Origin of the sequence: Solibacillus sp. FSL W7-1436 (assembly GCF_038007305.1) — a bacterium.
Classification (GTDB): domain Bacteria; phylum Bacillota; class Bacilli; order Bacillales_A; family Planococcaceae; genus Solibacillus.
Genome location: NZ_JBBOWV010000001.1, coordinates 57,672 through 115,342, shown reverse-complemented (window position 1 = coordinate 115,342; position 57,671 = coordinate 57,672). Strand labels below are relative to the sequence as shown.

Here is a 57,671-nt window from a genome sequence, read left to right as displayed (position 1 = left end):
AGAAGAGATTTGGCAAGATTCAATTGATTGCGGTTTAGTATTGCGTGGCCAGTTTATTAAAGACAATAAAGATTTAGCAGGGAAGTTTGTCGATGACTATGTAGCAGGCGGAGAGCTTGCACAAGGAAAAGACGATCATATGCATGAAGTCGTTGGCCAATATTTAACAGTTGAAAAAAATGTATTGGATATTTCATTAGATTGGATTTCCTATGACAATTTAAGCATTGAACAAGACAGCTATGCGATTCTGCGTGATGCATTACTGGAAATGGGATTATCCGAAAACCCGCCTTCCTATGAAGATTTTGTTGATGCTAGCTTTGTAAATTAGTAGAGGACGGAGGGATAGTATGGCGATAGTGAAGAAATTGTCCCCGATTGCACTTGGCTTTCTATTATTACTAGTCGTTTGGCAAGTTGCCATTATGATAGGTGGGCATCAGTCGGCACTTTTCCCTCCGCCTTTAAAAGTGGGGGAAGCATTATTTGCGATCATTTCCGATGGTTCGCTGTTTGCACATATACAAATTAGTTTAGTACGATTTTTTTCAGGATATCTGATTGCTGTTGCTGCAGCCATTTCATTAGGTTTAATTTTAGGAAGGTTGCCGGCTGTCTGGAAAGTGCTCGATCCCGTTGTTCAAGTATTGCGACCGGTTTCACCAATTGCGTGGTCACCGTTTATCGTTTTATGGTTTGGCATTGGCAATATGCCCGCGATTGTTATTATTTTTATCGCTGCATTTTTCCCGGTCTTATTGTCCACGGTATCAGCGGTAAAAAAAGTCGACAAAACGTATTTACGTATTGCGTCAAATTTTGAAATGAGCCCTTTTGAGACAATGAGAAAAATTATATTGCCGGCTTCATTTCCGATGATCGCCAATGGACTGCATATGGCGCTAGGTTCTGCATGGATTTTCCTCGTAGCCGGGGAAATGGTCGGTGCGCAATCGGGTTTAGGATTTTTAATAGTCGATGCACGAAATTCTTTAAGTCTGGATTTAGTCATGGCGTGTATTGTTGTAATCGGGGTACTTGGCCTTTTACTGGATAAAGGCATTCATTATTTTGAAAGCTGGGTCAATCGCATATGGGGAGGCGCAAAATAAAACTGCCTAAAGATTTTAGACAGTTTTTATCGGCCGTATATGTAATGTGTCGACGCGTTCGCCTGTTTCAGTAGAATAATATCCGACTTCTACACGCTGTTCATCAGGACCGACGATTTCTTTATAGCAGGTATCCAAATGATCAGCACCCCATATAATCATCGAATTGAAAACATGCTCAAGGGCAGTACCTTTTTCCGTTAATGTATAACGGTAGCGTGGGGGATGGACGGAATATAGCTCACTTTGAACGATCAGTGCTTCTTCCAATTCTTTTAACCTGTTAGACAGAATATTTGCTGACAACCCTGGAAGCTTCAGTTTAATATCGTTGAAGTTAGTTTCACCAATCAGCAGTTCATGAATGATGAGAAGCGTCCAACGATCACCAAGAATATTTAATGTTTGTGCAATGTTACAGGGTAAGTCGTAACGTGTTTTCATGTTTTCGCCTCCTTGATACAAGTATAAACATTAATTTTATGCAATGCGAGTTAATTTTTTTAACCTGTAAAAGGCATTTAAAATGGTTATTCATAGTGCGCTCTCTAATCAGAACGCCTATTTGAATATATAACAATCTAACATTTACTATTAGGAGGAAAATACAATGAGTTTATTTTTAGTAGAATCAACAATTAACGAGGTTTCTTCGAAGGAAGCATTTTCGGCATTAGTCGAAAAAGTGCATGCTACAGAAGGTGTTGGAGTTATCGAAGTTCAAGTGGCGAAAGATTTTTCACGTGGCTATTTCATTATTGAAGCATCTGATGAGGAAGCTGCAAAAACAGCATTACAAACACAGGGTGTTGCAATTGATTTAGTAAAGGAAGTACGTTTAATCGGTAAAGAACTTGATGAAGTCAAAGCAGGCGGCGAGCAAGTAAACTACCTAGTAGAATGGGAAATTCCTGCAGAAATCACAATGGAAAAATATTTAGAGCGTAAAAAGAAAAATTCGGTAAAATACGAAGAAGTTCCAGATGTAAAATTCTCTCGTACGTATGTATGTGAAGATATGACAAAATGTTTATGTTTCTATGATGCACCTGATGAAGCAGCTGTAAAACGTGCACGTGAAGCAGTACAAACACCAATCACATCATTAACGGAATTGGCAGACTAAAAGGAAAGGATGCGGGGACAATGGCATTGAACAAAGAATTGTTAGAACGAATCATCGATGAAAAACTGAAGCCCGTAGTGAAGAAGGTCGATGAGCAGGCACATTATGCAGAAGACTATATTTTAGCGCTAAGCGAGGCTGGTTTCTTCCAATCGGCAAATAAGGACCAATCGACGCTATTACAAGATGAGGCAGCGGTTGTTCGTGAAACAGCAAAGGTTTGTATGACAACAGCGTTTTGTGTTTGGTGCCATTTAGCCGCATTAACTTATTTACGTAATAGTAATAACGCGTATTTAAAGCAAACAATATTACCTGAGCTGGAAAATGGCATAAAGCTTGGTGCAACAGGTTTATCAAATGCGATGAAGTACTATTCCGGATTAGAAAAACTTCATCTGAAGGCTGAAAAGACAGATGAAGGTTATGTCATCAATGGAACATTGCCTGCTGTATCAAACTTGGGGAACCGTCATTACTTTGGTGCGGTTGCGACAGTCGATAGTCGTGAAATTCTGGTACTTGTACCAACTGATATCGAAGGTCTTGTAATGAATGAACGACTTGGTTTCCTTGGAGTGAATGGCAGCGCGACATATTCGTGTAAATTTGATCATGTCGTAATTTCGAAAGACTTTGTCATCTCCGAGGATGCAAAAGCATTTTGCGATATTATTCGCCCTACGTTTATTTATTATCAAGTTCCGCTTGGTACAGGTGTAATTGCTGCAGCAGTTGAAGGTATTGAAAAAGTAAAAGCGAAGCAAAATGGCTGTAATGAATATTTAAAAGTACAGGCAACCGAACTGCGCGATCAATATGAAAGAATTAATGCAGAGTTGAACAACTTGGCAAGCAATTTGACATTGAAAGGAATTGTCAACACACGTCTACAAGCAGTGCACGATACATTAGCTGCGGTACAGGCGAACATGATTCACAATGGAGCTGCCGGTTATGTTGCAGGAAGTGTACCATCCCGCAAACTGCGTGAAGCATACTTCTTTGCCAACTTGACGCCAACAGTCCGTCATCTGGAAAAAATCAAATCATCTTTTGCTTGAGTTTTTAGGGGCAAGGATAACCCAAAATATCATTTTTCTCTTAGAGAAATCTGATATTTTTTTTGCTCTTAATTATGTTCAATTTCTTACCTCATATCATTATTACCGAAGAGTTAAAGGTTTTTTCATTTTCGCTTCGAACTAGTAATTCAATGAGTGGCATGAGAAAATGGAGTGAATAGAAAAGGGGGATCGGCATGGATATAAAACTATCCGAAAAACAAATAAAAAATCTATGCGGAACCGTTTCTTTTAAAAAAGGGCAAACTTTTTATCAAACAGGGAAAGTGAAATTCCGGCAATATACGGATATGTATGGAGAAGCGGTTGTAAAAAGCACGGAACAATTCGTTGTCCGTATAGAAAAAGAGGGAGCAGGTCAATTTATAACATCATGCAGTTGTCCGACATTGGGTGATTTCAGAAAAAGCTGTCAACATGTGGCAGCGGTTCTTATTGCTATATACAATCTCAACAAAAATAAGGCACAATCACTTCCGGAAGATGAATACGATGAACGTTTTATTTCTGAAAACAGTTTTCTTTCTATTTTTAAACAAAAGGCAGCACAAACGACAAGTCAGCAGCGTCACTTTGAAAAGCGGGAAGTATTGAATGTACAGTTTTTAATAACACCCGTTCAACTTACAGTACAAGACCCGGTTATTGGGATACAACTCCAAGTTAATGGAGAGCAAATTATATCTGTTCGGGAGTTTTTAACACATATAAATAATAGAAAGCCATACCGGATTTCTCAAAATACAGTTTACAATTTTGAACAGTTCTGTTTTGATGAACAGGATGATGCCATCTTACAGTTCCTGATTAAAATTGTGGAAGACGAAGTACTTTATAATGATATGCCTGTACAGAATCAGGAGCAGCATTTGCTGATCATTCCGCCTTCATCCTGGTACATCCTTTCTGCATTGATTTCCAATACGAAAAATGTTTCGTTATATTATCGAAACAAAAGCTATGATGAAATAAAGATTGCAACACAGCCTACAGCACTTCGTTTTTTCATGGAATCAAAAGGTGAAGAATATCAGCTTTATATAGAAGGAATTGAACGTGCTGTCTTGCTTCGGGGTTACCGGTTAGTGTTATTTGACGGTACATTGACGCAAATGAGTGATGACAGCATGGAGCAGCTTTTCGAATTAAAGCAAATGCTTAAGCAAAAATCTCTAATAACAATTGAACATTCGCACTGGGATTACTTCCGGGAACAGGTGATACCTAAATTGAAAAAAATAGGTGTTGTCGAAATGGCTAGGGAGCTTTCGGTAAAACAGATGAAAACCCCGCTAGTAGTAAATGTTTATTTAGACCGTCTGAAAAACCGTTTCCTTGCAGGTATGGAATTTCAGTATGGGCAATTTGTTATTCAGCCATTGGATGAACAGCTTTCGGATGACGTGTTCCTCATACGGGATATCGAAAAGGAGGCGGCGGTTTTAGCGTTGATGGATGAAAGCGGCTTTACAAAAACGGATGGCGGCTACTATATGCAAAATGAAGAACTTGAATACGAGTTTTTATATCACCGGCTTCCAAAACTTACAAAACTCGCAAAAATCTATGCAACAAATTCGGTGAAGCTGCGGATTGCCAAAGAAAATAATTTTCCGAAAATCCGGGTGAATGTCCAAAAGGAACGGACAAACTGGCTTGAATTTAAATTTGAAATGGATGGCGTTTCGAATAAGCAAATTAAAGAAATTTTAGCGGCAATCAAAGTGAAGCAAAAATATTATCGATTGCAAGATGGGGCACTGCTGTCTCTGGAGACGAAGGAAATCGAAGAAATTCAACGATTTCTTAGAGCGATTCCAGCTCAGGATGATGAGTATGAATTAACGTTTAATATGCCAGTATTGGATAGTCTACCGTTTTTGGAGCAGTTTGAGCAAAGTGATATATTTGAAGCGGAAGAATCATTTAAACAGTTCACTGGCCAATTATTACATCCTGAATCATTGTCATTTGAAGTGCCGGAAACTTTGGAACCGATTCTTCGGGATTACCAGAAACATGGTTTTAACTGGTTGAAACTGCTCTCGAATTATGGATTCGGCGGTGTGCTTGCCGATGATATGGGGCTCGGGAAAACGGTCCAGAGTATAGCTTTTATTGTATCCGAACTGCCGATCATCCGGGCCAATAAACAGCCGGTTCTGATCGTTTGTCCATCATCGCTTTCATACAACTGGCTTTACGAGTTTATGCAATTTGCGCCGGAAGTCGAAGCGATTGTCATTGATGGGGAAGTAGCGGAGCGGCGTCATTTACTGCGTACGATGGAAGATCATGATGTCATTATTACAACTTATCCGTTACTGCGTAAAGATAGCGCATTCTATGAACGTCAGCATTTCCATACAGTATTTTTTGACGAAGCACAGGCTTTTAAAAATCCGGTAACACAGACAGCAAGAACGGTGAAGAGAATCAATGCGACAAATCGCTTTGGTTTAACAGGAACGCCGATTGAAAACTCGTTATCGGAATTATGGTCCATTTACCGTGTCATCTTTCCGCAGCTGTTCCGCGAGCTTGAGGAGTTCCGCCATATGCAGCGAAAAGACATTGCACGAAGAGTACGGCCGTTTCTCCTTCGCCGAATGAAAGAACAGGTATTGGGTGAATTACCTCAAAAAGAGGAAATGATTGAAAAAGCGGAACTGTTACCAGAGCAAAAAGCGTTATATGCAGCCTATTTGGCCAAGTTGCGTGTCGATACGATGAAGCATCTGGACCAAGAAACGTTCCATAAAAACCGAATTCGTATTTTGGCGGGAATTACGAGACTGCGTCAAATCTGCTGTCATCCGGCACTGTTTGTCGAAGGGTATAAAGGCGGTTCCGCAAAGTTTGAGCAGCTGTTCCGGTTGTTGGAACAATCAAAGGCATCCGGACGACGGGTATTGATTTTTTCACAGTTTACACAAATGCTTAAAATGATTGCGACAGAGCTTTCCAAGCGAGGGGAACAGTATTTTTACCTTGATGGACAGACGCCTTCCGAAGAGCGGATTGCACTTTGTAACTCTTTTAATGATGGAGAGCGGGATATGTTTCTGATTTCATTAAAAGCAGGTGGCACGGGACTGAATTTGACAGGGGCAGATACCGTCATTTTATATGATTTATGGTGGAATCCGGCAGTCGAAGAACAAGCAGCTGACCGTGCCCATCGTATGGGTCAAAAGGAAGTTGTACAAGTTATTAAACTTATTGCAAACGGAACAATTGAGGAAAAAATGAGTGAGCTTCAACAGAAGAAAAAAATGCTTATTTCGGATATTTTGGATGGTGATGAATCGTCAAAGGGAACATTAACCGAGCGGGATATCCGGGAAATTTTAATGATTTAAAAAAGACTATGAGGGCATTTAGTGCACCTCATAGTCTTTTTTATTTTTCCGGTGTGCGGACAATCAAAACATCACATGTTGCATGCCGGACGATTGCTTCAGTAGTGGAGCCCATGAAGATCTGCTCGGCCGCATTTGAACCGGTTGCACCGCAAATAATAATATCTGCTGGCGCATGTTCAGAAAGTTTTCTTGCTAAAACCGTTTTGGGTGTGCCTTTTGTTAAAATTTTATTGATCGAAGGAATACCTGCCTCTTTTGCTTCCAATTCATAGCGCTCCAATAAAACTTCGCCATGTTTTCGGACCAATTCAACCATATTATCATAAAGCATATCAAAAGATGCGGAGAAGCTCGTATCGATTACATGGATAATATGTAAAGTCGAGCCGATATTTCTTTTTGCTATATCAATCGATTTTTGAAAAGCGAGTTCGCTTATTTCTGAACCATCTACTGCAACGACTATATTTTGATAATGATTTGCCATATGAAATTCCTCCTTCATCTATTGAATAAAGTATATCAAATATATGAATCCCGGTATAATGATGACGCCGAGAACATGACATAAGGAATTTCACAGCAATCCACTAAATTATTTAGTAGGCAGGATTTTCAGGATTTTTTGGATACGATATGCGAAGAACCCGGCAAAAATTGAAAGAATAATATCTTTTGGCATTGGAGGAATCATCCATAGCCATGCCAATTTAAATGTAAAACCTTCAGGTGCAGATGCCCATAAAGTATAGGCAAAATACATCCATGTTGTTCCTATAATATAGTTTACTGCCATCGCAATAAGTGCCCCGATAATATAGGCAAGTCGCGTTTGAAACTTTTCGGCAATTTTACCGGCAATATATGCACTAATTATAAACGTTACGATAAAGCCGAAAGTCGGAAGTAGAATCGCGGAAAATCCGCCCGAGAATTTAGAGAATACCGGTGCTCCTGCCAACCCGATAAACATATATACTGCACATGCAATGGCACCTTTTTTTGCTCCAAGCACTAAACCTGCTAATATTGCAAAAAATGCTTGTAATGTTATCGGCACACCACCGACTGTCAGAAAAGGCACAAATGATGTAATATTTGCTCCAATCATAATAAGTGTGGCAAAAAGTGCACTGTAAATTAAATCGATTGTTTTAAAGCTTTGTGTTTTGTGAACAGTCTCCATACATTACTCCCCTTGTTGTTAACTTCTATATTATTTTAGTTAACATAAATATAAAGTGAGTTTTGTTTTGTGTCAACTTTTATTTTTTGGTGGTTAACATAGAAAAGGGTGTTTATATAAATCATAACCGGACGTAACTTTGGTTAACTTGTGTAAAAAAGTTTATAATAAATGCATCTTTGAAAGGAATGAGGCGAAAACAATGACAGATAAAAAGCAGAATTTTGGTTTTCGTTTTGATAACAGTTACATGGAGTTGCCGCAAACTTTTTATTCCCATGTAAAGGCTAATGAAGTGACATCACCTTCGATTGTTATCTTTAATCGTACATTGGCAGAGCAGCTTGGTTTAGAGGCTCAGGAATTAAAAGAGCAAGGTGCCGCAATTTTGGCGGGACATGAAATGCCGGATGGTGCGGCCCAAATTGCACAAGCCTATGCGGGACATCAATTCGGACATTTTAATATGCTGGGCGACGGAAGAGCGTTATTAATCGGAGAGCACCTCACGCCAAATGGGGAACGGTTTGATCTTCAGTTGAAAGGATCCGGTCTTACACCATATTCCCGTGGTGGCGATGGACGTGCTGCACTCGGTCCAATGTTGCGTGAGTTTATCATCAGTGAGGCCATGCATGCACTTTCGATTCCGACAACACGCAGTCTTGCCGTAACGGCAACTGGTAATATAATCTATCGTGAAACGGCTTTGGAAGGCGCTGTTTTAACACGGGTTGCCGCAAGTCACTTGCGGGTCGGGACGTTTCAGTATGCAGCAGCATTTGGAGAAGCAGACGATTTAAAAGCTTTGGCAGATTATGCAATCCGACGCCACTACCCCGAGCTTTTGCAGAAAGAAAACCGTTATCTTGCATTGCTCGAAGCGGTGCTTGACAGACAAGCTGCCCTTATAGCGAAATGGCAAAGTGTCGGTTTTATTCATGGGGTCATGAATACCGATAATATGACAATCAGCGGTGAAACAATTGATTATGGGCCATGTGCGTTTATGGATACGTATGATGTGGCCACTGTATTCAGTTCGATTGACCGTCAGGGGCGCTATGCTTACCGCAATCAGCCGCCGATCGCTTCATGGAACTTAACACGTTTTGCTGAGAGCTTGCTGCCGCTCCTTCACGAAAAAGAAGAGGAAGCAGTTCAACTGGCACAAAATATTCTCGGGAAATTCCCATCCATTTATGAAGCTTATTATTATAGCGAAATGAGGGAAAAATTAGGTCTTCTTTCGATTGATGAACACGATGAGAAGCTGATTGATAATCTGCTGAATTTAATGGAAGAACATGAAGCGGATTATACAAATACTTTCCGTGCATTGTCGGAAGGTAAGCGACCGAATAATGACCTATTCCAGTCAGAGGCATTTAAACAGTGGGAAAAAACATGGTTTGAACGGATTGAACAGCAGGACACGACGATTGATGAAACGATGCAAGTAATGCAGTCTGTTAATCCGGCCGTTATTCCAAGAAATCATTTTGTGGAACAGGCGATTGAACAATTTGCAGAAGGCGACCCGTCGATGTTTGCCGAAATGCTGCAAGTGCTGGCAAGTCCGTTTAATATAACAGAGCAGTACAAAAAATATACTGAGCCACCAACAGACGAAGAACCGCCGTTTGTAAGCTATTGTGGAACATGAAAAAAAAGAGCATGGTACAACGTAAAGTTGTTACCGTGCTCTCTTTCATTTGCGATAGAAAATCATTAAAAGTTATTTTTGATATGGTTTCTAACGATTGGAACGACTTCGTTGGCAAATAAGTTCATACTGTTTTTTACAAGTTCAATTGGTTGACCGCCGATATCCGGCTGTGCCAGGAATCGGCTATGCCCGAACAACTCATATTGTTTAATAATTTTTTCCGCAACATCTTCAGGACTTCCCACAAATAATGCCATGTTCGTTCCGGTAATTTCGATGAATTGTTCAAAAGATAACTGGAAGCTGAAACTGCCGCGTTGCTGATTAACATACTGCCAATAGTTTTTATAGTAAGGGTAAAATTGCTCCTGTGCCTGTTTCGTTGTTTCGGCGATGAAAAGGTGACCGGTAACTCCAACATTTAATTTTTCAGGATGATGCTGTCCGGATTTTCGGTAAAGAGTCACTAATGGCTGGAACCGATCAAGGGGACCGCCTAATATTGCAAGTGCCATCCCAACTCCTGCACGACCTGCTCGAACGGCACTTTCCGGGGTGCCGCCAACACCAACCCAAATAGGGATTTCCTGATTAAAAGGTCTTGGAGCGATTTCCGCATTATTTAAAGCTGGGCGGAATTGACCACGCCAAGTAACACGTTCCTGTGAATTTAATTGTTGTAGTAAAAGTAAATTTTCCTCAAATAATGCGTCATAGTCACTTGTTGAATACCCGAAAAGCGGGAAAGATTCGATGAATGCACCACGACCTGCTAAAATTTCGGCTCGTCCGTTGCTGAGTAAATCAAGCGTTGCAAAGTCTTCATAAAGCCGAACAGGATCCACCGTACTTAAAACGGTTGTTGTACTCGTCAGTTTTATATGTTTTGTCCGCTGAGAAATTGCAGACAAGACAACAGGCGGGGCAGATACGGCATAATCAAGACGGTGATGCTCGCCGACACCGAATACATCCAGCCCTAAATTTTCCGTTAAGTCCGCCATCTGTAAAATCTCCTCTAAACGTTGCGAAGGGGAGGGGGTTTTTCCTGTGAAAGGATCCATGCCAATATCAGCAAGGGAATAAATGCCGAATTCAAATTTCTTCATTGTTATTAGACTCCTTTAGTAAGTTACTAAAAGTAAGTTTAACATATCCTCTTTATTATCTATATTAATTAGCTTCATGCAGCAAAACACTCGAAATAGAGAAAGTATATTTAAATACGGAACTTGAGAAAACAGAAAACACCCATTTCCTCAAGGAGAAATGGATGTTTTGGTTACCCTGTATTGTTAATTATGATAGACGGTTACGGTAGTCTTCGTATTGGAAAGTACGAATTACTTTTATACCATCCTGTTCATTATAAGTGCAAATACTTGGTAAATTTACACCATTGAACATATGCGTTTTCACCATTGTATAGTGGGCCATGTCCGTAAAGACAAGTTTGTCGCCTGCTTGAAGCGGTTCATCAAATGAATAGTCTCCAATAATGTCGCCTGCCAGGCAAGTCATGCCGCCTAAACGATATGTGTAAGCTTTTTCGTTTGGCTGACCCGAACCGATAATATGCGCGCGGTAAGGCATTTCAAGTGTATCCGGCATATGGCAAGTAGCTGAAGAATCGACAATCGCAAGTTCCATACCGTTATGTACGATATCAAGCACTGTCGCCACTAAATACCCTGTATTCAGTGCAATTGCTTCACCTGGCTCTAAAATAACTTTAACGCCATATGTTTCTTGGATGCGATTGATTAAGCTGACTAGCAGCTCAACATTATAGCCTGGTTTTGTAATATGGTGTCCTCCGCCGAAGTTGATCCACTTCATTTGATGCAAGTATTCACCGTATTTCTCTTCAAAATGTACTAAAATACGCTCCAGAACTTCAGCACCCTGCTCACACATAGCGTGGAAGTGAATGCCTTCAACACCGTCAAGTTCATCCGGACGGAACGACTCCACCGGAATTCCTAAACGCGAGTTAATATAGCAAGGGTCATAAAGAGGTGTTTCCACTTCTGAATAACCAGGATTTACACGTAAGCCAATTGAAATATTTTTCTCGTGATTTAACACTTTGTCTTTGTATTTATTTAACTGATCAAATGAGTTAAATACAATATGGTCGACATAAGTTAAATATTCATCGATTTCATGTTCTGCATAAGCAGGAGCGTAAGCATGTACTTCCTTGCCGAATTCTTCAAAACCAAGACGTGCTTCAAATAATGAAGAAGATGTAATCCCCGCTAAATAATTGCGCGCCATTGGAAATGTTGACCACATCGAAAAGCCTTTTAGTGCAAGTAAAATATCACAATTCGTACGATCTTGTACGGATTTTAACAGTTTTAAATTGCGCTCAAGTAACCGCTCGTCCACTACAAAGGCAGGAGAGGGGGCCTGTGACCAGTCTATGCCTGTTTCTTTTGCAAGGGCAGCCGCCATCACCGGCTTTTTTTGATTTTTAATTTCTGCCATTACGCTTTTTCTCCGGCAGAAGTGAATTCCAAGTCGATTAGTTCAGGGTTTTCTGTTTCGTGCCATGGTAATCCCCATTTATTTAAGGCATCCATGAATGGGTCTGGATTGAAGTCTTCTACATTCCATACACCCGGTTTTTGCCATTCGCCGTTCATTACAAGCATAGCGCCGATCATTGCCGGTACACCAGTTGTGTAAGAAATCGCCTGTGAGCCAACTTCTCTGTAGCATTCTTGGTGATCACATACATTGTATACATAGTAAGTTTTTTCTTTGCCGTCTTTAATACCGCGAACGATACAGCCGATGTTTGTTTTACCTTTTGTAAGAGGGCCTAATGTAGCCGGGTCCGGTAAAACAGCTTTTAAAAACTGGATTGGCTGAATCATTTGTCCTTGGAATTCGATTGGCTCAATTGAAGTCATACCTACATTTTCAAGAACGTTTAAATGTGTTAAGTATTTTTCACCAAACGTCATCCAGAAGCGGATTTGCTTTAAACCTTTAATGTTTTTCGCTAAAGATTCCAATTCTTCATGGTATAGAAGATAGCAATCTTTTTCACCGATTTCCGGTAAGTTATATACTGTTTTATATTCTAAAGGCTCCGTTTCAACCCACTCGCCATCTTTCCAGAAACGTCCGTTCGCAGTAATTTCGCGAATGTTGATTTCAGGGTTGAAGTTTGTTGCGAATGGAAGTCCGTGGTCTCCACCGTTTGCATCAACGATATCGATGTAATGAATTTCATCGAAATGATGCTTTTGTGCATGCGCTGTGAATACGCCTGTTACACCTGGGTCAAAACCTGAACCTAGAAGCGCAGTAATCCCTGCTTCTTCAAAACGCTCTTTATACGCCCATTGCCATTTATATTCGAATTTAGCAGTATCTAAAGGCTCGTAGTTTGCTGTATCTACATAGTGAGTCTTCGTTGCTAAACATGCATCCATAATAGTTAAGTCTTGATATGGTAAAGCTACATTGATCACCACATCTGGATTAAATCCATTGATTAGGTCAATTAGTTCCTCAGTGTTGTCCGCATCCACTTGTGCTGTGTGAATAATCGTTTTTCCACCATCTAATTTTTCTTTTAAAGCATCACATTTTGATTTTGTTCGACTTGCGATCATAATCTCTTCGAATACTTCTGAGTTTTGTACACATTTATGTACGACAACGCTAGCTACTCCGCCAGCTCCAATAATCAATGCTTTACCCAATTTCTTGTCACGCTCCAAATCTATAATTTTTTGGTTTCAATTTTGAAACAAGATTGATTATATAGAATAGTACGGTAGTTAGCAATTATGTTCTGATATTTTTTTTGAAGAATTTAGAGAAAGTAAAAACATAAATTATTATTATTTTTGTCTTATAAAGAAAATGCCCAGTGAAAAATCAAATTCACTGGGCTGACATTTTTATTTAACTGTTTGTTTTTGCAAGAATGTATCACGATTCGTAACGGCATCAACGGCTTCGTAAATTGTACTTTCAAAGTGATTGACTTGGAGGGAAGTAACACCTTGAATTGTCGTTCCTCCAGGTGAACATACTTGATCGATTAATGCCCATGGGTGAGAATCGGATTCTAATACCATTTGCGCACTGCCTAATACAGAGCTTGCTGCGATTTGAAGTGCCATATCTTTAGGCATCCCTTCACGAACTGCCGCACGTGCCAACGAGTCAATATAAAGGTAAGTGAAGGCAGGGGATGCACAACCGATTGTAGTAAAGATTGAAAACAGATTTTCTGGAAGCTCGACAATTGTTCCAACTGTAGCAAAAAGTTTCTCGACAATTGATTTTTGAGCAGCACTAGCTTTCTGCGTTGAATAACAGCTTGTGGATGCGCCGATTGTTGCATTGATATTCGGCATCACGCGGAAAATAGAAGTTTCGCTTCCAAGTTCCTCATGTAAATAATCGAGTGATTTCCCGGCAGCGATTGAAATGACTATATGATTACTTTTCAGATGTTGTTTAATTGCAGGCAAAACATCTTCAAACATTTGAGGTTTTACAGCGATGACGATAACATCTGCTTGATTCATTAATTGCTCAATCGAATCGGCTGCATGGATGCCATACTTATGTACAAGGTCATCGGTTTTTTCACGGCTCCGATTCATCCCGTATACATCTTCAGCATTAAACTGCCCGCTTGTAATCATGCCGTGAATAATCGCGCCAGCCATGTTTCCAAGGCCGATAAATCCGAATTTCATATTATATATCCTTCTTTCAATTAGTGTAATTATATTTATCATGTAAAATATTTATAGCGCTTAGTATACCGCACTGGTCGGTCAATGCAACCGGAACGACTTTTTCCAAGGTCAGAATAACATTCATTTTGCTGCTATTATCGATAAATCAGGTTATTTCCAAGGAAGAACGGGAACATTGAGGAAAAAGGGTTACGACTTCGGATTAAATTACGCATTCGAGTAATAAATTGTATATAACTATAATTTCTGCGAACTTATTGTTGGAATGTATAAACAACGTTAAAATAAATGCAATGAACAAAGAGTGCAGCAGCATTACTTTGTCGCCGATGGAGTGATTAGATGAAAGAAAATAAGAAAAATAAAAGTCAGGGGAAAGTGATTTTATTCCCGGGGATGACGGAACGGTTATTTAATGAAGCGAAATATATGGCTGAAAATAACCGTTTTAAAGAAGCGAACGAATTATTTGAGCAAGCCTTGTTACTGGGTGAAGGAGATGAAATGTCACTTAGCCTATTTGCGTACTCTTTATATGAAGAAAAAAATTTCGAACGTGCAAAACATGTATGCGAGGAACTGCTTGCAATAGGCCCTAACATGTACTTTGAAGTGATGGAACTGTACCTGACAATCTGCATGCAGTTACGCCAATTCAAACAAGTTGAAAAAATCATTGAATCATTGTTTGACGAACAGTTAATTCCTGATCACGAAGTGGAAAAATTCGAACGTTTAAAAAATCTGAACGCCCATATTGCCGAAAATCAGGAATCCCATTTTCAAGCCCCTATTATTGAAGATGACGAGCTGGAGGAATTCACGGCAGCTGAATTTCTTAAAATGTCCGCCCAACAGCAAATGATAATGATTCATGAACTTACGGAAAGAAATATTCGTCCGTATTCAGATGAATTGAAAGCGGTCATTGAAAACGATGCAATTCAACCGTTTATAAAGAGTTTATTGCTCATTCTGCTTGTTGAACAGGAAGTCAATATAACCGTTACCGTAACGAAGTTCGCTCAGTCGAAAGAATTAAATCCTGTGAATTTTCTGTTGCCTACGAAGCTGCCTCAATATAAGGAAATCACGGAAAAAATAGCGGAACAATTAGCGCAGGAGCCTTCGACATTAGAGTTTGCGCTACACTTAATAGACAAACATGCAATCGTCCTTTATCCGTTTGAATGGGCCGGATACTCCAGTGAAGAAGTTGCATCTGGCTATATCGATTATGTGAAGACAATGTTCGGTGAAGACAGAGAAATGGACGGTAAAATAGTTACTTTTTTACAAAACATAGAAAAAATGTCGGATTTGCAAGAGTAGTGAAAAAAGTTGAAACATTGAGCATCTATGTTATACTAAAATGGTTGTCAAACAATATATATGACAGTTTGTTTAATCAAACGAATGTTAACTTTGGAGGTAATATATATGTCAGTAAAATGGGAAAAACAAGAAGGTAACGAAGGTTTATTAACAGTTACTGTAGAAGCTGGAGAAGTTGATAAAGCTTTAGACCAAGCTTTCAAAAAAGTAGTAAAACAAATTAACGTACCAGGTTTCCGTAAAGGAAAAATGCCTCGTAACGTATTTGAAAAAATGTACGGTGTAGAAGCTCTTTACCAAGACGCTTTAGAAATCGTTATCAATTCTTCATACCCAGTTGCTTTAGACGAAGCTGGCATTGAGCCAGTTGACTACCCAGAAATCGCGGGTACTGAGAATTTTGCTAAAGGTACTGACTTCACATACACTGCTACAGTAACTGTGAAACCAGAACCTAAATTAGGTGAATATAAAGGTTTAGAAGTAACAAAACAATCTGCTGAAGTTACAGACGAAGAAGTTCAATCTTTAATCGACGCTCAATTAGCTAAAAAAGCTGAATTAGAAATTAAAGAAGATGAAGCAATCGTTGAAGGCGATACAGCTGTAATCGATTTCGAAGGTTTTGTTGGCGAAGAAGCATTCGAAGGCGGTAAAGGTGAAGACTACGCATTAGAAATCGGTTCTGGTTCATTCATTCCAGGTTTCGAAGAGCAATTAGTAGGTGCTAAAACTGGTGAAACGAAAGATGTAGTAGTTACTTTCCCAGAAGAATACCATGCTGCTGAATTAGCTGGTAAAGAAGCGAAATTCGTTGTAACAGTTAAAGAAGTTAAAACAAAAGTATTACCAGACTTAACTGATGAGTTCGCTAAAGAAATCGATCCAGAAGTTGAAACTGTAGAAGCTTTACGCACTAAATTAAAAGAAACTACTTTAGCTAACAAAGAAGCGGACGTAGAAGCTTCTTTACGCGACGAGTTAGTTGAAAAAGCTGCTGCTAATGCAGAAGTTGAAATTCCACAAGGTATGATCAACACTGAAGTTGACCGTATGGTTCAAGAGTTCGGCCAACGTTTACAAATGCAAGGTATGAACTTAGATCTATACTACCAATTCTCAGGTCAAAACGAAGAAGCATTACGCACTCAAATGGCTGAAGAAGCTGTAAACCGTGTACGTGTATCTTTAGTTTTAGAAGCAATTGGTCAAGCTGAAAATATCGAAGTATCTGAAGAAGATATCAATGCAGAAGTTGAAAAAATGGCTGCTCAATTCGGTATGTCAAACGACCAAATTTTAACTGCTTTAGGTGGAACTCAAGTTCTTGAGAACGATATCCGCACTCAAAAAACAGTTGAATTCCTAGTTGAAAACGCTAAAATTTCAAACTAATTATTTGTTTTGAATAATCGAGTTCGATTTTGATCCTGTACTGATTCATGACCATGGTGAAGCAAGAATCAGTACGACATGTACCGGTTTTATTCCTGGGCTACCGTCTAACATAAAGATAAAACTAGTACGGATTGAATAAAATAAGATTTTGACAAGGTACGGTATACCCGTGCCTTGTTTTCTACCTTTGAATACATACATATAATAGTTGGTTCATTTGAATATTTAATGATAAAAAGTTACAATATAATTTCATTAACTATTGAACGGCCAGCAAAGTTTAATAGGACATAAAATAAGCTAGTAACAACGCGCAATCAATTTATTTGATAAAACAACTAGAATCTTGTAAGATTGTTGCTTGAATAGGGGTGAACCAAATTGTTTAAATTTAATGATGAAAAAGGCAATTTAAAATGCTCTTTTTGTGGTAAACCACAAGAACAAGTTCGTAAACTGGTTGCAGGACCAGGCGTATATATTTGTGACGAATGTATCGAACTATGCTCAGAGATCGTAGTGGAAGAGTTAGGGATCGAAGAGGAAATCGAGTTCAATGAAATTCCAAAACCTAAAGAGATTTTAAATATTTTAGGTGAATATGTAATCGGACAAGAACGTGCAAAAAAAGCATTGGCAGTTGCTGTATATAATCACTATAAACGTATTAATTCGAATTCAAAAATTGACGATGTAGAATTATCTAAATCGAATATCGTATTAATCGGACCAACTGGTAGCGGTAAAACTTTACTTGCTCAAACGTTGGCGCGTATTTTAAATGTACCATTCGCAATTGCTGACGCGACAAGCTTAACTGAAGCAGGTTATGTTGGTGAGGACGTTGAAAATATTCTTTTAAAACTAATCCAGGCTGCAGATTATGATATAGAACGTGCAGAAAAGGGTATCATTTATATTGATGAGATTGACAAGGTTGCACGTAAATCTGAAAATCCTTCAATTACACGTGACGTATCAGGCGAAGGTGTACAACAGGCATTACTGAAAATTTTAGAAGGTACAGTGGCAAGTGTTCCTCCACAAGGCGGACGTAAGCATCCACACCAGGAATTCCTACAAATCGATACATCAAACATCCTGTTTATCGTAGGTGGAGCATTCGATGGAATCGAAACAATCATTAAACGTCGTCAAGGCGAAAAAGTGATTGGTTTTGCTTCAACTCAGAATAAAGGCATCGATGAAGATGCTTCAATTATGTCTCAGTTAATTCCTGAAGACTTATTGAAATTCGGTTTAATTCCGGAATTTATCGGACGTTTACCGGTATTGGCTACTTTAGAGCAGTTAAATGTTGATGCATTAGTACAAATTTTAACTGAACCTAAAAACGCTTTAGCAAAACAATACCAAAAAATGTTGGAGCTGGATGACGTTGAACTGGAGTTTGAAGATGAAGCGCTTGTTGAAATTGCTAAATTGGCAATCGAACGCAAAACTGGTGCTCGTGGTCTTCGTTCAATCATCGAAGCGACAATGCTTGATGTAATGTTTGAATTGCCTTCACGTGAAGATATTAAAAAATGTATCATTACAGCTGAAACAATTCGTGATAAAGCAGATCCAAAATTAATTTTGGATGATGGTTCTGAATTGAAAAAGGACGACAACAAAAAAACTTCTGCTTAATTTATAGCTGAATGGATTTACAACTATGTAGCTGACTTAGACTTCTCAAGCAAGTCCAAAGTCAGCTTTTTCTAACAAAACGTATATACATAAAGTTTCGGATATTTCTGCCGAATTTTACAGGTTTTGAAGCGTTATTTATGAAGTGCTCCAGCATTTGGAGTACATAAACTCGGAAAAATCTGGACACAGTTACGCTTAGGCGTAATTGACAACGAACTAACACATACTTATATTGCGGGTTTTTTTATGATTTGGATGGAGGTGAATACCCGCGTGACAAAAAAATTAACTAATATGCCAGTTTTACCGTTAAGAGGACTTCTTGTATACCCAACGATGGTTTTACATATTGATGTGGGCCGAGAACGTTCTATTGCTGCATTGGAACATGCGATGCTTGAAGATAGCACGATTTTTTTAGTAACACAAAAAGATTTACGTGTTGACACACCGGGAAAAGCAGATCTTTATAAAATGGGGACATTAGCCAAAGTAAAACAAATGCTAAAGCTTCCGAATGGAACATTACGTATTCTGGTTGAAGGTTTAAACCGTGCGGAAATGGTTCGTTATGAAGATTCCGGTAAATTTACAACTGCAGATTTGGAACTATTTGAAGATGAGCTGCATAAAGATGCGGAAACGGAAGCGTTAATGCGTACGGTGCTATCGTACTTCGAAAAATACGCGAAATCTTCAAATAAAATCACGACTGAAACGATCGAATCAGTACTTGATATTGAAGAACCGGGCCGCCTGGCAGATGTCATTGCTTCTCATTTACCTTTCAAAATTAATGAAAAGCAAGAAGTGCTCGATATTACGAACATTAAAAAGCGTTTAGACCACTTGATGATTCGTTTGCATGATGAGCAGGAGATTTTAAATCTCGAGAAAAAAATCAGTACAAAAGTGAAGCAGGCTATGGAGCGCACACAGAAAGAATATTATCTGCGTGAGCAAATGAAAGCAATCCAAACAGAGCTTGGTGACCGCGAAGGAAAAACGGGGGAAATTGCCGAACTTCGTAAAAAAATCGATAGTGCCGGAATGCCGGAGTCTACAGAAAAAGTTGCGTTAAAAGAACTGGACCGCTACGAGAAGTTACCTGCTGCTAGTGCGGAGAGCGGGGTCATTCGAAACTATTTGGAATGGCTTGTCTCAATCCCTTGGACAGAAAAAACGGAAGACCGTATTGATATTGCCTATGCGGAAGAAATTTTAAACCGCGATCATGATGGCTTGGAAAAAGTAAAAGAGCGTGTATTAGAATATTTATCAGTACGTCAATTAATGAATTCATTACGCGGTCCGATCTTATGTTTAGCCGGACCTCCGGGCGTAGGTAAAACGAGTTTAGCGCGTTCTATCGCAGAAAGCCTTGACCGTAAGTTTGTCCGTGTTTCACTTGGTGGTGTGCGTGACGAGTCTGAAATTCGCGGTCACCGTCGTACGTATGTCGGTGCAATGCCGGGACGTATCATTCAAGGAATGAAAAAAGCGGGCACAACAAATCCTGTATTTTTACTTGATGAAATTGATAAAATGTCAAATGACTTCCGTGGAGACCCATCTGCTGCAATGCTTGAAGTGTTGGACCCGGAACAAAATAATACATTCAGTGATCACTTCATTGAAGAGCCATACAATTTGCAAGATGTATTATTTATTGCAACAGCTAATGATTTAAGCACGATTCCGGCACCATTACTGGATCGTATGGAAGTCATTAATATCGCAGGTTATACTGAATTCGAAAAAGTAGAAATTACTAAGAACCATCTGATTCCGAAACAGATGAAGGAACATGGTTTGAAGAAAACGCAAATGGCAATGAAAGACGAAGCGATTACGGATTTGATCCGTTATTATACACGTGAAGCCGGTGTTCGTGGATTGGAGCGCCAAGTTGCAACTGTTTGCCGTAAAGCCGCGAAAAAGATCGTATCCGGCGAAAAGAAAAAAGTAACGGTCAACTCTAAAGTATTAGTTGATATGCTAGGGAAACACCGCTTCCGCTATGGACAGGCGGAAATGGAAAACCAAGTAGGTGTTGCTACAGGACTTGCCTACACGACAGTCGGTGGAGATACATTGCAGATCGAGGTTTCATTAACACCTGGTAAAGGTAAATTAATTTTAACAGGGAAGCTTGGCGATGTAATGAAGGAATCCGCACAAATTGCGCTTTCATTTGTCCGTACATTAACAAACGATTTAGGCGTGGATGCTGATTATTTCGATCAGCACGATATTCATGTCCACGTTCCGGAAGGTGCAGTACCAAAAGATGGTCCATCAGCAGGTATTACGATGACGACTGCCATTGTGTCTGCAATAACTGGAAAAGCAATTAAACGCGAAATTGGTATGACTGGAGAAGTAACATTACGGGGTCGTGTACTGCCGATCGGCGGCTTAAAAGAGAAATCATTAAGTGCCCACCGTGCAGGATTGACGACGATTATCATTCCGCAAGACAATGAACGTGATATTGATGATATTCCTGAAACAATTCGTGAGCAACTCACATTTAAACTAGTTTCACAAGCGGAAGAAGTTCTTGCGCTCGCACTAGATGGAGGTTTTAATAAGTAATGAAAGTCCATAACGTAGAAATGATCGGCAGCTTTGTCCGACCAGAACAGTTCCCGGAAGACGGGCTACCTGAATTCGCTTTAGCGGGTCGTTCAAATGTCGGCAAATCTTCGTTTATCAATCGTATGATTGGCCGTAAAGCAATGGCGCGTATTTCGTCAAAACCTGGTAAAACACAACAGCTGAACTTCTATAAAATTGAAGAACAGCTCTATTATGTTGACGTACCAGGATACGGCTATGCAAAAGTTTCAAAATCAGAACGTGCAGCATGGGGAAGAATGATTGAGCAGTACTTTATGAGCCGCGAACAATTAAGAGCGGTTGTCTTAATTGTAGATATTCGTCATAACCCAACTTCAGATGACTGCATGATGTATGATTTTTTAAAGCATTACAATATCCCGGTAATTGTTGTCGCAACTAAGGCTGACAAAATTCCGAAAGGAAAATGGGATAAGCATAAAAAGATTGTTCGCGAAACATTACAAATGGAAAAGCAAGATCCATTAATTGTGTTTTCTTCTGAAAAAGGTCTTGGTTTTGAAGAAGCTTGGGCCGAAATTGAATCACGCATGTAAACAATGCAACCTCGAAAGTAATATTCGGGGTTGTTTTTTATTTTGTCAATTTTACTCTCAGAAATAATAATAATTACTTGATATTCATAGTATTTTGCCGATAAAGGTAAATAGGAGGTGTACATTTGGAGATAGCTGCTTAGCGATGTTGATGAACCATACTGAATTGATGCGAGATGTTTCATTGGCCACGACAAAAAAACGATGGAGTTTTCGGCATGGAAATGCGGAACAAGCACTCGAAGTGATCGATACGTCACACTCCGTATTAGGTCAAACAACCGATATTTGCGTATAAATAATTTCGACAACAAATGCCGATAGTAGGCAATTTTGTTACACTAAATAGGTCCTGTAACTATATTTGGAATTAAATATAAATATTTTCTTAAATTTACTATGGATGAAAAAGAAAAGTTACTGAAAAAGGAGGCGGAGAAATTGCTTAAAAAAATCATTTCCGTATTAATGGCAATTACTTTTGCTTTGGCGATATTACCGACAGGGCAGCAAGCTGAAGCATCGAATACATATACATTCATGAAAGCAAATTATAATGAAACCGAAGACAAGAAAGGGAATGTCACACGGACATTAAAAAGTGTCACATTAAAAAACAGCGCAGGGAAAACCGCAACATTTAACCTTGCCAATACGCAGAAGTATTATATTAATAATACGCTGACAACAATTGCAGGATTTAAAGCAGGCATGAGTGTCACGATTAAATTAAACTTAGGCAAAATTACAGAAATGCGTGGATCTACTAATGTAGAAGGCGGTTCCATCATCGAAAACAGCAAACAAGTAACAGGTGCTGTGACGCAAATTGATCCGAACGGTTTGCAGATCCGTGTGAAAATCGATGGTTCTTCAACTAAAAATTATACAGTGACAAATAATACGGAAGTGTTCAAAGGAAATTCATCTGTAGATTTAAGCACACTTTATGTGGGAGACCGTGTCCGCTTGAAATTTGCAACAGCCAACACTTCCCGTATCGCCGAAATTACAATTATGAGCACAGCCAATATGGTAACAGAATTATACAAAGCAGATTTAAATACGGTTAACACAAACAAGAATTCGCTAAATGTTAAAAATGCGCATCCTTTACTAAACTGGCGCTTTGGAACAGTAAGAACGAAAACACAGGCAACATTTAATTTTACAAACAATACAAGTATTTACGTAGGAAATAAAAAAATCTCCAAAAGCCAATTAAAAAAATATAAAAATAGTGAGCTTTATTTTGTAACAAAAACTCAGTTCAGCAAAGAAGTAATCGAAAAAATTATCGTATTAGCTAAAAATGAGCGTACATTCTATCAACCTATTACGAGTGTCAATCTGGGTGTGAATACGCTGCAGCTCAAAAATTCATTAAAATTAAATTACCATAACGGTTCGATTTTAATACGCAATGGCCGTTTAGTAGAACCTGAAGGCCTTATTGCACTTGATTTAGCTCAAAATCCGATTTCGACAACGGCATTTGTATTAACGGATGGTGCGGCTAAGAGTGATTATGCCCATATCGTCAACATTACAAATGATGCTTATTTAGCACCGAATCTATCAAAATATAAACTGTACTTTGGTCGAATTGATGTAGCGGATTTAGATGCATATGAAGTGGAATTATCGGATTTACAACGTTTCGATAATCATTTCTGGAACACGGACAAGTCTATTGCATCATTTGCTTACAGTAATTCAACAATCGCATCAGAACTGGATGGGTCTAAGCAATTTAAAGTCATTCCGGAACTGGATCTTGATTTATATGATAATTACACAAATTCACCAAACCCATATTACGGATATTTCTTTGTAAATGATGGTCATATCGAGGGCATTCATTTTGTGCCTAATGAAAAACTGGCTACGTTAACATTAACAGGCCGTGCAAATTCGATAAATTTCAATACGAAAAAGATATCTGTTGTAAACAGCAGCCAGTGGAGTAAAGACGGCCACTGGAGCTACCGTTTCGGTTCGCTTTCGCTCGATTTATCAAAAGCAATGATTATTAAAGATGGCGAAGTAATCGACATTACGGATCTTAAAAAGGCAGATCATGTAACAGCGATTGCACGTTCAACATCGGAAGTTTATGTATTGCTAGTAAACTAATCAAAATGCATGCGGGAGCATTTTCCCGCATGCCATTTAAACACAAATGATTTTAAAGAAATGAGGGACGAATTTGTGAGAAAAAAACTTTGCTTCACCTTCCTATTGGCATACTCATTTTTTCTGATGCTGCTCCCTTCATCAGGTTCCGCACAATCTCTTGATCTAACAGGCGGTATAAAAAACGAATATGAGTATGAAGAATACTTTTTCTTAACAGGAAAGCCGATTAAATTTACGGGGACAAATAAAAACGCAACGATTTCAACGAGAGAATCTAAAGGCAAGTTAACAGAGACATATAAGTTTACGTTGGCTGGACCAAATGGAGAAAAACTGACGCGGAATTTTACGTATACATACGATGTTACAAACTATGACCAAGTAGGGCAAAGTTCTGCAACGGGTGAGGTTACAAAATTCACCGAAAAAATTATAGTTGGCGACAGAACATTTACATTGGCGGATTACCAGCTTTCCAAAAGTACGATTACAGACAAGCGTCCGGCGTCCGACTATTATTCAGGCAATGCGATTGCCCGCAAAACATATACCGAAACGACAGGACGAGGCAAGAACGCTGTTACAAAAACGATAACGGTACATGCTGATAGCCGACATGAAGGATATGAAAACTTCTGGGGGGCAACTGAAACACAGATTACGGATTTCGAGATTGAATTTGATGATGGGACAATCGGTACAGTGAAAAACAAAGTATCGACATCTAAATCACGTACGTTGGAATATAACGAAAATGATGCATCTTTATCAAGTTTTTACGGCAACTATAAAACGATTAGCTCTGCCGATTCGCTATCGGAATATGAATACGATTTACCTGATAGTGAAGGAACGGTCGCAAGCAATATCGACTATATGCCGAAGCTGGAAATGCTGAAAATCCCTAAGTTCCGTGATTTATCTTCCAACTGGGCACGTGAGCAAATTGAAAAATTGTACTCACTTGGCATATTGGATGATCAATCAAACTTCTATTCACCAAATACTCCCGTACAGCGCTATGATTTTGCAGTTGCTGTTGGTAAAGCAATTGACCTGCGTGTATTGGAAGAAACAAACCGCCAAAAGACTCAGCCCTCTATTTTTAAAGACGTGAAGCGCACAGTGAAAGACTACAATTACCTGGTGGCAACCGTTGATAAAGGAGTTATTAAAGGAAAAAATCCGACGACATTTGATCCCGACGGTTTTTTAACACGTCAGCAGGCAGCGACAATTTTAGTGCGTGCACTTGGGCTGGAAGGAAAAGCACCTGAACCGGGCTATACAACAGACTATAAAGATGATTACAGAATTACGGATTATGCACGCGATGCAATTTATGTCGCAACACAGTTAGGGCTAATGTCAGGCAGCGACGGTTATTTCAATCCGAAAGGAACGCTGACACGTGCACAATCTTCCGCAATCATTGAACGATTTTTACGTTACTTGGAAACAGATTTAAAAGAGAATTACCGAGACAATATTCTGTTCTTTAACTAAGGGGTTGCAAACATGAGTAAAATGAAAAAACTATTGGCCTTGCTGCTCAGTTGCCTTCTGGTATTTTCCGTCGTATTTCCGTTCGGTGCTACGGAAACGGAGGCCGCAAGCAAGCAAATTTCGGATATATCGAAAAAAAATTCGAAATATAAAGCAGCCAAGTGGACGATCGATAATGATTATTTGCAGTTGTATAAAGGCAATAAGTTTCAGTCCGGGACACTTGTAATGGAATGGCAGATGCTGCAGTTTTTAGCGAAGATGGACAAAAACTATCATTTCAATACAAATGATAAAGATATGCTCTATGAGTATTATGGCGATTTGAATATTCCGCTCTATGGCGTGAATAATAAATCAAAGCGCAATGCCAATATTTCACGGGGCCACTTTGCAAGGCTTTATGCGGCGGTAAATGGTCTTGATTTATCCGAGATCCAGGCTGTCAAATATTTATATATGAACGAAATTACAACAGGTACAACCGGAAAACGCACATATGAAGACTATAAACCGACACGCAATATTAACCGCGGTGATATGGCGGTCTTCATGTACCGCATCAATCAGCAAGGAAAATTGGCAATCGAAGGTCTGACAAGTAATCCGTTAGGCAAAGACAATAATAAAATCACGTTGCCGGTGAACTTTGTTGAGAGTAAGAACGGAACTGTGACGATTCCGACAACACCAGGTAAAAACACGGATGATAAAGCGACACGTCCGGATGTTTATAAAGCGGTAAAAAAGATTAATGTAGAAAACGAAGAGCTAACAGCAAACGGCGTTGATTCAACTTTAATTACTATCGATTTGCGTGATAGCTACGGCAATGACATTTCATATGATGAATCATTGGCATTTAAAGTGACTTCAAAAGCCGGAGCAAAAATATCCGAAACGAATACAAGTACAAGCGGCCAATCAACAACGGTTTATACTGATGGTCCACAGCTTAGCGTATATGTAACGGCTCCTGCTTTAACAAAGTCAGTAGTCGATACAATCCGCTTCGAGATGGTTAACCCATCAGAAAAGTATTACACATACAAAAATCAGGTCATTGAAGCGTCTGTCCGTTATGTGCCAAAAGCGGAACTTCGTATTACTTATGAAGTGTTTGATCCGGAGCAGACAGAATGGAATGGCGGAACGGTTGATCCCGGGGTACGACCATTACCTGTATTACCTCAGGGTGTTGTTGGGACAACGACAGTACCATATACACAAAACGGGATTATTACAATTACGGATTACGATCCTGATTTAAAAGTGATGACAGGGTCTAAATGGGAGAACTATACAACTGCTGACGGGAAACTGACACAAGGCCAGGTTACTTCCAGCGAAATACAGTACGGGAATGCGGATCTGAAGCTTGAAGGTCAAATTATTTCGGTTTGGCTGTTTGAACAAATTCTCGACTATATGATTGAAGGACCAAAAGAGGAGTCTGCTTGGGGTGGTCTCGGTAATGCTAAAGTCATGTACACGGTCAACAATGAGGGACGTGCCACATATGATTTGCAAGGTGTTATGAGTGAAGAAGATACCGAAGCATTCGATTCGATGCTCCATGCGGTCATTATTTATTTAACAGACAAGTTTTTACCGATCGCCGACCAGGTGACATTAGCACATGAAGAATCGGTTGAAGTCATTAAAGCGATGTATGATCGCTTAGGCCAAATCGACAAAAACTTATTGCGAAAAAATTATGCGGACCTTATCGGTAAGCTGGAGGGTGCCGCTGCGAAAGTTAAAGTATTGCTTGCAGGAAAAGAACTGCAGCAACGCCCGGATGGCATGGACCGTTATACAAAGGTAATCGTAAACCTTGTCGCACCAGGCGGGGTAATTATTACCGACTATAAAGGAACAGTGGAAGTTACATTTAACGGCAAAACACGTGTCGTATCATTTGATACAAATACGAAAGACTATAATAACGGCACAGGCAGCCGAGGATCTGCTGTCGTATACTTTGATGATATTTTATATGGCAAATCACAGGTTAAGGCACGCTTGATCGATTTGGATCCGCGTTATGATAAAGTTGTGCAAAGTCTGAAAAATACAACGGTGTCTGAACAGATTTTTGCCAATCCGCGCTATGGAAACAATTTATGTTCCGTGGAATCAGAAGTGATGTTCGTCGTGGACCACTCAGGCTCGATGAAAGTGCGGGATGCAAAAAATTATACAGCGAATAAAGTGAAGCAAACGATCAAACAAATCGGGGCAAACCCAAGTCATGTATACCGTTTTAATAATCGTCCAACTTATGAAGCAAAAGGTGAAGCGGAAGACGTTTCAAGTATTGGCAGCTTACTAACGTATCAAAATGAAAACCGGTCGACAAATATTGTAAAAGCTCTTGAAACAGCTATCAGTAATTTCACGACAAACCAGTATACAAGTAAAGCCATTGTCCTTGTGACTGACGGTTATTCAAACAGTAACGGACTCGATAAAGTGCTGAATGATGCCAAAAAGAAAGGCATTGCCATCCATACTGTTTCGGTTGGATCATATACAGCGGTAAATGAAAAACTGTTGAAAGACATTTCATCCGAAACAAATGGCACATATCAAAATATTACATCGATAGAAAACTTGCACAGCTCTTTGCAGGCGATCATTACAACGATTTTATGTAAAACACCTGTTATGAACAACAGCTGTCTAGTAGGGGATACAATCTTTAACAATACCGAGGTGCGTATCGAAACATCAAAAGTAACGATTTTGGCAGATGTGAATACAGGATGCGACAATGTAAAAGGTGTACGCGTTGTATTTATTTCCCCGAATGGCGATGTTAAATACGATTTGCCGGCAAGAGGTTCATCGCGCTATATGCATCGACCGAATCTTTATGAGTTCCCGGAATTCGATTTATATGCAGAGGTAGAATTCCAGGCAATTGATGTATCAGGAAACATCATCGGGACTAAAATTCATAATATGTGACAAAATAGAGGCTCACTCATAAAGTGAGCTTCTTTTTTGGTTTCAATGATTGAAATCTGTGTCGAACTTTGTTAAACTTACATTAGAATAATTCTAATTTAACAATTCAACTTTCTCTTCCGAATATACTTCATCTTGCACTTTAATGTGACAAGATGTATTTTTCTGGAGTTAGGGTATAGATACAAAGGTTTAAACATTTACGGACAATTTAAAAGTTGTTTTAGGATTTAATTAAGTAGGTTTAGTATATATTTTCAAAGCATGTTCACAAACTAAACTGGAATCATGCTGTCATTATGTTACAATAAAATCTATGAATTAGAACGTGTGAGGTGTGGGGGTTCATGCATACATTAGTAGTAGGCCTGAATTATAAAACAGCGCCAGTAGAAATTCGTGAAAAGCTCTCGTTTATCGAATCGGATCTTCCGAATGCTATGGAAGCGCTGCAAAAGCAAAAAAGCATATTGGAAAATGTAATAATCTCTACTTGTAACCGTACTGAAATTTATGCGGTTGTTGATCAATTACACACTGGTCGCTATTATATTAAACAATTTTTGGCGAACTGGTTTAACATACCGATGGAACAGTTTGAAGATCACTTATTCATCCGTGAAGAAGATGAGTCATTGAACCATTTATTCCGTGTAACGGCTGGTATTGATTCCATGGTGCTTGGGGAAACGCAAATTTTGGGACAAGTAAAGAAAAGTTTTTTACAAGGTCAGGAAATTGGCACAACTGGTACAGTGTACAACCAATTATTTAAACAGGCCGTAACATTCGCAAAACGTGCCCATAACGATACCGCTATCGGGGAAAATGCAGTTTCAGTATCTTATGCTGCCGTGGAGCTTGCCAAAAAAATCTTTGGTTCTTTAAAAGACAAGCATGTAGCCATTTTAGGTGCCGGTAAAATGGGTGAGCTTGCAATTCAAAACCTATACGGAAATGGTGTAGGAAAAGTAACGGTGATTAACCGTACATTTGAAAAAGCTCAAAACTTGGCATCGAAGTTTGATGGAGATGCGAAAGCAATGAATGAACTGCAATGTACACTGCTTGAAGCGGATATTTTAATCAGTTCAACCGGGGCAACAGACTATGTCATCGATTATGACTTGATGAAAGATGTAGCGAAATTCCGTAAAGGTGATCCGTTATTCATGGTTGACATTGCGGTACCGCGTGATTTAGATCCGCGTATCGGCGATGTGCCAAATATATTCCTGTACGATATTGATGATCTTCAAGGAATTGTACAAGCAAACCTGGCTGAGCGTGAACGTGCGGCAAATGAGATTACGTCGATGATCCAAGAGGAAATTATTCAATTTAAAGATTGGTTTAATACACTTGGTGTCGTACCTGTTATTTCTGCATTGCGCAAAAAAGCAGCATCTATTCAAGAAGAAACAATGATCAGTATCGAAAACAAAATGCCGAATTTAACAGAGCGTGAACGCAAAATTTTAAACAAGCATACAAAATCGATTATTAATCAGCTATTGAAAACGCCGATTCTGCAAGCAAAAGAACTTGCGAACGAGAAAAATGCGGAAGCGCAGCTTGCATTATTCCAGCAAATCTTCGGTATTGAAGACGAAGTGCAGCAGGAAGTACAGCAATTGCGCCCGGAAGTAAAAAGCGTTGAAACAGCAAAAGAGGGAACTTTAAAACCGGGTTTCTCATATTAATTGAACAATAGCCAATAGACATTGAGCCTTATTGAAGCACTTTATTCAAATAAATCATAAGCGTTTTCGTATCTATATGGTAAAATTATAGATAGCGAAAGCGCTTTTTTTAGTAAGTTTCCATCAGGAGAAGGTGCATATGACAGAAATGGTAATGACAAGATTATACGAGCTCATGATCATTCTCTATGGGCTCTGTATCGTACTTTATTTTACAGACTACCTTTATAAAAATATAAAATTCAGACGTGCAGCCTTCTGGTTTGTTTCCATCGTCTGGGTGTTGCAAACTCTATTTATTGTCTTATTTATCATTGAAACGAAACGATTTCCGATATTGTCATTGTATGAAGGGGTATTCTTTTATGCATGGCTCTTAACGACACTTTCAATCGTCCTGCATTGTATTGTACGGGTTGATTTACCGGTGTTTTTTATTAATGTATTGAGCTTTGTATTTATGACAATTCATTTATTTGCACCGGAAACGAATGATCAGATTGTCGGTAATTCATTAGTTTCGGAAATGCTGTTAATCCATATTAGTTTTGCGATTGTGTCATACGCCGCTTTTTCGGTTGCGTTTGTCTTCTCGCTGCTGTATTTAATTTTATATCGCATATTAAAGCAAAAAAAGTTAACGAATTTATGGTCACGGTTGCCAAGTTTACAGCAAATGGTTAAGTGGATTAATTTATCGACCATTATTGGTATTCCATTGCTATTAATAAGTTTAATATTAGGGTTGGAATGGGCATTTCTAACATTGGAGAATGTTTCCGTTTTCGATGTGAAAATTTTAGGCTCGTTTATCGTATCGATTGTTTACTTAATTATTTTTTTGCTGCATCGAAAAGGGAAATTAATCGGCATGGTATATGCACAGGTGCATATTTATTTATTTTTGCTCGTTGTCATTAATTTCTTCCTCGGCAGCAAACTATCAAATTTCCATCTGTGGGTTTAGCAGAATAGAAAGGTCGGAGTAACGTGAGAAAAATTATTGTAGGATCTCGAAAAAGTAAATTGGCATTAACACAAACAAACTGGTTTATTAATGAGTTGAAAGAAGCTGGCGTACCATTTGATTTCGAAATCAAGGAAATTGTAACAAAAGGTGACCGCATCTTAGATGTACAGCTTTCTAAAGTTGGCGGTAAAGGTCTATTCGTTAAGGAAATCGAACAAGCTCTATATGATAAAGAAATCGACTTTGCTGTGCATTCGATGAAAGATATGCCTGCAGTATTACCTGAAGGGCTGATCATTGGCTGTATTCCTCCACGAGAAGATGCCCGTGATGCCTTTATTTCAAATGGTCATGTGAAATTTGCCGATTTGCCAAAAGGTGCAATCGTCGGTACAAGTTCATTACGTCGCAGCGCACAATTATTACAGGCACGTCCGGATCTTGAAATTAAATGGATTCGAGGAAATGTCGATACACGTCTGAAAAAACTGGAAACAGAAGATTTCGATGCGATTATTTTAGCGGCAGCAGGGCTGAAACGACTTGGCTGGAGCGATGATGTTGTAACGGAATACTTAGATACTGATATTTGCCTTCCAGCTGTTGCACAAGGTTCATTAGGGATTGAATGCCGCGCGGATGATGCGGAGCTGCTTGAGCAACTGGCGAAATTAACAGATGCCACAACATGGGCTACAGCACATGCCGAGCGTTCGTTTTTAGCTGCGATGGATGGTGGCTGCCAAGTTCCGATTGCCGGCTATGCAACAGTAGATGGTGACCAAATTACATTAACAGGTTTAGTGGCGGCTCCGGATGCTTCTGTAACGTATAAGGAAACATTGACAGGAACTGACGCGGATGCAGTTGGTAAAGCAGTTGCCGCAAAATTAACTGAGCAAGGTGCCTTTGACTTAATTCAAAAAGTAAAGGCTGAGTTAGATGCCGAGTAATGAACTCTTAGGAAAAACATTGATTATTACAGGCTCGGCGGTTGTAAGATCTGTAGAGCAATTGATTGAGCAACATGACGGGAAAGTTTATAATTATCCATTAATCGAAACTGTGGAAAAGGTTTCTAAGGAAGATGAATACTATTTTCGTGAATTACCTGCATATGAGTGGCTCATTTTTACGAGCCAAAATGCGGTGAAAAGCTTTATCGATAAATGTAGACGGCATGAACAGACCATTCCTGAACCAATGAAAATTGCGGCTGTCGGTGAAAAGACAGCTGCTTTATTGCAGGAACAAGGCTATGAAATTCACTTTATGCCAACTGTTTACAGTGCTGATGTATTCGTGAAGGAATTTTCGATGAAACCGGGTGAACGTGCATTATTTGTACGCGGATCGAAGGCGAAAAAGACAATTCATGAAGGTACTGGAGCGGATGAATGGACCGTTTATGAAACACGTCCGTGCAAAAAGTATTTTTCGCAGTTAACGCAGTGCCTGCAGACAGAAAAACATCCGATTGTAATATTCGCCAGTCCTTCTGCGGTAGAAATTTATGCTGAGCACATTGTGCCGCATATAGACTGGCAAAATGTAAAATTTGCGTCGATTGGCCATGTAACAACAGCAGCTCTTGAAAAATACGGAGTTCAGCCAATTGTGCAACCGAAAATCTATACGATGCAAGCTGTAATCGAACAGCTCATCCTGGAGGAACAGACAAAATGACAGAACTATATTTCCAACGTCACCGTCGCTTACGTCAAAATGCAGCGATGCGTGCACTCGTAAAAGAAACATACCTGCAAAAAGAAGACCTTATTTATCCTTTGTTTATTATTGAAGGAGAAAATGTTAAAAACCCTGTAAGTTCAATGCCTGGCGTGTTCCAATTATCTTTGGATAACTTGGCTGCTGAAGTGGATGAAATTGTAGACTTGGGCATTCGTGCGGTATTACTTTTCGGAATTCCTAAAGAAAAGGATGCAGTCGGTACCGGTGCTTTCCATGATCACGGAATCGTACAGGAAGCGACACGTTTAATAAAAGATCGTCATCCCGAACTTCTGGTTGTAGCAGATACATGCTTATGTGAATTTACGGACCACGGGCATTGTGGTGTCATTGAAGGCGATCAAGTTTTGAATGATCCATCACTTGATGTGCTGGCGCGTACAGCGATTTCTCAAGCAAAAGCCGGTGCCGATATCATTGCACCATCGAACATGATGGACGGGTTTGTAACGGCGATTCGTGCTGGATTGGATTCAGCAGGCTTCCAGCATATTCCGATCATGTCTTATGCGGTAAAATATGCTTCAAGCTATTACGGACCATTCCGTGAAGCGGCAGAAGGAGCACCACAGTTCGGTGACCGCAAAACATATCAAATGGATCCTTCCAATCGAATGGAAGCAATTCGCGAAGCAACGTCGGACGTTGAAGAAGGTGCAGATTTCCTGATCGTAAAACCGGCATTAGCGTATATGGATATTATCCGAGATGTGAAAAACAGCTTCCCGTTACCTGTTGTGGCGTATAATGTATCAGGCGAATATTCAATGGTAAAAGCAGCTGCGCAAAATGGCTGGATCGATGAAAAAGCGGTTGTGCTGGAAACATTATTAGGTATGAAGCGTGCAGGTTCGGATTTAATCATTACTTATCATGCAAAAGACGTCTGTCGTTGGTTGGAGGAAAAATAATATGCGTAGTTACGAAAAGTCAAAAGCAGCATTTACAGAAGCGGTTGATTTAATGCCAGGCGGAGTAAACTCTCCAGTACGAGCATTTAAATCAGTAAACTTGGATCCGATATTTATGGATTCGGGCAAAGGTGCAGTAATTAAAGACATTGATGGCAATGAATATATTGACTATGTTTTATCATGGGGTCCTTTAATTTTAGGACATGCACACCCGGAAGTTGTTTCGGCTATTCAGGATCAGGCAGCTAAAGGTGCGTCATTCGGTGCCCCTACTGTTTCAGAAAACAAATTGGCAAAGCTTGTAATGGACCGTTTGCCATCAGTGGAAATGATTCGTTTTGTATCATCAGGTACAGAAGCAACAATGTCTGCACTACGCTTAGCGCGTGGATTTACTGGGCGTGACAAAATTTTGAAATTTGAAGGTTCATACCATGGTCATGGGGATTCACTGCTCATTAAAGCAGGTTCAGGTGTAGCGACACTTGGTTTACCGGACTCACCGGGTGTTCCGGCCGATATTGCCAAAAACACATTAACGGTTGCTTATAATGATCTGGAATCTGCAAAATTAGTATTCGAAAAATTCGGCGCTGATTTAGCTGCAGTTATTTTAGAACCGGTTGCCGGAAATATGGGTGTTGTTCCACCACAGCCAGGTTTCCTTGAAGGGTTGCGTAAACTGACAGAAGAAAATGGAACGGTTTTAATTTTCGATGAAGTTATGACAGGATTCCGTGTAGACTATGGCTGTGCCCAGGAATATTACGGAATTAAACCTGACCTTACTTGTTTAGGCAAAGTAATCGGTGGAGGTTTACCGGTTGGTGCATTTGGCGGAAAGCGCGAAATTATGGAGAAAATCGCTCCGGCGGGTCCTATTTACCAGGCAGGTACATTATCAGGTAACCCGTTAGCGATGACAGCCGGCTATGAAACATTAAGCCGTCTGAACAAAGACTCATATGAATACTTCCGCAAACTGGGAGATCAGTTGGAAGAAGGTTTCCGTGCGGCAGCGACGAAATACAATATTCCGCATACAGTAAATCGTGCAGGGTCGATGATTGGTTTCTTCTTCACGAACGAAGATGTTATCGATTTTGAATCGGCGAAAAGTTCGGATTTAGAGCTGTTTGCAGAATACTTCAAGCTAATGGCCGAAGAAGGAATTTTCCTGCCGCCATCACAATTTGAAGGATTATTTATTTCAACTGCGCATACAGAAGAACATATCGCAAAAACAGTTCAGGCATTCCATAATGTCTTTGAAAAATTAGCGAGATAATCTCATAAATAAATCATAAATTCCCTTTCTACGCATAATGTAAGCGTAGGGAGGGGATTTTTTATGCAACAGTGGGAAATGAAAGAGACATTTACATTTCCAAAGCAATTAGGAAATGTTCAAGAGAATTCTAAAATAGTAGTTGAACCGAAATGGCATGAAGAGATTAGCGAAGATTCCGTCGTAGTAAGAGGAATTTATGTAGTAAAAGGAAATATTCAATTTGATCATGTAGCACGCGAGGATGAAATTGAGGATGGTATCTATATCGAACATATGGATATTGAAAAAGATCAAGGCTATTTCGAATACGCCCTGCCTTTTTCAGTAGATTTTCCAAATGATGATATTCAAACTGTTTCGCTTCGCATAGAGGATATTAAAGTAGAGCCGAATAATGGCTACTGTTCATGCAGCTGGGCAGTCCATTGCGATGTGGAAAAGAAAGTACAAGCAGTTGCTGAAGTAGAAAAGCCGGCACCGGTTAAAGAAGTCGTTGTCGAACAGCCTAAAGAAGAGGAAAAACCCCGACTTCAAGCGGAGAAGGAGATTGAATCAACGCAGATGCCCCAAACCGTTCCCCATGAGCTTGATTTTCTGGAACAGCTGGCAGATGCATATAGCCGCGTGCAAATACAATTGAAAAAATAAAAAAATGTTCCGTAAGAATTGATGCTTACGGAACATTTTTTGCGATTTCAAATAAAATCAGTGAGCAATAAGTAAGTAAATAAAATTAGAATGGCCAGCAATAATATATCACCCGTTGTCGGAAGGAAGACCGTTCGAACCGCCTGGAAAATCGTAATCGGCAAAATACAATGGCGCATAAAGAAACGGAATTTCCGAAGCCATGGGGGCAATAAATAAGGATTGTAGTTTTTTCGCAATGTCCAAACTCCTTTTGCATAGTATATGTGAAGAGCGCAAATAACGTGTTAAAGTATATTCCCCATTCGTGCTTGATATTTCATTGAAAACAGCTTAAAATAAAGTGCAACTATATAATTGAAGCGAAGATTAGGAAGAGTATGTATGAGATCGATGGCAAGAGAGGAAACGGCAGCTGAAAAGTTTCTCCATCAACCATGCAGAAGGTAGCCTAGGAGCTGACTTAGTGAACTACTAGTAGCTAGGATCCGGTTAAACACCGTTATCGAATGAAGTGCCGAAAAGCTTAATGAAAATTATGCGAGCGTATGACGGGACAAAGGCTTAAAAGAAAGCGTTTGTCAGTCAAGAAACGACGAAGCGAAGCAACCGCAGTGAACATTTGGTTCATGAGGATTGCTGAGTGAGGAGTGACGAAGAATACGAACGCTTGACTTAAGCCGCTCGGAAATAAAGGTGGTACCGCGAATTAACTCCCTCGTCCTTTTTTAAGACGAAGGGAGTTTTTTTATGTCCAATAATAAGGTGACAAAGGAGAGATTCATCATGACGGAAATTACAATGCCAACAAAATACGATCCGCAGCAAACTGAAGCCGGCCGCTATGAATGGTGGTTAAAAGGCAAGTTTTTCGAAGCAGATCCAACAAGCGATAAGGAACCATATTCTATTGTTATCCCGCCGCCAAACGTAACAGGCAAACTGCATCTTGGCCACGCTTGGGATACAACATTGCAAGATATTCTAATTCGTATGAAACGCATGCAAGGGTATGATGCACTATGGTTGCCAGGTATGGACCATGCGGGTATTGCGACACAGGCAAAAGTTGAGGAAAAATTACGCGGTGAAGGTATTTCCCGCTATGACCTTGGCCGTGAAAAGTTCCTTGAAAAAACATGGGAATGGAAAGAAGAATATGCTTCTCACATCCGTGCACAATGGTCGAAGTTAGGTTTGGGCCTAGACTATACTAAAGAGCGTTTCACACTTGATGAAGGCTTATCTGATGCAGTAAAAGAAGTATTCGTTAAATTATACGAAAAAGGCTATATTTACCGCGGTGAGCGTATTATTAACTGGGACCCGGCTGCCAAAACAGCCCTTTCAGACATCGAAGTAATCCATAAAGAAGTAGAAGGCGCATTTTATCATATGGAATACCCGCTTGCTGATGGTTCTGGTAAATTACGCGTTGCAACAACTCGCCCGGAGACAATGCTAGGTGACTCTGGTGTAGCTGTACACCCGGAAGATGAGCGCTATGCACACTTAGTAGGGAAAACAGTTATTTTACCTATCGTAGGTCGTGAAATTCCGATCGTTGCAGATGACTACGTAGATATGGAATTCGGTACAGGTGTTGTGAAAATGACACCAGCACATGACCCGAACGACTTTGAAGTTGGGAACCGTCATGACCTGGAACGTATTTTAGTGATGAACGAAGATGGTACAATGAATGACTTAGCCGGCAAATATGCGGGTATGGATCGTTTCGAATGCCGTAAGCAAATCGTTGCAGATTTACAAGAAGCAGGCGTATTAATCGAAATCGAGCCACATGTACACCAAGTTGGACATTCAGAGCGTACGAATGCTGTTGTAGAACCATATCTTTCTAAACAGTGGTTCGTAAAAATGGCTCCACTTGCTGAAGAAGCGCTAAAAATGCAGGCTGATGAAAACGAAAAAGTAAACTTCGTACCAAATCGTTTTGAAAACACATATAACCGCTGGATGGAAAATATCCATGACTGGTGTATTTCCCGTCAATTATGGTGGGGACATCAAATCCCGGCTTGGTATAACAAAGAAACAGGCGAGCTTTATGTAGGTAAAGAAGCACCCGAAGATGCCGAGAATTGGACACAGGACGAAGATGTTCTTGATACATGGTTCTCATCTGCTTTATGGCCGTTTTCTACAATGGATTGGCCAAATGAAGAATCTGAAATGTTCAAGCGCTACTACCCGACAAATACGTTAGTAACGGGCTATGACATCATCTTCTTCTGGGTAAGCCGTATGATTTTCCAAGGGAAAGAATTTACAGGCGAGCGTCCATTTAAAGATGTTTTAATCCATGGTTTAGTTCGTGATGCTGAAGGACGCAAAATGTCCAAATCACTTGGTAACGGGGTTGACCCGATGGATGTAATCGACCAATATGGTGCGGATTCATTGCGTTACTTCCTTGCAACAGGTTCATCTCCAGGTCAGGATCTACGTTACTCTACAGAAAAAGTGGAATCTACATGGAACTTCGTAAATAAAATCTGGAATGCTTCTCGTTTTGCATTGATGAACATGGAAGGCCTGACATATGAGCAAATCGATTTAACAGGTAACCTTTCAACAGCGGATAAATGGATTCTTTCACGCTTGAATGAAACAATTGACCGTGTGACAACATTATCTGATAAATACGAGTTCGGTGAAGTAGGCCGTGAACTATACAACTTCATTTGGGATGACTTCTGTTCATGGTATATCGAAATGGCGAAATTGCCATTATACGGTGAAGACGAAGCGGCTAAATTAACGACACGTTCAGTACTTGCTCACGTTTTAGACAACACGATGCGTTTACTGCACCCATTCATGCCTTTCGTAACAGAAGAGATTTGGCAGCACTTGCCGCATGAAGGTGAGTCCATTACAGTTGCTGCATGGCCGACTGTAAATCCGGCATTCAACTTCACTGCAGAAGCAGGCGATATGCAGCTGTTAATGGATATTATCCGTGCTGTACGTAATATTCGCGCAGAAGTGAATACACCAATGAGCAAAAAAGTACCGATGACAATTTCAGCAAAAGATGAACAAACATCGGCAGTGCTTGAAGTGAACAAAGGCTATATTGAAAAATTCTGTAACCCGGATGGCTTAACAATCGGGGCAAATCTTGAAGCTCCGGCTCAGGCGATGTCAGCAGTTGTTTCAGGTGCAGAAATCTTCATGCCACTTGCAGGCTTAATCAATATTGAAGAAGAAATCGCACGTCTTGAAAAAGAGCTCGACAAATGGGCGAAAGAAGTCAAATTAGTTTCCGGAAAGCTATCGAATGAACGATTCGTTTCAAAAGCACCGGAAGCATTAGTAGCAACAGAGCGCGAAAAACTTGCGGATTATGAAGCAAAATACGCAACAGTTGAAAAACGCATTGCAGAACTGAAAAATATGTAATGCCTAAGAGAGGTACCGTATAACGGTGCCTCTTTCTTTTAATTCAGCTATAATAAAACAGATTACATATTAGCGGTATTAGGGAGAGAACATAATGTTTCAAACAATGGAGCAATGCACAGATTTTATTTTTAAATTAAAGGCAAGCCAATATAAAGGGGAGCCCTTACAGTCAGCGAAGATCATTCTGGAGGCGCTCGGCAACCCGGAACAAAAAACAAAATTCATCCATTTTGCAGGTTCCAACGGTAAAGGTTCAACATTAAATGCGGCACGAGAGATTTTTATGGAGCACGGCTTAACGGTCGGTGCCTTCATATCTCCGCATCTTGAACGTGCCAACGAACGGGTGACAATCAACAAACAGCAAATTTCCGATGAAGATTTTTTGCGTATTGCAAATAAGATAGCGGAAATTATTGAAAAAAAAATGGACGGAAAATTCCCGAGCTTTTTTGAGTTCGTGACATTGCTTGCCCTAAAATACTTCTCGGAACAGCCATTGGATATCGCACTTCTTGAAACCGGTATTGGAGGGCGTTTGGACTCCACAAATGTTGTGACGCCGGAAGTGAGTGTGATTACAACAATTTCGCTTGAGCATACGGATATGCTCGGTGAGACATATGCTGAAATCGCAGCAGAAAAAGCAGGAATTATTAAGCAAGGTAAACCGGTCGTAGTCGGAGTGAAAAATGCGGAGGCGCTGGCGGTCATTCAGCACACAGCAGCACGGCTGCATGCTCCGATCTATACGTTGGGTGAACACTTTTATGTGGAGAATCAAAAAGGTGCTCATTTTGACTACCGGGGAAATATTAACATCGACAAAATTGAACTTGCCATGGCAGGGGAACACCAAATGGCCAATGCCGCGCTTGCCATTACGGCAGCACAATTATATCTTGAATTCTTTGATGCGCAAAAAGTAAAACTGGCCCTGCAGCATGCGAAGTGGGAAGGGCGTTTTGAAAGAGTGCGTCCCAATATTATTTTGGACGGTGCCCATAATTCTGAAGGGACAACTGCTCTCATCGATACATTAAAGGAAACTGCACCACATCTTAAAGTGAAGTTCGTCTATGCCGCGTTACAGGATAAGGACCATGGTATAAGTATAAAATTAATGGATGAAGCGGCATCTGAAATGCATTTCACCCAAATTAGTTTACCGCGCGCAGCAACAGCGAAGCAGCTATATGAGCAAAGCACACATTCAAAAAAGTTTATGCATTTGAACTGGCAGAAACTAATTGAAAAAGAAATGAATGATTTGGCTGAAGGTGAGCTGCTTGTTATTACCGGCTCTTTATATTTTATTGCTGAAGTGCGCAGTCTGTTTGCAGAAAGAGGGTGGATTTCATGATTCCGTTACTGGATGTTTACAAAGAGCGTTGGCAAGTGGAAAGTGAACGTGCCATCAAGCCGGGTTTGGACGCAATTGAATCCGCGCTTCGTCTTCTTGGTCAGCCTGAAAAACAGCTGAATGTAGTCCATTTGGCGGGAACGAACGGAAAAGGTTCAACACTGGCTTTTATTGAAGGAATGGCACGTGAATACGGGTTATCAGTCGGGAAGTTTATGTCACCTTGTATTGTAGATGTTCATGATCAAATACAGATTGATGGCCGGCCCATCACAAATGAGCAGATGGACCGGATGTTTCAGCAGCTGGCGAAAGCAGGACTTAGCGGAAAACTGACAGATTTTGAGCTATTGACGGCGGTGGCGCTTTTATACTTTGCCGAGCAAAAGCCGGACCTAGTGTTAATCGAAGCAGGCATGGGCGGCAGAGAAGACAGCACAAATGTGGTGACACCGATTGTCTCGGTTGTCCCGAGCATCGCTTTGGAACATACAAATTTTTTAGGCAATACATTAACGAGCATCGCATATCATAAAGCCGGCATATTGAAAGAAAATCGTCCAGCGGTAATCGGAGAAATGTCAGATGAGGCTACGGAAGTTTTCGAAAAGGAAGCCGTTCAGAAAAATGTGCCGTTATTCAAGTTCGGTACCGACTTTTTCGTTTCGATAAAGGAAGGAAAAGAAGCGTATAATTATCCATTACTGCATCTGGAAATTCCTGAATTGCAGCGTCAGCTATTAGGGCAACATCAGGGACATAATATGACATTGGCCATTACTGCATTTCTTGAAGTTCTAAAGAAGTTTGAATTGCCGATAGATGTCCAAAAGATCCGCACGGGTGTGAACAATGCATTACTTGCCGGGCGTTTTGAACAAATCCGACCGAACCTTTATTTTGATGGCGCACATAATCCTGCTAGTATTCAGTCATTAGTGGATACGGTAAAAGAACACTTTCCAAACAAGCGAATCGAGTTTGTCATCGGTTTGCTGGCGGACAAGGATGTCAAAACAATTTTACGGTTATTGGAAGAAGTCGGTGATGCATTCTATTTCGCTGATATTCATAATGAACGGGCGATGCAGGCAATGACTCTTTATGAACTTAGTCAGGCGAAGGAAAAACAAATAATTGATGACGTAAATGAATTTTTACAAGGCCCGGTAATAGGTGAAACAGTACGGATTGTTACCGGTTCACTCTATTTACTGAGTGAAATTCGACGAAATATGCACTGATGCCTCAATGAGCAGACTCGATAAAAGCTTACAGATTGCTGTATAGGGCAATATGAATGGTCTTAAAACAATATGCAAATAAAGAAGAATAATAGCGAAAACTTTTTAGGGGGAGGCGACAGCAGTCTCCTCTTTTTTTATCGCTATTTTGCTATTGTTATATGAAAAAGAGATGGAGCTGTGGCAACGATGAAAGCTTTAAGGAATAATGCCATTTTTCAAGCAATGTTCATTGGAAGTATTACAGGGCTTGCTGGCGTCATACTATTTGTTTTTATTCTGCAACTACCCTCAACTACCGAAGAAGCTGCAGAAACAATCCCGACAACTGTTCAAACACCTGAGGAGCAGCAAGTACAGCAACAGTATTTTGCATTGCAGCACGGTGTTTTTTCAAATTTTGATAGTGCAGCACAATTTTTGGGGACTTATCCTACGTTAAATAAAGCAGCCGTTGTTAAAGTGGGCGAACAGTATTTTGTCTGGTCACGGTTGGATACAGAAAAAGTGGAAACCGCATTAACGGTTGTGCCTACAGGTTTTTACAAAAAAATTACGATTTCAAGCAGCTGTCCGAATCCTGCCGAACTGCAGCTGCCGGTCACATTGAAAGATTCGAAACTGTTCTCGGCAGAGGAGACAGAACCAATTGACAAAAAACAGGTACCGGAGGACTGGACAGGGATTATGACAGAAGTTTCAAAGCTTTCCACGAATCCTAATGTTGTTCGTCTGCATATGTTTATAAATTATTTTGAGAGTCTTGACTGCTTGAAAGTAACATTTTAATCGTTGAAAACATAATGGAATTGTCATTTTCGCATATTTGCAAAAAGAATTGGCTGTTGTTCAAATTTCCGTTTCTCGGTTACTATAGTGTGTAGGAGGATTGGAAATGAATTTTACTACAACTGAACAACTAATATTAGCTTCTGCTTCACCAAGGAGAAAGGAATTGCTCCAAATGCTGAATGTCCCGTTTGAAATTGTGACAAGCGATGTTGTCGAAACAAGCGTCACTGGCGATACGGTTCAGGAATATGTGACAGAAGTGGCATTGTTGAAAGCACGTGATGTGGCCAGGAAATGTCCGAATTATTGTATTATCGGGGCGGATACAATTGTTGTGTTTAATGACCAAATTTTGCACAAGCCTGTTTCCGAGGAAGAAGCCATAGAGCATTTAACGAAGCTTGCAGGAAATCGACATGAAGTGATGACAGCAGTAGCTCTTATTTTGGCGGACGGAACAGAACATACATTTGTTGAAGTAACATCGGTGGTATTTAAAGATATTTCTACGCAAATGATCAGGGCCTATGTACAGACAGGAGATCCTTTTGATAAAGCAGGCGGATACGGAATTCAGACGAGTGGCGCCATGCTCGTTGACCGTATTGAAGGAGACTATAATAATGTCGTCGGTTTACCGATTGCTGCATTAGTTCAAAAGATGCTTACATTACAACTACTAAAACTACCATTTTAGGAGTGATGTAAATGACGGTCCAACAACCGTTATTGAATATGAAAATCCATGATGTACATGAAGCAGACCGCCCGCGTGAACGCCTCATCCGACAAGGTGCAAAAAGTCTGTCGAATCAGGAGCTCATTGCCATATTGCTTGGCACCGGAACAAAAAGAGAATCTGTATTGACGGTGGCCAATCGGGTATTGATCAACTTCGAGAAATTGCATAATTTAAAGCATGCAACACTCGAAGAAATGACCGAGATTAAAGGGATCGGGGAAGCAAAAGCGGTTTTGCTGCTTGCTGCGATCGAACTGGGAAGAAGACTTGCATCGAAAGATTTGGAAGAACGCTTTACAATCCGCACGCCGGAAGATGCAGCCACCTTTTTAATGCAGGATATGACGTCATTACAGCAGGAGCATTTTGTCTGTCTTTACCTCAATGTAAAAAATCAGGTGATTCATAAGCAAACCGTTTTTGTCGGGAGCTTGAATGCCAGCATCGTCCATCCACGGGAAATTTTCCGCGAGGCAGTAAAACGTTCCGCTGCTTCTATCATTTGTTCCCATAACCATCCAAGTGGCATTCCGACACCTAGTCCGGAAGATATCGATGTCACAACTAGACTTTATGAAGCCGGCAAAATAGTCGGAGTCGATTTGCTCGACCACGTCATCATTGGTGATCATCAGTTTATAAGCATGAAGGAAAAAGGTTATTTTTAGGTAACTGGACAAACGTGTTAAAGCGTTTGTCTTTTTATTTTGTAGTTATTTCATAATTGGGAATTATTACATTGCGATAACAATTATTACTTATTTAAAAATTCGTCGACAATTTTCGCAATCGCAACTTTTTTTTGTTATATTCGTCATAGGTATGTGGCGATTTTGTTAAATCTTACATATTAATTTTATTTGTCTCGTAACGGAAATAGAAATACAATAGTAAAGTAGTGTTGTAGAAAAAAACATTCGACAAAAGTCGCGATTCGGTGCTTGTAACACTATAATTTTTTGATGTAATTCGTTATAATAGAGCGTATGATTTTGCTAGCATCATAAATTAGAAATCGTTTTAATAAGAAAGGGAGTACTTAATTTGTTTGGATTAGGGAATAAAGATGTCGGGATCGATCTTGGCACAGCTAATACATTAGTATTTGTAAAAGGAAAAGGAATTGTATTGCGTGAACCTTCAGTAGTAGCGAAAAATACAAAAACAGGCGATATTGTAGCAGTCGGAAATGACGCAAAAAATATGATCGGTCGTACACCGGGTTCAATCGTGGCTATCCGTCCGATGAAAGATGGCGTTATTGCTGATTTTGAAATTACAACAGCAATGATCCAATATTATTTAAAAGAAGCAATGAAAGCTTCGGGTTCTAACTGGAAGAAACCGAATGTCATGATTTGTGTGCCATATGGTATTACTTCAGTTGAGCAGCGTGCGGTTATTGATGCAAGCCGTCAAGCAGGCGCAAAAGAAGCATTTACAATTGAAGAACCATTTGCGGCAGCAATCGGTGCTAACTTGCCGGTATGGGAGCCAACAGGTTCAATGGTAGTAGATATCGGTGGAGGTACAACAGAAGTTGCTGTTATTTCTCTTGGTGGTATTGTAACAAGTGAATCAGTTCGTGTTGGTGGTGATGCAATGGATCAATCGATCATTGCTTACATCCGTAAAACATATAACTTAACAATTGGTGAGCGTACAGCAGAAAGCATCAAGGTTGAAATTGGTACAGCACGTGCTGAAGGACCTGCTGAAACGATGGAAATTCGCGGACGCGACCTGTTAACAGGTTTACCAAAAACAATTGAAATTACATCGGATGAAATTTCAAAGTCTTTACATGAAGCTATTGTAGTTATTTTGGATGGTGTTAAGAAAACATTGGAACAAACACCACCTGAATTATCTGCAGACGTAATGGAGCGCGGTATTGTTTTAACAGGCGGTGGTGCATTATTACGCAATTTAGATAAAGTAATCAGCGATGAAACAAAAATGCCTGTATTTATTGCTGAAGATCCGTTGGATTGCGTTGCAATCGGAACGGGTAAAGCATTAGACAACATCGCTTTAATTCGCGCGCAACAATTGAAGTAAGGAGGACTGGCAGTGCCACATTTTTCTAATAAAAAGTTAATTATCCTATTAGTAAGCGTGATTTTTCTAGTGGCATTGATTGGTTTCTCTTTACGTGATCGTCATAACGCAACATTACCCGAGAAAATTATTAAAGATACAGTTGGCTTTGCACATTCACTTGTCGCAAAGCCGGCTAATTACATAACAGGTATTTTTAGCAATATTGATTCGCTGTTAAATACGTATGAAGAGAACCAGCGCTTAAAAATGCGTCTAGAAGACTTTGCCGTCTTAAAGGCGGAAGTAAGTACATTAAAGGCCGAAAATTCTTCATTGCGTGAACTCGCATCAATCGAGGAAAGTTTGCGTGATTTCGACCCAATTCAGGCGACGGTCATCGCGAGAAACCCTGATCAGTGGGAAGAAAAAATTATTTTAAATAAAGGGACAGCAGATGGTGTTGAAAAAAACATGGCTGTTATGACTTCTCGAGGGCTAGTTGGTAAAATTGTCATCGCAACACCTTATACTTCCGAAGTGGAATTGCTTTATACGAATAATGAAAACTATCGTGTATCAGCAGTAGTACATGATGAAAAGAATAGGGAAATTCATGGTTTAGTAGAAGGGTATGACGTTGAGCGTAACGAATTATTATTAAAGCGTCTCGATTCCAAAGTTGACCTGAAAGAAGGCGGGAAAGTTTTGTCTTCCGGACTTGGTGGAATCTTCCCGAAAGGTATATTGATTGGTGAGATTACAGAAGTAACAACTGATGATTTCGGTTTAACGAAAATGGCCTATGTCAAACCAGCAGCAGATTTTTCAATGATCGAACATGTTATTATTGCTAAGCGTAAAACAATTTCGGTAGATGGTTCTGACGGTGGCAGTACAAATGAAGATTTAGTAAATGGACCAGCCGATGAAAATGAGGGGGATGAGTAATGCTCGCTCGATTTTTAATTGGCTTCGTTGCTGTCTTGCTGTTTTTGCTGGAATCTGAATTCGCCGTATTCTCCCCATTGCAATTGGGCGAAGGGATCTATTATTTGATTCCGCGTTTTTTAATTTTATATTTAATCTTTCTAGCCATTTATTACAGCCGAAAAAAAGCCATGATTTATGGTCTTATTTTTGGACTTTGTTTTGATGTGTTCTTTATTAATATTATTGGTCTTTATACCGTTTTATATCCCGTTATCTGCTATATTGCAGCATGGTGTGTAAAACGTGTTCATCCACATTTAGTATTTTCTACAATTTTGGCATTATTGCTAATGATTGTTTTCGAATTTGTTGTATATGAATTTTTCTATATGCTCCAATTTACAACGATGGCACTTCAGCCGTTTCTAGTGAATCGATTAGTTCCGACAACAATTGGTAATCTATTATTTTTGATAATGCTTGCATGGGCGTTTAAATATTGTCTTAGCGCTCGTGTATTTCAACGGGCACAATAGCATTTTAAAAAACGGAAAGAAACAAAACGGACCTGAAATCCGGTTGTTTTCTTTTCGTTATTATGTAGCGCGAGGTGACTTGAAAAAGCTATGAAAAAACAACTTATCCATATTAAAGGAACAAAAGATGGGTTAGTACTTCGTTTGGATGACCAATGTTCTTTTACCGAATTAGTAGAAGAACTTGGAAAAAAAGTTACAGACGGCCATCTTGATGGTAAAATAGATGTACAACTGCACTTAGGAAAACGTTACTGTACACAAGAGCAAAAAGACCAGCTTACTGGAATTGTGGAACAACAGCAAAAACTATGTGTGAAAAAAATCCAAAGCGATGTCATTACATTAGAAGAAAGCCAAAAACTGCTTGAGACAAGTCGCTTTGAAACATTTGTAGGCATTGTGCGTTCCGGACAAACGATTCGTGTAACGGGTGATATACTTGTGTTAGGGGATGTCAATCCAAACGGACGTATTGAGGCAGGGGGTAATGTACATATTGCGGGTAAGCTAAAGGGCATTGTGCATGCAGGCATGGATGGCAATGAACAGGCAATTGTATCCGCGTCACATTTTGAACCGACACATATTTTAATTGGGAATTATGTGGAAGTAATGACGAACGAGTCGCAATATATATTGGAAAATACCGATCAAATTTTTGCCTATCTTGGAGAAAATAATGTAATAGCATATGATAGAATCCAGGAAATAAGAAATGTACGACCGAATTTATCAACATTTAAAGGAGGAAGCTAAATGAGTGATGAAGAATTATTATTCTCTAAGAATACTGATGATACTGGAGCTCAAACAGCTACCTTATATAAGGAAGGGGCCGCTAATGTGGGAGAAGCAATCGTTATAACTTCAGGAAAAGGTGGAGTAGGGAAAACTACTACGACTGCAAACCTAGGAACGGCATTGGCACTTCAAGGAAAGAAAGTTTGTCTAGTCGATACGGATATCGGACTGCGTAATTTAGACGTTATATTAGGCTTGGAAAATCGGATTATCTATGATTTAGTGGATGTAATAGAAGGCCGCTGTAAAATGCACCAGGCATTGGTAAAGGACAAGCGTGTAGATGAGCGTCTATACTTGATGCCTGCTGCCCAAAATACAGACAAAAACGCCATCAACCCTGAACAGATGAAAGTTTTGATAGATGAGTTGAAACGTGAATTTGACTATATTTTAATTGATTGTCCGGCCGGTATTGAACAAGGCTATCGCAATGCGGTCGCTGGTGCGGATCGTGCCATTGTTGTGACAACACCTGAAATTTCAGCAGTAAGAGATGCGGATCGAATTATCGGACTATTGGAGCAGGAGCCGATCGAACCGCCGAAGCTTATTATTAACCGAATCCGTAAAAGTTTGATGAACAACGGAGATGCGATGGATATTACAGAAGTAACTACTCATTTATCGATTGATTTATTGGGAATCATCGTCGATAGTGAAGATGTTATCAGTTCATCCAATAAAGGTGAACCAATCGTAATGAATCCGAACAACAAAGCATCATTGGGATACCGTAATATCGCACGCCGTATATTAGGTGATTCTGTGCCGTTAATGTCCTTGGAAGATGATCAGCCAAAAGGCGTTTTCGCAAAATTGAAAGCATTATTTAAATAAGAAGGAAGCTGTAGGGATAGTGTCAATTATTCTTTACAGCTTTTTTTGCTCAGGAAATTAAAGCTTTTGGCATGTCTGTCGGAGCTGAACGGGCGCTTTAGCACTTTTGTTCCGATGTACATGCGTTCTTGAATTGTATTGTCGTTCCTGACATATACTAGTGCAAAAAGATTGGATGGTGAGCTTGAAAAAATGGCAGTGGCTCATCGCGAGTATTGTCTTTGTTATTATTTATAGCTGTAATTATTATGGGGATATCGCTACAAAACGTGTCATCCATTCCATTGTCTACAGTTCGGATGATTTAGTCATGATGCGAAAAGCGGTTGTGAATATGTTGTCTAATGAAGACCAGCAGCTCCCTGTTAGTGCAGATGTATCGATTAGTCAATTACAGCTGTTTGAAACGATTGATCGTTTTAATGACGGATATTTACTCGTGTATGATGAACCGTTCGTATTAAATGCACTGTATGATGGATTGATTGTTTTTACGGGCCATACAAAGTATAACGGAAAAACGGTTTCGGTTGTTTATGATACAGGCGATACGGTTACATTCGGGTTTGTGGACGACTTCTATGTATTGCCATACACGACAGTAACAAAAGGAACGGTTGTCGCAACGAAAAAGAGCGGAGAGCTCTATATACAGATTGAACGTGACGGGCAAGTTTTAAATATGGAAGAAACGATTCGCTGGCTAAAGGAACAGCCGATTTAGATGAAAATTTCGATTCATCCATTGTTTTTGTTACTGCTCTTATCAATTGTTTTGTATGGAGATATTGCCTTATACAGTATTATTATCGTTTCGCTATTGTTTCATGAATTAGGTCATTTTATCGCGGCTAAACTTGTCGGAGCCAAAATAACGCAATGTAAAATTGTTCCTTACGGCGGGGAGATGACGATTAAGGACGAACTGCAATTATCCTATAAGCAGCTGATCATTATCGCTGTTGGAGGACCTGTTGCAACAGGTCTCGGAATTTTTATCAGTTTGTTTCTGCCTGATATGCTGAGTACTAGATTAATAGAAGTGCAGCTGTTTATTCTTGCTATCAATCTTGTACCGATATGGCCGCTTGATGGCGGCAGAATACTATGTTACAGCATTTTGAAACGGCAGCCGTTTTCTAAAATTTTCGAATTTTATTTAACGGCTTCTTTTTATTTACTTACGGTAACAATTATCGTACTATTATATTTATTGCCGCAATCATTATCTTTAGTGATTATTAGCCTCTTTTTATGGAGCAAAGTAATTGGAGATTGGAAATATCGGAAGTACCGTTCTGCTTTTGAGAAAATAGTAATGAAGCGGTTGACTTGATAATTTCGATGTGGTAGTATTTTAATGTTATTGTTTGTAGCACCCGTGCTACTGCAACCGCGCTGAACAGGTTTAAGTACCTTTATAGGTCACCTGCAATTCCGGGCGAGTCTGAGTCTAAGAGGAGGTGCATTTTAATGTACGCAATTATCGAAACTGGTGGTAAACAAATCAAAGTTGAAGCAGGTCAAGAAATCTATGTTGAAAAACTAGGTGTGGCTGCTGACGAAATCGTTACTTTTGACAAAGTTTTATTCGTAGGTGGAGAAACAGTTAAAGTTGGAGCTCCAACAGTTGCTGGCGCTACTGTAACAGCGAAAGTTGTTAAAGAAGGCAAGCAAAAGAAAATTACTGTTTTCAAACTTAAAGCGAAAAAGAACTACCGTCGTAAACAAGGTCACCGTCAACCATACACTAAATTAGTAGTTGAAGCTATCAACGCTTAATAAGTAGGTGACGAACATGATTACAGTAACTATTTATAGTGATGAAAATCGCAAATCGTATGGATTTGAAATTTCAGGACATGCTTTATCGGATATCTATGGTCGTGATTTAGTTTGTGCAGGTGCTTCTGCTGTTGCCTTTGGTGCAGTAAACGCAATCCCGCAAATTACAGGAATTACTCCTGAAATCGAACAAGGTACTGAAGGTGGTTACTTAAAAGTAACTGTTCCACAAGCTGAACTGAATGATGAAACAGACGCTAAATTACAAGTTATTCTGAACACAATGGTGACACAGTTCTACACAATGACTGCGAGCTATTCAGAATATATCGAATTGAAATATAAAATGATCTAGGAGGTGGAACAGAATGTTATTATTAACTTTAGATCTTCAATTCTTCGCATCTAAAAAAGGTGTAGGTTCTACTAAAAACGGACGTGACTCTGAGTCTAAACGCCTTGGTGCTAAACGTGCTGATGGTCAATTCGTAACTGGTGGTTCAATTCTTTACCGTCAACGCGGTACAAAAATTTACCCAGGTACAAACGTAGGCCGCGGTGGTGACGATACATTATTCGCAAAAGTTGACGGCGTTGTTAAATTTGAACGCTATGGTCGCGACAAGAAAAAAGTATCTGTATACCCTACAGCTCAAGAAGCATAATTCTTGCAATGAAAGGACTGCATTTATTGCAGTCCTTTTTTTAAGTTTTTATAAAATTTCATAGATGAATGCAGAGATGCCTTTATGGAAATGGATGATTGAAATTTTCTTAAGTATTGAATATGTATGAGTATGAAGTATGGAAGGAAAATAGATGAAATACTTGTTATACTAATAATATTGGAATACGGAGTGTGTGAAATGACCGTTTCAAAATTAACTGTAAGTGAAGCATTACGCTTTGCAAATCATGATTATTTGAATCAGCTTCATTTAATCCAGATGAACTTAGATTTAGGACGAGTGGACGAGGCAAAAAAGGTGATTTTTGACCAGTCTGAACATTGTAAAATACTTTCGAATATCAATCGGCTTCAGTTAACGAAAACAGTTGAATGGCTTCATACCCTATGTTGGCGTTATCCGGCTTTACAGCTAAACATGACAAGTGATGTAAGTACACCAATTCAAAGCAAGTACGATGAAGCGATTGTTCAATACTTGGAAAACACAATTATTCATGTTTACGACAAGCTTGATCCATATGAAGAGCATCAATTACTGTTAAACATCGAATCAAATGAAGATAAATGGAATATTTTATTTCATTTAAAGGGAAAATGGGAACAGTCGCCATTTTCAATAGAACAGAATATTTTTAATGTGGAAACATATGAACAGACGAATACAAGTTGGAAATATGTAATTCACATATGAGGAGTGAAAGAAATGTTTGTCGATCACGTAAAGATTTATGTTAAAGGTGGAGACGGCGGGGATGGAATGGTTGCCTTCCGCCGTGAAAAGTATGTACCAAATGGTGGGCCGGCAGGTGGAGACGGAGCACGTGGCGGTAATGTAGTTTTTGAAGTAGAAGAAGGTTTACGTACGTTAATGGATTTCCGTTACAAACGTCACTTCAAAGCTGAACGTGGAGAGCACGGAATGAGTAAAGGGATGCACGGTCGTCGTGCAGAAGATTTAATCGTTAAAGTGCCACCGGGAACAGTTGTAATGAATGCGGAAACAAAAACAGTCATTGCCGATTTAGTTGAACATGGCCAACAAGCGATTATTGCTAAAGCAGGCCGTGGTGGACGCGGTAACTGCCGTTTTGCTACACCTTCCAACCCTGCACCGGAACTAGCCGAAAAAGGCGAACCGGGCCAGGAACTGGAAGTGATTTTAGAGTTAAAAGTACTGGCGGATGTTGGATTGGTTGGTTTCCCTTCAGTAGGTAAATCGACATTACTATCTGTTGTTTCTTCTGCAAAACCTAAAATCGGCGCTTATCATTTTACAACAATCGTACCGAACTTAGGTATGGTGGAAACAGATGATGGCCGTTCATTCGCAATGGCAGATCTACCTGGTCTGATCGAAGGCGCTCACCAAGGTGTCGGATTAGGGATGCAGTTCCTGCGTCATATCGAGCGTACACGTGTCATCGTTCACGTTATCGATATGTCAGGTATGGAAGGCCGCGAACCTTATGATGATTATGTAACAATTAATAATGAGCTTGAACAGTATAATTTACGATTACTTGAGCGTCCTCAAATTGTCGTAGCAAACAAAATGGATATGCCGAATGCCGAAGAAAACTTGAAAGAGTTTAAAAAGAAAGTGGGAGAAGATGTAAAGGTCTTCCCGGTTTCAGCGGTTTCTCGTCAAGGGTTAAAACCATTGCTATTTGAAATTGCGGATCTGTTAGAAGTAACGCCTGAATTCTTATTACATGATGTAATCGACGAAGAGTCAGATGCAGTTGTAATGTACAAACATGAAGGACAAGGTGGCGACTTCGAAATTACACGTGATGATGATGGTGCATATGTGCTTTCAGGATACACAATCGAACGCCTATTCAAAATGACTGACTTCAGCCGTGAAGACGGTATTCGACGCTTTGCTCGCCAGTTACGTGCAATGGGTGTCGACGAAGAGTTACGTAAACGCGGTGCCCAAAATGGCGATACTGTACGTTTAATGGAATTCGAATTTGACTTTGTCGACTAATTAAGTGGGGGATGACGATGAAAAACGTAGCAAATCAGCGATATTACTTAGTGCGTGAAGATGTCCTGACAGATGCGATGCAAAAAACATTGGAAGCTAAACAATTATTGCAAAAAGGATCTGTTTCATCCATTTGGGATGCGGTAAAAGAAGTGGATTTATCTCGCAGCGCATTTTATAAATATCGGGATGCAGTTTTTCCTTTCCATTCGATTGTGCAAGAGCGTATTTTAACGGTTTTCATTCAACTGCAAGATCGAAAAGGTACACTTGCCAAATTACTCGAAACTGTATCTGATGCCCATTGCAATGTACTGACGATTCACCAGACGATTCCGATTCAAGGACGTGCCAATGTGACGCTTTCTTTAGATGTGACAAGCATGTCTTATGAGCTGGATGAACTTATTCGCAGCTTGAATCAACTTGAATTTATCGAATCTGCCGAAGTAATCAGTTCAGGCGCACTTTAACTTTTCTTTAAAGTGAGCTGTTCCTGTGCAAGTGCATCAGAATATAATTAAATAAAAATTGCTGTCCAATAAGTTTCAGGGCATATTGGACAGCTTTCTTTATAGGGTTAATTTACAGAAAATTTAGAACTTATAATTGAGGTGCTCTAGAATGTCAGAAAAAAATTGGGAAAAAAGAGTTGCTTACCTTGGTCCGGAAGCATCATTTACATATTTAGCGACAAAGGGTTTGTTCCCGAATGATTGGCATATTCCATACAAGTCCATCCCGGAATGTATTGAAGCTGTATCAGAAGGAAAAGTGGAGCTGGCGGTTGTGCCGGTGGAAAATGCACTGGAAGGCTCTGTTCCGCTGACAATTGACTATTTGTATCATGAATCCGAACTGTTTGTTACAGCGGAAGTCATGTCGAAAATCCAGCAGCATTTATTAGTAAATAAAAAATTCGCGGAAAATAGCGAGGCAATCGAAGAAATTTATTCACATCCGCATGCCTTGGCACAATGCCATAAATATTTATATTACAATCATGGTGACGTAAGGCAGACATCATATTCTTCAACGGCTGCCGCAGCGGAGCTTGTTTCCCGGACGGAAGACCGCTGTATCGCCGCAGTTGCGAACTTTTCTGCCGCTGAAAAATATAATTTACATATACTCGAACGTAATATCCATGATTTTCATTTTAATCATACGCGCTTCTTCGTTTTATCGAAGCAAAATATAAAACATGGTTTAGTACCGCTGCAGGCACAGCCGAAAACAACGTTTATGCTTACATTACCGACAGATGTGTCCGGTGCGCTGCATCAAGTACTTTCGGTATTTGCCTGGCGTAAACTGAACTTGAGCAAGATTGAATCGCGACCACTTAAAACCGGGCTAGGGAATTATTTCTTCATAACTGATATACTTGCAGATGAAGAGGAACCGATGATGAAAGGCGCAGTGGAAGAACTGATTGCGCTCGGCTGTACAGTAAAGTCACTCGGGACATATTATACATACGTCACACCGGAATGAGGTGAAAAGCATGAAGCGAATCTTACTATTTGATGGAGAGTGCAATTTCTGTGATGCAAGCGTACAGTTTATTATAAAACGTGATCCGAAAGCATTGTTTCAGTTTGCCTCGCTTCAAAGTGATATTGGAGCAGCTTTGTTGAAAAAGTATGATGTGCCGGAAAAAACGGACAGCATTGTGTATATAGAAAATGACCGGCATTATACGGAATCGACGGCCGCTCTTAAAATTACAGGAAATTTATCAGGTTTGTGGAAGTTGTTTTATGTATTTATTGTTGTACCAAAACCGGTTCGGGATCTTGTGTATCGGTGGATTGCCAAAAACCGCTACAAATGGTTCGGGAAAAAGCAGGAATGCATGTTACCGTCACCAGAACAGCGAAAACGATTTTTATAAAATTTTCAGGTGCACTCTGCTTTATGCGGAGTGCTCTTTTTGATTGGTCAGGCTTTTATTAGAACAATGGTGCCGGTTATTAGAAGAATTAAGCCGGTTATTAGAAAAAGTAACGAGGTTATTAGAACTTGGATGGATTTTGAAGACGCATTCGAGTTTTTTAGTAAGTTTAGGGCTGAAAAAATGTGCGTATCGAATATGTATATATAATTGTGTAAAAGTGAAAAGTCATATCAATTCCTGGGTAAATGTATTGTGCGACCAAAACATTAGGAGGAATTAATATGACTCAACTTAATCTTAACCTAAACTTAGAAGAAATTGAAGCAGCGATACTTGAATCGAATATGGACAATATCATTAAGTCTTCGGTTATTTTAATGCTCAATCAATACATGGAACATGAACGTGACGCCTATCTTCAGGCGGAAGCTTATGAGCGAAATGATACACGGGTAACCCAGCGTAATGGTTATTACGAACGCGATTATACATTGGCGATTGGAAGAATTACGCTGAAGGTTCCTCGTACACGTGACGGAAAGTTTTCGACGACTTTATTTGAACGTCATCAACGGATGGATAAAGCCTTTATTCTGTCGATGATGGAAATGGTTGTACAGGGCGTTTCCACACGTCGCGTGACAAAAATCGTAGAGGAACTCATTGGCGAAACGGTATCCGCCTCTTTTATTTCTACACTAACGAAGCGTTTGGATCCGCTTATTAAAGAGTGGGCCAGCCGTAAACTTGACCATTGTCACTTTGCGTTTTTATATGTAGATGCCATGTATATCAAAGTGCGGGAAAACCGCAAAATTGTGTCAAAGGCGGTTTATATAGCGGCGGGATTAAGAGCGGATGGAAAGACAGAAATCATTGGGTTTAAAGTGGCGAGCGTGGAGAGTTATACAGCCTGGAAAGGCTTTTTCCAAGAGCTTCTGGAGCGTGGACTGAACAAGCCTGAACTAGTTATTTCGGATGCGCATGTAGGCTTGAAGAAAGCCATTTCTGAATGCTTTTTAGGGACAGGCTGGCAACGCTGCCTCTTCCATTTTACACGAAATATTTTTACAAAACTTCCGAAAAAAGATACCCGAGCTTTTCGTCGTAAAGTAGCTGCTATTTTCCGGGAAGATACATTAAAAGATGCCAAGTTAAAATACCAGGCTCTCCAAGATGAATACAGTGAAGTGGATAAATATGAAAAAGCGATGGATGTATTGGAACAAGGTTTCGATGAAGTGACACAATACTATCAGTTTAAACCGGCGATTCACCGCTTTATCCGAACAACGAACCGGGTAGAAAATATTAATCAACAAATTAGACGGAGAGAAAAAGTAATTAGAATCTTTCCGAATCATGACTCGGCAACCCGTCTAATCGGCGCAGTATTAATGGATATTGATGATGAGATAAAGAAGAAATCACCTATGTTTAGTTATAAAAACGTGTATGTAGAAGAATAAAAAAGTGAATAGTAAAGCGCGAAATATAGGATTTCTAGGAAAGGGCTAGCCCTTTCCTAGAAATCCTATATCAACTAACAAAGAGCACATACAAAAACCCAAAAAGCATTTTACACAAGATTCTGCACTTGACTTGCGTATCGTTTATATTAGAACATTGTTGCGAGATATTAGAACAAATCATAGGGATATTTGAAAATCCGGCTGCGATATTAGATAAAAAGGAACCTATATTAGAACATCCGGCCGATATATTAGAAGATTGCTATTTTATTAGAACATAAAAATTTATATTAGAAGATCTGCAAATATATTAGAAATTCCGTTCAAGAAACCAAACTTTCCTATAATGGGGCTCGTCTAATTGGTGAAAGGAGGTATTCCGGTGGAAAGTTACTTAATAAATGATACCGCTAACTTATCAAATGAAGCGATTATAGATGAACTTATGCAACATTACGGAGAAGACGTATTAAAGCTTGTCATGCAATATGTACATAACAACTCGGTTGCCGAGGATCTGACCCAGGAAATTTTCGTCAAATGCTACAGGGCGCTTCCTTCATTTCAGAATGGTTCGTCGCTAAAAACGTGGCTTTGGCGCATTGCCATTAACCATTCGAAAGATTATCTGAAAAGCTGGTATGCCAAAAATGTCGAAGCAAAAGATAATGAAGTTTTTATGCAAGTGGAAAGCAGTATTTCCGTAGAACAGGAAGTCCTTCAACAGCAGGAAGATGCTAACTTGGTAAAGGCAGTCATGGCGCTGCCGATCAAATACCGTGAAGTGATTTATCTATGTTATTACGAAGATCAGTCGATGAAGGAAATGGCCGATGTACTGCAAATCAATGAGAGCACAGTAAAAACAAGACTTCGAAAAGGAAAGCAGCTATTAAAAAAACATCTGGAGCGTGAAGAAAATGGATGATCGTTTAAAAAATCTGAAAAAGGCGATGGATTGCACTGCATTTTCCAGCACGAAGTTCATAGAGCAGCATAAACAACATGTTCAGCGCCAGTTAAGCGTCGATGAGTTGAAAAAAGTTATTTTATCCCTTCTTTTCGAAGCAAAATCCGGTATTGAAATTACACAGTTACTCCATGTAAGGGGAGTTCGGGATGTGATCAACAATGAGGGCATGATTTATTCCATTCTACATGAACAGGAAAATGAGGGAATTGTGCTTGCCAGTTGGAATGACGGCGTTAAGTGTTACGTGTTAACAAAGGCCGGTAAAAAACAATTACAGCAAGAAGGTCAAGTGAAACTGACTTTGAAGGAACGTCTACTGGGGGTGCCCATGCATGCAGAGTGAAAGCTTCTTAAGAAAAGTCACTGCCTTTATTCGATCGAAGGA

Annotated in this window: 54 protein-coding genes and 2 other annotated features (2 of these 56 cut by a window edge); of the genes, 46 read left to right on the top strand and 8 right to left on the bottom strand. The window is 39.8% G+C overall.

Translation table 11 applies throughout. From position 1 onward, the window contains the following. Positions 1-334, top strand: the final stretch of a protein-coding gene (locus tag MKX73_RS00555) for an ABC transporter substrate-binding protein (protein ID WP_340715851.1). Its footprint begins 608 nt before the window's first position; the window shows 334 of its 942 coding nt (coding positions 609-942); the start codon falls outside the window, past its left edge; the stop codon is at positions 332-334. Between the two features lie 19 nt (positions 335-353). Continuing rightward, entirely contained in the window at positions 354-1,115 is a 762-nt protein-coding gene (locus tag MKX73_RS00550) for an ABC transporter permease (protein ID WP_340715850.1), read from the top strand. Positions 1,116-1,130: 15 nt separating this feature from the next. On the opposite strand, the gene MKX73_RS00545 is transcribed toward MKX73_RS00550, so the two are convergent. Then, positions 1,131-1,559 (bottom strand): winged helix-turn-helix transcriptional regulator, encoded by a 429-nt coding sequence (locus MKX73_RS00545; RefSeq protein ID WP_340715849.1) that lies wholly within the window; start codon positions 1,557-1,559, stop codon positions 1,131-1,133. Between the two features lie 166 nt (positions 1,560-1,725). Between MKX73_RS00545 and MKX73_RS00540 the strand changes: the two genes are divergently transcribed. The 3 genes from MKX73_RS00540 to MKX73_RS00530 all read left to right on the top strand — a co-directional run bounded on the left by MKX73_RS00540 (position 1,726) and on the right by MKX73_RS00530 (position 6,688). Next, positions 1,726-2,241 (top strand): DUF4242 domain-containing protein, encoded by a 516-nt coding sequence (locus MKX73_RS00540; RefSeq protein ID WP_340715848.1) that lies wholly within the window; start codon positions 1,726-1,728, stop codon positions 2,239-2,241. A gap of 20 nt (positions 2,242-2,261) precedes the next feature. Beyond that, positions 2,262-3,305, top strand: a complete 1,044-nt coding sequence (locus tag MKX73_RS00535) for an acyl-CoA dehydrogenase family protein (protein WP_340715847.1) — start codon at positions 2,262-2,264, stop codon at positions 3,303-3,305. A gap of 197 nt (positions 3,306-3,502) precedes the next feature. Further along, on the top strand, positions 3,503-6,688 hold the full coding sequence (locus MKX73_RS00530; RefSeq protein WP_340715846.1) for a DEAD/DEAH box helicase: 3,186 nt from the start codon (positions 3,503-3,505) through the stop codon (positions 6,686-6,688). Positions 6,689-6,728: 40 nt separating this feature from the next. Here MKX73_RS00530 and MKX73_RS00525 read toward each other — a convergent pair whose 3' ends face one another. After that, positions 6,729-7,178: a universal stress protein gene (locus MKX73_RS00525; RefSeq protein ID WP_340715845.1), complete on the bottom strand. Its 450-nt coding sequence runs from the start codon at positions 7,176-7,178 to the stop codon at positions 6,729-6,731. Between the two features lie 108 nt (positions 7,179-7,286). Then, positions 7,287-7,877, bottom strand: coding sequence for a biotin transporter BioY (locus MKX73_RS00520; RefSeq protein WP_340715844.1), 591 nt, complete (start codon positions 7,875-7,877; stop codon positions 7,287-7,289). Between the two features lie 202 nt (positions 7,878-8,079). Between MKX73_RS00520 and MKX73_RS00515 the strand changes: the two genes are divergently transcribed. Continuing rightward, entirely contained in the window at positions 8,080-9,543 is a 1,464-nt protein-coding gene (locus MKX73_RS00515; RefSeq protein ID WP_340715843.1) for a protein adenylyltransferase SelO, read from the top strand. 65 nt (positions 9,544-9,608) lie between these two features. On the opposite strand, the gene MKX73_RS00510 is transcribed toward MKX73_RS00515, so the two are convergent. The 4 genes from MKX73_RS00510 to proC form a co-directional block, all read right to left on the bottom strand. Beyond that, positions 9,609-10,655, bottom strand: a complete 1,047-nt coding sequence (locus MKX73_RS00510; RefSeq protein WP_340715842.1) for an LLM class flavin-dependent oxidoreductase — start codon at positions 10,653-10,655, stop codon at positions 9,609-9,611. A 190-nt stretch (positions 10,656-10,845) separates the two neighbouring features. Further along, positions 10,846-12,006, bottom strand: a complete 1,161-nt coding sequence (gene nspC / locus MKX73_RS00505; protein WP_340718819.1) for a carboxynorspermidine decarboxylase — start codon at positions 12,004-12,006, stop codon at positions 10,846-10,848. Positions 12,007-12,038: 32 nt separating this feature from the next. After that, positions 12,039-13,268: a saccharopine dehydrogenase family protein gene (locus tag MKX73_RS00500; RefSeq protein WP_079528102.1), complete on the bottom strand. Its 1,230-nt coding sequence runs from the start codon at positions 13,266-13,268 to the stop codon at positions 12,039-12,041. Between the two features lie 201 nt (positions 13,269-13,469). Continuing rightward, complete coding sequence (proC, locus tag MKX73_RS00495) at positions 13,470-14,279, bottom strand: pyrroline-5-carboxylate reductase (RefSeq protein ID WP_340715841.1); 810 nt, start codon at positions 14,277-14,279, stop codon at positions 13,470-13,472. Between the two features lie 345 nt (positions 14,280-14,624). Between proC and MKX73_RS00490 the strand changes: the two genes are divergently transcribed. The 15 genes from MKX73_RS00490 (at position 14,625) to MKX73_RS00420 (ending at position 35,746) form a co-directional block, all read left to right on the top strand. Then, entirely contained in the window at positions 14,625-15,614 is a 990-nt protein-coding gene (locus MKX73_RS00490; protein WP_340715840.1) for a DUF3196 family protein, read from the top strand. Between the two features lie 108 nt (positions 15,615-15,722). Beyond that, positions 15,723-17,012 carry a trigger factor gene (gene tig, locus MKX73_RS00485; protein ID WP_340715839.1) on the top strand — a complete coding sequence of 430 codons (1,290 nt, stop codon included), beginning with the start codon at positions 15,723-15,725 and terminating at the stop codon, positions 17,010-17,012. Between the two features lie 384 nt (positions 17,013-17,396). Continuing rightward, the gene (clpX, locus tag MKX73_RS00480) at positions 17,397-18,668 is read left to right on the top strand and encodes an ATP-dependent protease ATP-binding subunit ClpX (RefSeq protein WP_079528094.1); all 1,272 of its coding nucleotides are present in this window, start codon (positions 17,397-17,399) and stop codon (positions 18,666-18,668) included. A 258-nt stretch (positions 18,669-18,926) separates the two neighbouring features. Then, a complete protein-coding gene (gene lon / locus MKX73_RS00475) occupies positions 18,927-21,269 on the top strand; it encodes an endopeptidase La (RefSeq protein ID WP_340718818.1) in 2,343 nt (780 codons plus the stop codon). Next, positions 21,269-21,850, top strand: coding sequence for a ribosome biogenesis GTP-binding protein YihA/YsxC (gene yihA, locus MKX73_RS00470; protein ID WP_339172233.1), 582 nt, complete (start codon positions 21,269-21,271; stop codon positions 21,848-21,850). Before lon ends, yihA begins: the two co-directional genes overlap by 1 nt. A gap of 441 nt (positions 21,851-22,291) precedes the next feature. Further along, positions 22,292-23,986: a phosphate ABC transporter ATPase gene (locus MKX73_RS00465; protein WP_340715838.1), complete on the top strand. Its 1,695-nt coding sequence runs from the start codon at positions 22,292-22,294 to the stop codon at positions 23,984-23,986. A gap of 75 nt (positions 23,987-24,061) precedes the next feature. Further along, positions 24,062-25,495 carry an S-layer homology domain-containing protein gene (locus MKX73_RS00460; protein ID WP_340715837.1) on the top strand — a complete coding sequence of 478 codons (1,434 nt, stop codon included), beginning with the start codon at positions 24,062-24,064 and terminating at the stop codon, positions 25,493-25,495. A gap of 12 nt (positions 25,496-25,507) precedes the next feature. Beyond that, positions 25,508-28,468, top strand: coding sequence for a vWA domain-containing protein (locus tag MKX73_RS00455; RefSeq protein WP_340715836.1), 2,961 nt, complete (start codon positions 25,508-25,510; stop codon positions 28,466-28,468). A gap of 347 nt (positions 28,469-28,815) precedes the next feature. Further along, positions 28,816-30,171 (top strand): glutamyl-tRNA reductase, encoded by a 1,356-nt coding sequence (hemA, locus tag MKX73_RS00450; protein WP_340715835.1) that lies wholly within the window; start codon positions 28,816-28,818, stop codon positions 30,169-30,171. A gap of 139 nt (positions 30,172-30,310) precedes the next feature. Further along, positions 30,311-31,138, top strand: coding sequence for a cytochrome c biogenesis protein CcsA (ccsA, locus tag MKX73_RS00445; RefSeq protein WP_340715834.1), 828 nt, complete (start codon positions 30,311-30,313; stop codon positions 31,136-31,138). Between the two features lie 23 nt (positions 31,139-31,161). Further along, positions 31,162-32,094, top strand: coding sequence for a hydroxymethylbilane synthase (gene hemC / locus MKX73_RS00440; RefSeq protein WP_340715833.1), 933 nt, complete (start codon positions 31,162-31,164; stop codon positions 32,092-32,094). Next, the gene (locus tag MKX73_RS00435) at positions 32,084-32,827 is read left to right on the top strand and encodes a uroporphyrinogen-III synthase (RefSeq protein ID WP_340715832.1); all 744 of its coding nucleotides are present in this window, start codon (positions 32,084-32,086) and stop codon (positions 32,825-32,827) included. The genes hemC and MKX73_RS00435 overlap by 11 nt, the downstream gene beginning before the upstream one ends. Then, positions 32,824-33,804, top strand: a complete 981-nt coding sequence (hemB, locus tag MKX73_RS00430; protein ID WP_340715831.1) for a porphobilinogen synthase — start codon at positions 32,824-32,826, stop codon at positions 33,802-33,804. The genes MKX73_RS00435 and hemB overlap by 4 nt, the downstream gene beginning before the upstream one ends. A 1-nt stretch (position 33,805) precedes the next feature. Next, the gene (hemL, locus tag MKX73_RS00425) at positions 33,806-35,095 is read left to right on the top strand and encodes a glutamate-1-semialdehyde 2,1-aminomutase (protein ID WP_340715830.1); all 1,290 of its coding nucleotides are present in this window, start codon (positions 33,806-33,808) and stop codon (positions 35,093-35,095) included. Between the two features lie 63 nt (positions 35,096-35,158). Next, entirely contained in the window at positions 35,159-35,746 is a 588-nt protein-coding gene (locus MKX73_RS00420) for an alanine racemase (protein ID WP_340715829.1), read from the top strand. Positions 35,747-35,793: 47 nt separating this feature from the next. On the opposite strand, the gene MKX73_RS00415 is transcribed toward MKX73_RS00420, so the two are convergent. Further along, positions 35,794-35,985 (bottom strand): hypothetical protein, encoded by a 192-nt coding sequence (locus MKX73_RS00415; protein ID WP_340715828.1) that lies wholly within the window; start codon positions 35,983-35,985, stop codon positions 35,794-35,796. 117 nt (positions 35,986-36,102) lie between these two features. After that, positions 36,103-36,475, top strand: a binding site (T-box leader). Between the two features lie 57 nt (positions 36,476-36,532). On the opposite strand from MKX73_RS00415, the gene MKX73_RS00410 reads away from it, so the two are divergent. The 25 genes from MKX73_RS00410 to MKX73_RS00290 form a co-directional block, all read left to right on the top strand. Next, on the top strand, positions 36,533-39,175 hold the full coding sequence (locus MKX73_RS00410; protein WP_340715827.1) for a valine--tRNA ligase: 2,643 nt from the start codon (positions 36,533-36,535) through the stop codon (positions 39,173-39,175). Between the two features lie 94 nt (positions 39,176-39,269). Further along, positions 39,270-40,541 (top strand): bifunctional folylpolyglutamate synthase/dihydrofolate synthase, encoded by a 1,272-nt coding sequence (locus tag MKX73_RS00405; RefSeq protein ID WP_340715826.1) that lies wholly within the window; start codon positions 39,270-39,272, stop codon positions 40,539-40,541. After that, the gene (locus MKX73_RS00400; protein ID WP_340715825.1) at positions 40,538-41,785 is read left to right on the top strand and encodes a bifunctional folylpolyglutamate synthase/dihydrofolate synthase; all 1,248 of its coding nucleotides are present in this window, start codon (positions 40,538-40,540) and stop codon (positions 41,783-41,785) included. Before MKX73_RS00405 ends, MKX73_RS00400 begins: the two co-directional genes overlap by 4 nt. Before the next feature lie 189 nt (positions 41,786-41,974). After that, positions 41,975-42,574 (top strand): translation initiation factor 2, encoded by a 600-nt coding sequence (locus tag MKX73_RS00395; RefSeq protein ID WP_340718817.1) that lies wholly within the window; start codon positions 41,975-41,977, stop codon positions 42,572-42,574. Between the two features lie 106 nt (positions 42,575-42,680). After that, positions 42,681-43,274 carry a Maf family protein gene (locus MKX73_RS00390; RefSeq protein WP_340715824.1) on the top strand — a complete coding sequence of 198 codons (594 nt, stop codon included), beginning with the start codon at positions 42,681-42,683 and terminating at the stop codon, positions 43,272-43,274. An 11-nt stretch (positions 43,275-43,285) separates the two neighbouring features. After that, positions 43,286-43,987 (top strand): RadC family protein, encoded by a 702-nt coding sequence (gene radC, locus MKX73_RS00385; protein WP_340715823.1) that lies wholly within the window; start codon positions 43,286-43,288, stop codon positions 43,985-43,987. Between the two features lie 376 nt (positions 43,988-44,363). Beyond that, positions 44,364-45,380, top strand: a complete 1,017-nt coding sequence (locus MKX73_RS00380) for a rod shape-determining protein (protein ID WP_079528052.1) — start codon at positions 44,364-44,366, stop codon at positions 45,378-45,380. A 12-nt stretch (positions 45,381-45,392) separates the two neighbouring features. Then, positions 45,393-46,310, top strand: a complete 918-nt coding sequence (gene mreC / locus MKX73_RS00375) for a rod shape-determining protein MreC (RefSeq protein WP_340715822.1) — start codon at positions 45,393-45,395, stop codon at positions 46,308-46,310. Further along, complete coding sequence (mreD, locus tag MKX73_RS00370) at positions 46,310-46,828, top strand: rod shape-determining protein MreD (protein ID WP_340715821.1); 519 nt, start codon at positions 46,310-46,312, stop codon at positions 46,826-46,828. The genes mreC and mreD overlap by 1 nt, the downstream gene beginning before the upstream one ends. A gap of 90 nt (positions 46,829-46,918) precedes the next feature. Next, entirely contained in the window at positions 46,919-47,587 is a 669-nt protein-coding gene (locus MKX73_RS00365) for a septum site-determining protein MinC (protein WP_340715820.1), read from the top strand. An 87-nt stretch (positions 47,588-47,674) separates the two neighbouring features. Then, entirely contained in the window at positions 47,675-48,472 is a 798-nt protein-coding gene (minD, locus tag MKX73_RS00360) for a septum site-determining protein MinD (RefSeq protein WP_340718816.1), read from the top strand. 184 nt (positions 48,473-48,656) lie between these two features. Next, positions 48,657-49,196: a hypothetical protein gene (locus MKX73_RS00355; RefSeq protein ID WP_340715819.1), complete on the top strand. Its 540-nt coding sequence runs from the start codon at positions 48,657-48,659 to the stop codon at positions 49,194-49,196. Continuing rightward, a complete protein-coding gene (locus tag MKX73_RS00350) occupies positions 49,197-49,808 on the top strand; it encodes a site-2 protease family protein (protein ID WP_340715818.1) in 612 nt (203 codons plus the stop codon). A gap of 45 nt (positions 49,809-49,853) precedes the next feature. Beyond that, positions 49,854-49,931, top strand: a sequence feature (ribosomal protein L21 leader region). Between the two features lie 14 nt (positions 49,932-49,945). Then, positions 49,946-50,254, top strand: coding sequence for a 50S ribosomal protein L21 (rplU, locus tag MKX73_RS00345; RefSeq protein ID WP_008405205.1), 309 nt, complete (start codon positions 49,946-49,948; stop codon positions 50,252-50,254). A gap of 16 nt (positions 50,255-50,270) precedes the next feature. Next, on the top strand, positions 50,271-50,612 hold the full coding sequence (locus MKX73_RS00340; RefSeq protein ID WP_340715817.1) for a ribosomal-processing cysteine protease Prp: 342 nt from the start codon (positions 50,271-50,273) through the stop codon (positions 50,610-50,612). Between the two features lie 13 nt (positions 50,613-50,625). Further along, positions 50,626-50,922 (top strand): 50S ribosomal protein L27, encoded by a 297-nt coding sequence (rpmA, locus tag MKX73_RS00335; protein ID WP_008405208.1) that lies wholly within the window; start codon positions 50,626-50,628, stop codon positions 50,920-50,922. A 201-nt stretch (positions 50,923-51,123) separates the two neighbouring features. Next, positions 51,124-51,639, top strand: coding sequence for a Spo0B domain-containing protein (locus MKX73_RS00330; RefSeq protein ID WP_340715816.1), 516 nt, complete (start codon positions 51,124-51,126; stop codon positions 51,637-51,639). Positions 51,640-51,651: 12 nt separating this feature from the next. Beyond that, the gene (gene obgE, locus MKX73_RS00325) at positions 51,652-52,941 is read left to right on the top strand and encodes a GTPase ObgE (protein WP_340715815.1); all 1,290 of its coding nucleotides are present in this window, start codon (positions 51,652-51,654) and stop codon (positions 52,939-52,941) included. Positions 52,942-52,958: 17 nt separating this feature from the next. Continuing rightward, entirely contained in the window at positions 52,959-53,414 is a 456-nt protein-coding gene (locus tag MKX73_RS00320) for an ACT domain-containing protein (RefSeq protein ID WP_340715814.1), read from the top strand. A gap of 151 nt (positions 53,415-53,565) precedes the next feature. Continuing rightward, positions 53,566-54,438, top strand: a complete 873-nt coding sequence (gene pheA / locus MKX73_RS00315) for a prephenate dehydratase (RefSeq protein WP_340715813.1) — start codon at positions 53,566-53,568, stop codon at positions 54,436-54,438. Between the two features lie 10 nt (positions 54,439-54,448). After that, a complete protein-coding gene (locus tag MKX73_RS00310; RefSeq protein ID WP_340715812.1) occupies positions 54,449-54,838 on the top strand; it encodes a thiol-disulfide oxidoreductase DCC family protein in 390 nt (129 codons plus the stop codon). Between the two features lie 284 nt (positions 54,839-55,122). Then, positions 55,123-56,310, top strand: coding sequence for an IS256 family transposase (locus tag MKX73_RS00305; protein ID WP_340715811.1), 1,188 nt, complete (start codon positions 55,123-55,125; stop codon positions 56,308-56,310). A gap of 385 nt (positions 56,311-56,695) precedes the next feature. Beyond that, entirely contained in the window at positions 56,696-57,241 is a 546-nt protein-coding gene (locus tag MKX73_RS00300) for a sigma-70 family RNA polymerase sigma factor (protein ID WP_340715810.1), read from the top strand. After that, a complete protein-coding gene (locus MKX73_RS00295; protein WP_340715809.1) occupies positions 57,234-57,629 on the top strand; it encodes a helix-turn-helix transcriptional regulator in 396 nt (131 codons plus the stop codon). Before MKX73_RS00300 ends, MKX73_RS00295 begins: the two co-directional genes overlap by 8 nt. Further along, positions 57,619-57,671, top strand: partial view of an FtsW/RodA/SpoVE family cell cycle protein gene (locus tag MKX73_RS00290; protein WP_340715808.1) — the beginning only. 1,240 nt of this gene lie beyond the right edge of the window; the window shows 53 of its 1,293 coding nt (coding positions 1-53); the start codon lies at positions 57,619-57,621; its stop codon lies beyond the right edge, outside the window. The genes MKX73_RS00295 and MKX73_RS00290 overlap by 11 nt, the downstream gene beginning before the upstream one ends.

Excerpts from the sequence above, each read along its gene's own strand:
- MKX73_RS00550 (WP_340715850.1), top strand. The coding sequence starts at position 354 with ATGGCGATAGTGAAGAAATTGTCCCCGATTGCACTTGGCTTTCTATTA.
- MKX73_RS00545 (WP_340715849.1), bottom strand. The coding sequence starts at position 1,559 with ATGAAAACACGTTACGACTTACCCTGTAACATTGCACAAACATTAAAT.
- MKX73_RS00540 (WP_340715848.1), top strand. The coding sequence starts at position 1,726 with ATGAGTTTATTTTTAGTAGAATCAACAATTAACGAGGTTTCTTCGAAG.
- MKX73_RS00535 (WP_340715847.1), top strand. The coding sequence starts at position 2,262 with ATGGCATTGAACAAAGAATTGTTAGAACGAATCATCGATGAAAAACTG.
- MKX73_RS00530 (WP_340715846.1), top strand. The coding sequence starts at position 3,503 with ATGGATATAAAACTATCCGAAAAACAAATAAAAAATCTATGCGGAACC.
- MKX73_RS00525 (WP_340715845.1), bottom strand. The coding sequence starts at position 7,178 with ATGGCAAATCATTATCAAAATATAGTCGTTGCAGTAGATGGTTCAGAA.
- MKX73_RS00520 (WP_340715844.1), bottom strand. The coding sequence starts at position 7,877 with ATGGAGACTGTTCACAAAACACAAAGCTTTAAAACAATCGATTTAATT.
- MKX73_RS00515 (WP_340715843.1), top strand. The coding sequence starts at position 8,080 with ATGACAGATAAAAAGCAGAATTTTGGTTTTCGTTTTGATAACAGTTAC.
- MKX73_RS00510 (WP_340715842.1), bottom strand. The coding sequence starts at position 10,655 with ATGAAGAAATTTGAATTCGGCATTTATTCCCTTGCTGATATTGGCATG.
- nspC (WP_340718819.1), bottom strand. The coding sequence starts at position 12,006 with ATGGCGGCTGCCCTTGCAAAAGAAACAGGCATAGACTGGTCACAGGCC.
- proC (WP_340715841.1), bottom strand. The coding sequence starts at position 14,279 with ATGAAATTCGGATTTATCGGCCTTGGAAACATGGCTGGCGCGATTATT.
- MKX73_RS00490 (WP_340715840.1), top strand. The coding sequence starts at position 14,625 with ATGAAAGAAAATAAGAAAAATAAAAGTCAGGGGAAAGTGATTTTATTC.
- tig (WP_340715839.1), top strand. The coding sequence starts at position 15,723 with ATGTCAGTAAAATGGGAAAAACAAGAAGGTAACGAAGGTTTATTAACA.
- lon (WP_340718818.1), top strand. The coding sequence starts at position 18,927 with ATGGAGGTGAATACCCGCGTGACAAAAAAATTAACTAATATGCCAGTT.
- yihA (WP_339172233.1), top strand. The coding sequence starts at position 21,269 with ATGAAAGTCCATAACGTAGAAATGATCGGCAGCTTTGTCCGACCAGAA.
- MKX73_RS00455 (WP_340715836.1), top strand. The coding sequence starts at position 25,508 with ATGAGTAAAATGAAAAAACTATTGGCCTTGCTGCTCAGTTGCCTTCTG.
- hemA (WP_340715835.1), top strand. The coding sequence starts at position 28,816 with ATGCATACATTAGTAGTAGGCCTGAATTATAAAACAGCGCCAGTAGAA.
- ccsA (WP_340715834.1), top strand. The coding sequence starts at position 30,311 with ATGACAGAAATGGTAATGACAAGATTATACGAGCTCATGATCATTCTC.
- MKX73_RS00435 (WP_340715832.1), top strand. The coding sequence starts at position 32,084 with ATGCCGAGTAATGAACTCTTAGGAAAAACATTGATTATTACAGGCTCG.
- hemB (WP_340715831.1), top strand. The coding sequence starts at position 32,824 with ATGACAGAACTATATTTCCAACGTCACCGTCGCTTACGTCAAAATGCA.
- hemL (WP_340715830.1), top strand. The coding sequence starts at position 33,806 with ATGCGTAGTTACGAAAAGTCAAAAGCAGCATTTACAGAAGCGGTTGAT.
- MKX73_RS00420 (WP_340715829.1), top strand. The coding sequence starts at position 35,159 with ATGCAACAGTGGGAAATGAAAGAGACATTTACATTTCCAAAGCAATTA.
- MKX73_RS00410 (WP_340715827.1), top strand. The coding sequence starts at position 36,533 with ATGACGGAAATTACAATGCCAACAAAATACGATCCGCAGCAAACTGAA.
- MKX73_RS00405 (WP_340715826.1), top strand. The coding sequence starts at position 39,270 with ATGTTTCAAACAATGGAGCAATGCACAGATTTTATTTTTAAATTAAAG.
- MKX73_RS00400 (WP_340715825.1), top strand. The coding sequence starts at position 40,538 with ATGATTCCGTTACTGGATGTTTACAAAGAGCGTTGGCAAGTGGAAAGT.
- MKX73_RS00395 (WP_340718817.1), top strand. The coding sequence starts at position 41,975 with ATGAAAGCTTTAAGGAATAATGCCATTTTTCAAGCAATGTTCATTGGA.
- MKX73_RS00390 (WP_340715824.1), top strand. The coding sequence starts at position 42,681 with ATGAATTTTACTACAACTGAACAACTAATATTAGCTTCTGCTTCACCA.
- radC (WP_340715823.1), top strand. The coding sequence starts at position 43,286 with ATGACGGTCCAACAACCGTTATTGAATATGAAAATCCATGATGTACAT.
- mreD (WP_340715821.1), top strand. The coding sequence starts at position 46,310 with ATGCTCGCTCGATTTTTAATTGGCTTCGTTGCTGTCTTGCTGTTTTTG.
- MKX73_RS00365 (WP_340715820.1), top strand. The coding sequence starts at position 46,919 with ATGAAAAAACAACTTATCCATATTAAAGGAACAAAAGATGGGTTAGTA.
- MKX73_RS00350 (WP_340715818.1), top strand. The coding sequence starts at position 49,197 with ATGAAAATTTCGATTCATCCATTGTTTTTGTTACTGCTCTTATCAATT.
- rplU (WP_008405205.1), top strand. The coding sequence starts at position 49,946 with ATGTACGCAATTATCGAAACTGGTGGTAAACAAATCAAAGTTGAAGCA.
- MKX73_RS00340 (WP_340715817.1), top strand. The coding sequence starts at position 50,271 with ATGATTACAGTAACTATTTATAGTGATGAAAATCGCAAATCGTATGGA.
- rpmA (WP_008405208.1), top strand. The coding sequence starts at position 50,626 with ATGTTATTATTAACTTTAGATCTTCAATTCTTCGCATCTAAAAAAGGT.
- MKX73_RS00330 (WP_340715816.1), top strand. The coding sequence starts at position 51,124 with ATGACCGTTTCAAAATTAACTGTAAGTGAAGCATTACGCTTTGCAAAT.
- obgE (WP_340715815.1), top strand. The coding sequence starts at position 51,652 with ATGTTTGTCGATCACGTAAAGATTTATGTTAAAGGTGGAGACGGCGGG.
- MKX73_RS00320 (WP_340715814.1), top strand. The coding sequence starts at position 52,959 with ATGAAAAACGTAGCAAATCAGCGATATTACTTAGTGCGTGAAGATGTC.
- pheA (WP_340715813.1), top strand. The coding sequence starts at position 53,566 with ATGTCAGAAAAAAATTGGGAAAAAAGAGTTGCTTACCTTGGTCCGGAA.
- MKX73_RS00310 (WP_340715812.1), top strand. The coding sequence starts at position 54,449 with ATGAAGCGAATCTTACTATTTGATGGAGAGTGCAATTTCTGTGATGCA.
- MKX73_RS00305 (WP_340715811.1), top strand. The coding sequence starts at position 55,123 with ATGACTCAACTTAATCTTAACCTAAACTTAGAAGAAATTGAAGCAGCG.
- MKX73_RS00295 (WP_340715809.1), top strand. The coding sequence starts at position 57,234 with ATGGATGATCGTTTAAAAAATCTGAAAAAGGCGATGGATTGCACTGCA.